The sequence below is a fragment of the Streptococcus sp. SC1 genome (assembly GCF_030272855.1).
Lineage (GTDB): Bacteria > Bacillota > Bacilli > Lactobacillales > Streptococcaceae > Streptococcus.
This window is the reverse complement of sequence record NZ_JAQCMU010000002.1, coordinates 346,029-403,699: the sequence shown is the minus strand read 5'-3', so window position 1 is coordinate 403,699 and position 57,671 is coordinate 346,029. Positions and strand designations below refer to the sequence as shown.

General features: G+C 42.1%; 54 protein-coding genes, 1 tRNA gene and 1 pseudogene (2 of these 56 cut by a window edge). 49 read left to right on the top strand and 7 right to left on the bottom strand.

Annotation, left to right across the window (positions count from 1 at the left end; all coding sequences use genetic code 11):
• Positions 1–272, bottom strand: partial view of a cation-translocating P-type ATPase gene (locus PAN94_RS04855; RefSeq protein WP_285874906.1) — the 5' end (the start) only. 2,068 nt of this gene lie to the left of the window's left edge; the window shows 272 of its 2,340 coding nt (coding positions 1–272); the start codon lies at positions 270–272; the stop codon falls past the left edge of the window.
• Between the two features lie 157 nt (positions 273–429).
• Here PAN94_RS04855 and PAN94_RS04850 point away from each other — a divergent pair, with 157 nt between their 5' ends.
• The 16 genes and pseudogenes from PAN94_RS04850 to lepB all read left to right on the top strand — a co-directional run bounded on the left by PAN94_RS04850 (position 430) and on the right by lepB (position 21,693).
• Positions 430–1,170, top strand: a complete 741-nt coding sequence (locus tag PAN94_RS04850; protein ID WP_005590662.1) for a lysophospholipid acyltransferase family protein — start codon at positions 430–432, stop codon at positions 1,168–1,170.
• A 126-nt stretch (positions 1,171–1,296) separates the two neighbouring features.
• A complete protein-coding gene (locus PAN94_RS04845; protein WP_268730968.1) occupies positions 1,297–1,992 on the top strand; it encodes a helix-hairpin-helix domain-containing protein in 696 nt (231 codons plus the stop codon).
• Positions 1,973–4,213 (top strand): DNA internalization-related competence protein ComEC/Rec2, encoded by a 2,241-nt coding sequence (locus tag PAN94_RS04840; protein WP_285874903.1) that lies wholly within the window; start codon positions 1,973–1,975, stop codon positions 4,211–4,213. Before PAN94_RS04845 ends, PAN94_RS04840 begins: the two co-directional genes overlap by 20 nt.
• Positions 4,214–4,319: 106 nt before the next feature.
• Positions 4,320–5,255: a DUF805 domain-containing protein gene (locus tag PAN94_RS04835; protein ID WP_285874902.1), complete on the top strand. Its 936-nt coding sequence runs from the start codon at positions 4,320–4,322 to the stop codon at positions 5,253–5,255.
• A gap of 271 nt (positions 5,256–5,526) precedes the next feature.
• A complete protein-coding gene (locus PAN94_RS04830; protein ID WP_285875006.1) occupies positions 5,527–5,997 on the top strand; it encodes an RNA polymerase sigma factor in 471 nt (156 codons plus the stop codon).
• The gene (locus PAN94_RS04825; protein ID WP_285874900.1) at positions 5,984–6,982 is read left to right on the top strand and encodes an anti sigma factor C-terminal domain-containing protein; all 999 of its coding nucleotides are present in this window, start codon (positions 5,984–5,986) and stop codon (positions 6,980–6,982) included. Before PAN94_RS04830 ends, PAN94_RS04825 begins: the two co-directional genes overlap by 14 nt.
• A 122-nt stretch (positions 6,983–7,104) precedes the next feature.
• Complete coding sequence (gene tuf / locus PAN94_RS04820; RefSeq protein WP_005590656.1) at positions 7,105–8,301, top strand: elongation factor Tu; 1,197 nt, start codon at positions 7,105–7,107, stop codon at positions 8,299–8,301.
• Positions 8,302–8,440: 139 nt separating this feature from the next.
• Entirely contained in the window at positions 8,441–11,728 is a 3,288-nt protein-coding gene (rexB, locus tag PAN94_RS04815; protein ID WP_285874899.1) for an ATP-dependent nuclease subunit B, read from the top strand.
• Complete coding sequence (gene addA / locus PAN94_RS04810; RefSeq protein ID WP_285874898.1) at positions 11,725–15,396, top strand: helicase-exonuclease AddAB subunit AddA; 3,672 nt, start codon at positions 11,725–11,727, stop codon at positions 15,394–15,396. Before rexB ends, addA begins: the two co-directional genes overlap by 4 nt.
• 141 nt (positions 15,397–15,537) lie before the next feature.
• Positions 15,538–16,536 carry an LTA glycolipid anchor biosynthesis glycosyltransferase, IagA/BgsA family gene (locus PAN94_RS04805; protein ID WP_285874897.1) on the top strand — a complete coding sequence of 333 codons (999 nt, stop codon included), beginning with the start codon at positions 15,538–15,540 and terminating at the stop codon, positions 16,534–16,536.
• Between the two features lies 1 nt (position 16,537).
• Entirely contained in the window at positions 16,538–17,851 is a 1,314-nt protein-coding gene (locus PAN94_RS04800; RefSeq protein ID WP_285874896.1) for a glycosyltransferase family 4 protein, read from the top strand.
• Between the two features lie 36 nt (positions 17,852–17,887).
• Positions 17,888–18,253: a hypothetical protein gene (locus tag PAN94_RS04795; protein ID WP_285874895.1), complete on the top strand. Its 366-nt coding sequence runs from the start codon at positions 17,888–17,890 to the stop codon at positions 18,251–18,253.
• Between the two features lie 136 nt (positions 18,254–18,389).
• A pseudogene (locus PAN94_RS09835) lies at positions 18,390–18,513 on the top strand (AAA family ATPase); the annotation flags it as partial.
• Positions 18,514–18,585: 72 nt separating this feature from the next.
• Entirely contained in the window at positions 18,586–18,942 is a 357-nt protein-coding gene (locus PAN94_RS04790) for a hypothetical protein (protein WP_045499790.1), read from the top strand.
• Between the two features lie 91 nt (positions 18,943–19,033).
• A complete protein-coding gene (gene thrS, locus PAN94_RS04785) occupies positions 19,034–20,983 on the top strand; it encodes a threonine--tRNA ligase (protein ID WP_285874894.1) in 1,950 nt (649 codons plus the stop codon).
• Positions 20,984–21,135: 152 nt separating this feature from the next.
• Positions 21,136–21,693: a signal peptidase I gene (lepB, locus tag PAN94_RS04780; protein ID WP_285874893.1), complete on the top strand. Its 558-nt coding sequence runs from the start codon at positions 21,136–21,138 to the stop codon at positions 21,691–21,693.
• A gap of 26 nt (positions 21,694–21,719) precedes the next feature.
• On the opposite strand, the gene PAN94_RS04775 is transcribed toward lepB, so the two are convergent.
• Genes PAN94_RS04775 through murT form a run of 3 tightly spaced genes read right to left on the bottom strand, consistent with a single transcriptional unit; the run spans position 21,720 to position 24,119 of the window.
• A complete protein-coding gene (locus tag PAN94_RS04775) occupies positions 21,720–21,977 on the bottom strand; it encodes a LapA family protein (protein ID WP_285874891.1) in 258 nt (85 codons plus the stop codon).
• Between the two features lie 13 nt (positions 21,978–21,990).
• Entirely contained in the window at positions 21,991–22,776 is a 786-nt protein-coding gene (gene gatD / locus PAN94_RS04770; protein ID WP_285874890.1) for a lipid II isoglutaminyl synthase subunit GatD, read from the bottom strand.
• Entirely contained in the window at positions 22,776–24,119 is a 1,344-nt protein-coding gene (murT, locus tag PAN94_RS04765) for a lipid II isoglutaminyl synthase subunit MurT (RefSeq protein WP_285874887.1), read from the bottom strand. The genes gatD and murT overlap by 1 nt, the downstream gene beginning before the upstream one ends.
• 107 nt (positions 24,120–24,226) lie before the next feature.
• On the opposite strand from murT, the gene cdaA reads away from it, so the two are divergent.
• From cdaA to PAN94_RS04735, 6 genes are all read left to right on the top strand, one after another.
• The gene (cdaA, locus tag PAN94_RS04760; RefSeq protein ID WP_125370609.1) at positions 24,227–25,084 is read left to right on the top strand and encodes a diadenylate cyclase CdaA; all 858 of its coding nucleotides are present in this window, start codon (positions 24,227–24,229) and stop codon (positions 25,082–25,084) included.
• On the top strand, positions 25,071–25,820 hold the full coding sequence (locus PAN94_RS04755) for a CdaR family protein (RefSeq protein WP_285874886.1): 750 nt from the start codon (positions 25,071–25,073) through the stop codon (positions 25,818–25,820). The genes cdaA and PAN94_RS04755 overlap by 14 nt, the downstream gene beginning before the upstream one ends.
• A gap of 29 nt (positions 25,821–25,849) precedes the next feature.
• Positions 25,850–27,202 (top strand): phosphoglucosamine mutase, encoded by a 1,353-nt coding sequence (glmM, locus tag PAN94_RS04750; protein WP_285874885.1) that lies wholly within the window; start codon positions 25,850–25,852, stop codon positions 27,200–27,202.
• 195 nt (positions 27,203–27,397) lie between these two features.
• On the top strand, positions 27,398–27,526 hold the full coding sequence (locus PAN94_RS04745) for a DUF4044 domain-containing protein (RefSeq protein ID WP_065426516.1): 129 nt from the start codon (positions 27,398–27,400) through the stop codon (positions 27,524–27,526).
• Between the two features lie 52 nt (positions 27,527–27,578).
• Positions 27,579–28,889 (top strand): GTPase ObgE, encoded by a 1,311-nt coding sequence (obgE, locus tag PAN94_RS04740; protein WP_285874884.1) that lies wholly within the window; start codon positions 27,579–27,581, stop codon positions 28,887–28,889.
• An 11-nt stretch (positions 28,890–28,900) separates the two neighbouring features.
• A complete protein-coding gene (locus PAN94_RS04735) occupies positions 28,901–29,056 on the top strand; it encodes a hypothetical protein (protein WP_045499399.1) in 156 nt (51 codons plus the stop codon).
• A 157-nt stretch (positions 29,057–29,213) separates the two neighbouring features.
• Here the strand turns inward: PAN94_RS04735 and PAN94_RS04730 are convergent, their stop codons facing one another.
• Both PAN94_RS04730 and PAN94_RS04725 read right to left on the bottom strand, forming a co-directional pair.
• The gene (locus PAN94_RS04730; RefSeq protein WP_048763695.1) at positions 29,214–29,456 is read right to left on the bottom strand and encodes a type B 50S ribosomal protein L31; all 243 of its coding nucleotides are present in this window, start codon (positions 29,454–29,456) and stop codon (positions 29,214–29,216) included.
• Between the two features lie 104 nt (positions 29,457–29,560).
• Complete coding sequence (locus PAN94_RS04725) at positions 29,561–30,496, bottom strand: DHH family phosphoesterase (RefSeq protein WP_285874883.1); 936 nt, start codon at positions 30,494–30,496, stop codon at positions 29,561–29,563.
• 105 nt (positions 30,497–30,601) lie between these two features.
• On the opposite strand from PAN94_RS04725, the gene PAN94_RS04720 reads away from it, so the two are divergent.
• The 10 genes from PAN94_RS04720 (at position 30,602) to PAN94_RS04675 (ending at position 36,634) form a co-directional block, all read left to right on the top strand.
• Complete coding sequence (locus PAN94_RS04720) at positions 30,602–31,042, top strand: flavodoxin (protein WP_285874882.1); 441 nt, start codon at positions 30,602–30,604, stop codon at positions 31,040–31,042.
• A 123-nt stretch (positions 31,043–31,165) separates the two neighbouring features.
• A complete protein-coding gene (sufB, locus tag PAN94_RS04715) occupies positions 31,166–32,548 on the top strand; it encodes a Fe-S cluster assembly protein SufB (RefSeq protein WP_285874881.1) in 1,383 nt (460 codons plus the stop codon).
• 221 nt (positions 32,549–32,769) lie between these two features.
• The gene (locus PAN94_RS04710) at positions 32,770–33,036 is read left to right on the top strand and encodes a chorismate mutase (protein ID WP_285874880.1); all 267 of its coding nucleotides are present in this window, start codon (positions 32,770–32,772) and stop codon (positions 33,034–33,036) included.
• Positions 33,033–33,407, top strand: coding sequence for a fluoride efflux transporter CrcB (crcB, locus tag PAN94_RS04705; RefSeq protein ID WP_285874879.1), 375 nt, complete (start codon positions 33,033–33,035; stop codon positions 33,405–33,407). Before PAN94_RS04710 ends, crcB (PAN94_RS04705) begins: the two co-directional genes overlap by 4 nt.
• Positions 33,404–33,730 (top strand): fluoride efflux transporter CrcB, encoded by a 327-nt coding sequence (gene crcB / locus PAN94_RS04700; RefSeq protein WP_185760993.1) that lies wholly within the window; start codon positions 33,404–33,406, stop codon positions 33,728–33,730. The genes crcB (PAN94_RS04705) and crcB (PAN94_RS04700) overlap by 4 nt, the downstream gene beginning before the upstream one ends.
• Positions 33,731–33,848: 118 nt before the next feature.
• Positions 33,849–34,196 carry a 50S ribosomal protein L19 gene (rplS, locus tag PAN94_RS04695; protein WP_005590628.1) on the top strand — a complete coding sequence of 116 codons (348 nt, stop codon included), beginning with the start codon at positions 33,849–33,851 and terminating at the stop codon, positions 34,194–34,196.
• Positions 34,197–34,236: 40 nt separating this feature from the next.
• Positions 34,237–34,308, top strand: a tRNA-Arg gene (locus tag PAN94_RS04690).
• 186 nt (positions 34,309–34,494) lie between these two features.
• Positions 34,495–35,136: an amino acid ABC transporter permease gene (locus tag PAN94_RS04685; protein ID WP_061909465.1), complete on the top strand. Its 642-nt coding sequence runs from the start codon at positions 34,495–34,497 to the stop codon at positions 35,134–35,136.
• Between the two features lie 8 nt (positions 35,137–35,144).
• On the top strand, positions 35,145–35,774 hold the full coding sequence (locus PAN94_RS04680) for an amino acid ABC transporter ATP-binding protein (RefSeq protein ID WP_285874877.1): 630 nt from the start codon (positions 35,145–35,147) through the stop codon (positions 35,772–35,774).
• An 11-nt stretch (positions 35,775–35,785) separates the two neighbouring features.
• Entirely contained in the window at positions 35,786–36,634 is an 849-nt protein-coding gene (locus tag PAN94_RS04675) for an amino acid ABC transporter substrate-binding protein (RefSeq protein WP_285874876.1), read from the top strand.
• A 7-nt stretch (positions 36,635–36,641) separates the two neighbouring features.
• Here PAN94_RS04675 and PAN94_RS04670 read toward each other — a convergent pair whose 3' ends face one another.
• Positions 36,642–37,832, bottom strand: a complete 1,191-nt coding sequence (locus PAN94_RS04670; protein WP_285874875.1) for a cation diffusion facilitator family transporter — start codon at positions 37,830–37,832, stop codon at positions 36,642–36,644.
• Positions 37,833–37,978: 146 nt separating this feature from the next.
• Here PAN94_RS04670 and pcrA point away from each other — a divergent pair, with 146 nt between their 5' ends.
• The 17 genes from pcrA to PAN94_RS04585 all read left to right on the top strand — a co-directional run.
• Entirely contained in the window at positions 37,979–40,267 is a 2,289-nt protein-coding gene (gene pcrA, locus PAN94_RS04665; protein WP_285874873.1) for a DNA helicase PcrA, read from the top strand.
• Positions 40,264–40,662 (top strand): NUDIX hydrolase, encoded by a 399-nt coding sequence (locus PAN94_RS04660; protein ID WP_285874872.1) that lies wholly within the window; start codon positions 40,264–40,266, stop codon positions 40,660–40,662. The genes pcrA and PAN94_RS04660 overlap by 4 nt, the downstream gene beginning before the upstream one ends.
• A gap of 98 nt (positions 40,663–40,760) precedes the next feature.
• Positions 40,761–42,041, top strand: coding sequence for an O-acetylhomoserine aminocarboxypropyltransferase/cysteine synthase family protein (locus PAN94_RS04655; RefSeq protein ID WP_285874870.1), 1,281 nt, complete (start codon positions 40,761–40,763; stop codon positions 42,039–42,041).
• Between the two features lie 98 nt (positions 42,042–42,139).
• Positions 42,140–43,066 (top strand): glycosyltransferase family 2 protein, encoded by a 927-nt coding sequence (locus PAN94_RS04650; RefSeq protein WP_285874869.1) that lies wholly within the window; start codon positions 42,140–42,142, stop codon positions 43,064–43,066.
• Between the two features lie 54 nt (positions 43,067–43,120).
• Positions 43,121–44,344, top strand: coding sequence for a beta-carotene 15,15'-monooxygenase (locus tag PAN94_RS04645; RefSeq protein WP_285874868.1), 1,224 nt, complete (start codon positions 43,121–43,123; stop codon positions 44,342–44,344).
• A 109-nt stretch (positions 44,345–44,453) separates the two neighbouring features.
• Positions 44,454–45,308, top strand: a complete 855-nt coding sequence (gene rfbD / locus PAN94_RS04640) for a dTDP-4-dehydrorhamnose reductase (RefSeq protein ID WP_285874864.1) — start codon at positions 44,454–44,456, stop codon at positions 45,306–45,308.
• 113 nt (positions 45,309–45,421) lie between these two features.
• Positions 45,422–46,699 (top strand): lipopolysaccharide biosynthesis protein, encoded by a 1,278-nt coding sequence (locus tag PAN94_RS04635; RefSeq protein ID WP_285874862.1) that lies wholly within the window; start codon positions 45,422–45,424, stop codon positions 46,697–46,699.
• A gap of 6 nt (positions 46,700–46,705) precedes the next feature.
• Positions 46,706–47,698: a glycosyltransferase family 8 protein gene (locus PAN94_RS04630; RefSeq protein WP_285874860.1), complete on the top strand. Its 993-nt coding sequence runs from the start codon at positions 46,706–46,708 to the stop codon at positions 47,696–47,698.
• Positions 47,699–47,734: 36 nt separating this feature from the next.
• A complete protein-coding gene (locus tag PAN94_RS04625; protein ID WP_285874859.1) occupies positions 47,735–48,451 on the top strand; it encodes a glycosyltransferase family 2 protein in 717 nt (238 codons plus the stop codon).
• On the top strand, positions 48,451–48,810 hold the full coding sequence (locus PAN94_RS04620) for a DUF2304 domain-containing protein (RefSeq protein ID WP_285874857.1): 360 nt from the start codon (positions 48,451–48,453) through the stop codon (positions 48,808–48,810). Before PAN94_RS04625 ends, PAN94_RS04620 begins: the two co-directional genes overlap by 1 nt.
• A complete protein-coding gene (locus PAN94_RS04615) occupies positions 48,800–49,579 on the top strand; it encodes a glycosyltransferase family 2 protein (RefSeq protein ID WP_285874856.1) in 780 nt (259 codons plus the stop codon). The genes PAN94_RS04620 and PAN94_RS04615 overlap by 11 nt, the downstream gene beginning before the upstream one ends.
• 24 nt (positions 49,580–49,603) lie before the next feature.
• Positions 49,604–52,537, top strand: coding sequence for a rhamnan synthesis F family protein (locus tag PAN94_RS04610; RefSeq protein ID WP_285874855.1), 2,934 nt, complete (start codon positions 49,604–49,606; stop codon positions 52,535–52,537).
• Complete coding sequence (locus PAN94_RS04605; RefSeq protein ID WP_285874853.1) at positions 52,524–53,825, top strand: DUF2142 domain-containing protein; 1,302 nt, start codon at positions 52,524–52,526, stop codon at positions 53,823–53,825. Before PAN94_RS04610 ends, PAN94_RS04605 begins: the two co-directional genes overlap by 14 nt.
• A gap of 9 nt (positions 53,826–53,834) precedes the next feature.
• Positions 53,835–55,079, top strand: a complete 1,245-nt coding sequence (locus PAN94_RS04600) for a glycosyltransferase family 4 protein (RefSeq protein ID WP_285874852.1) — start codon at positions 53,835–53,837, stop codon at positions 55,077–55,079.
• 171 nt (positions 55,080–55,250) lie between these two features.
• Entirely contained in the window at positions 55,251–56,399 is a 1,149-nt protein-coding gene (cps2T, locus tag PAN94_RS04595) for a beta 1-4 rhamnosyltransferase Cps2T (RefSeq protein ID WP_285874851.1), read from the top strand.
• Positions 56,396–57,331 (top strand): glycosyltransferase family 2 protein, encoded by a 936-nt coding sequence (locus tag PAN94_RS04590; RefSeq protein WP_285874850.1) that lies wholly within the window; start codon positions 56,396–56,398, stop codon positions 57,329–57,331. Before cps2T ends, PAN94_RS04590 begins: the two co-directional genes overlap by 4 nt.
• A gap of 5 nt (positions 57,332–57,336) precedes the next feature.
• Positions 57,337–57,671 carry the 5' portion of an ABC transporter permease gene (locus tag PAN94_RS04585; RefSeq protein ID WP_285874849.1) on the top strand. Its footprint extends 475 nt past the window's final position, so only the first 335 of its 810 coding nucleotides appear in the window; it begins with the start codon at positions 57,337–57,339; its stop codon lies beyond the right edge, outside the window.

The following is a 57,671-nucleotide window of genomic DNA, read 5'->3' as shown; positions in this document are numbered from 1 at the left end:
TCAATCATGTGCTTGGCCCGCAGTTCCGTGATAATACCGGTGACAGCATTAAAGCTGATAACTGCGAAGAAGACCAGATTGCTCCAGGCTTGGACAGAGACCAAGGCCAGAGCAATCACAAAGTTAAGGGCATTAAAAAGGGTGAAAACATTCCGCTTAACGATTTGCCAGTTACTAGTACTGGTGTCACTTGTAAAATCGTTGGTCAAGCCCTGCGAAATCTTTTCATCTACTTGGGTTTGGTTTAAACCGATTAATTCTTTCTTATTCATGAAAATAATGATACCATTTTTTTATAGAAATAGCTATCAGAATCAGCTGTTACAGCCAAAGTTTGGAAAAATATTGCAGACTATAATGGGATAGGGTATAATGAGAAAGGATGTAACAAATTTCAAGTACAATCACAGTTTGAAATAAGGAGAGTTTATGTTTTATACTTATTTGCGAGGTCTAGTGATTTTTATTCTCTGGGCTTTGAATGGCAATGCCCATTACCATAATAAAGAGAAGATTCCTTCACAAGATGAAAACTACATCTTAGTGGCTCCTCACAGAACATGGTGGGATCCAGTTTACATGGCTTTTGCGACCAAGCCCAAGCAGTTTATTTTCATGGCTAAGAAACAGCTCTTTGAAAATCGCGTGTTCGGCTGGTGGATTCGCATGTGTGGTGCCTTTCCTATTGACCGGGAAAATCCTGGTCCGTCAGCGATCAAATACCCTGTCAATATGCTGAAAAAGAGCAATCGTTCTCTGATTATGTTCCCGAGCGGCAGCCGTCATTCTACGGATGTCAAGGGAGGAGTGGCAGTGATTGCTAAGATGGCTAAGGTTCGGATCATGCCGGTTGTCTATGCTGGTCCCATGAGCCTCAAAGGCTTGGCAGCTGGGGAGCGCGTGGACATGAACTTCGGCAATCCAATTGATATTTCTGATATCAAAAAGATGAATGATGAGGGAGTTGAGGAAGTGGCTCGTCGGATTCAGGCAGAGTTTGACCGCTTGGATGCAGAAGTAGCGCCCTACCAGACAGGTAAAAAACCAAATATCTTCTGGCGGATTTTACGAGCAATTGCCTTTATTCCAGCAGCTTTGATTGGTATTTTGACCTTCATTTTTAGTTTCCTTGCAAGCTTTGTCTGGGATCCAGATAAGCATAGAAAATAATGCTAACAGCTTTTAGATTTTTATCTAAAGGCTGTTTTAGTTTTTCTTATTTATATTTGGAACTTTGTTTCAGATTTTTATATTTTCCCTTTTCTTTTACGAATATAAAGATAAAGGAGAAAAATTATGTTTGAAGAAATAGTTGAAAAATTAAAGGAATACAAGATTTTTGTTGGACTTTCTTTGATAGGAGTCGTCTTGGCTGGCTTTTTCTTGCTGAAGGGCAACGCTCAGCCACAGAATCAGGTCAGTGCACTGGCTCAGGAAGTGGTTACATCAGCTTCATCTGAAACTAATGCAGAAAAAAGAAGTGCGAATCAAGAAAAAATCGATTCAGAAAAAGATATGGATTCAGAGGAATCTGAGAAAGAAGTCACCGTTGATGTCAAAGGAGCTGTCAAAAATCCAGGAGTTTATCAGTTGCAGGCAGGAGCGCGTGTGCATGATGCCCTACAAAAAGCAGGTGGCCTATTGCCAGATGCCGAGTCAAAATCCATTAACCAGGCTCAAAAATTAACAGATGAGGCAGTTGTCTATGTAGCTAAAGTCGGTGAGGAAGGAGCAGATGTGACGCAAGCTAGTCAGACGCCCGCTGGAAATGGAGAAACGGCAAAAGGGAAGTCTGGCTTGGTCAATCTCAATACGGCGACCGAAGCTGAACTTCAGACAGTTTCAGGCATCGGTCAAAAGAAAGCGCAAGATATCATCGCTTATCGGGAAGCCAATGGCAAGTTTAAGTCAGTAGATGAGCTGAAAAATGTTTCAGGAATCGGTGCAAAAACCTTAGAAAAATTAAAAGACTATGTCACAGTGGATAAATAAATTTCCTATCAAACCAATCTATTTCTGTCTTTTGCTGGTGCTGGCCTACTTTGCGATTTACACTAGTAGTCTGCCAGCTTATCTAGGTTTGGCAGTCCTCCTTGTTCGACTCTTTTGGCTTTATCCGACCAGAAATAGTCTACTTGTTTTGGTGTTCTTGAGTCTCTTTGCAGGATTTTTCCTATTTCGGAGAGAAGTGGCTAATCAAGCCTTTCAAGATGAACCGAAAATCATTTCTACCATTGTGATCAAGCCAGATACAATTAAAGTCAATGGCGACTCGCTTTCTTTTCGTGGTTATTCCAATGGTCGAACCTATCAGGCCTTTTATAAAATCCAGTCAGAAAAGGAAAAAATCACTTTTCAAAAGCTGAGCGATCAACTCCTTGTGAAGATTGATGGAGAACTTAGTTTAGCAGAAGACCAACGCAATTTTTCAGGTTTTGACTATCGGGTTTATCTAAAAACGCAGGGGATTTACAGGATTTTGAAAATCAATCAAATCAAGTCCAGCCAGCATTTTAGCAGTTTTAATCCTTGGGACTGGCTGTCGGTTTGGCGGAGAAAGGCCCTGGTTTATATCAAGGAAAATTTTCCTAGTCCCATGAGCCACTATATGACTGGACTCTTGTTTGGTGATTTGGATACAGATTTTGCCGAGATGAATGAACTTTATTCCAGTCTGGGAATTATCCACCTCTTTGCCCTATCTGGGATGCAGGTCGGCTATTTCATGGACGGTTTTCGCAGGATTCTCCTCAAATCTGGTTTGAAAAGAGAAACCGTCGATTGGATACAACTACCCTTTTCCTTTATCTATGCGGGTTTGACGGGCTTTTCAGTGTCGGTCGTGAGGAGTTTAGTACAAAAGCTGCTCTCGCAGTTTGGTGTGACTAAGCTGGATAACTTTGCTTTAACGATCATGCTCCTAGCCATTTTCATGCCAAATTTTCTCTTGACGACGGGTGGCGTTCTTTCCTGTTCATATGCTTTTGTCATCTCTATCATGGATTTTGAAGCATTACCTCCTATGAGAAAGGTGCTGGCAGAAAGTCTGACCATTTCACTGGGCATTCTACCGATTCTGATTTTCTATTTTTCAGAGTTTCAGCCTTGGTCTATTCTGCTGACCTTTCTATTCTCAGTTGTTTTTGATCTTTTTATGCTTCCAGCCCTGACCTTTATTTTTGCCCTATCACCTCTTTTGAAAATCACTCAGGTCAATGTCTTATTTGAACTGTTGGAAGGGCTAATCCGTTGGACGGCCTCTATTTCTTCTCGACCAGTGGTTTTTGGTCAGCCATCTATCTGGATGATGCTAGGCCTGCTTATTACTCTTGGCTTGCTCTATGATTTTCATAGGCAGAAGAAAGTTGTGACCTTACTTAGTTTGACTCTTGCTCTGCTATTTTTTCTTACTAAACATCCTCTACAAAATGAAATTACAGTCATTGATATTGGGCAGGGAGATAGTATATTTTTGCGCGATTGGCGGGGGAAATCTGTTCTGATTGATGTGGGTGGTCGAGTGGAGATTGGCAAAAAAGAAGCATGGCAGAAGAGGACTGCTTCGACAAATGCAGAAAAGACCTTGATTCCCTATCTGAAAAGTCGGGGAGTGAGTCGCTTGGATGTACTGGTTTTGACCCACACAGATGCCGATCACATGGGTGATATGTTGGAGGTGGCCAAGCATTTCTCTATAAAGGAAATTTATGTATCTAAGGGAAGTTTGACCCAGTCGGATTTTGTGGAGAAATTGGAGCGGATGCAGACGGGAGTTCATGCGGTAGAAGTAGGAGATAGCCTTCCAATTTTTGATGGAGCTTTGCAAGTTCTCTATCCTGAGGAGACGGGTGACGGCAGTAATGACGACTCTGTCGTCTTGTATGGGCAATTTTTTGGAACCAGCTTTTTGTTTACGGGAGACTTAGAGGAGAAAGGCGAAGCTACCTTGATGCGGCGTTTTCCGCAACTCAAGGTGGATGTCTTAAAAGCAGGACACCACGGTTCTAAGGGCTCCTCCAGCCCAGAATTTTTACATCAGCTTCAGCCCAAAATTGCCCTCATTTCTGCCGGTAAGAATAACCGCTACAAGCATCCTCATCAGGAAACTCTGGACAGATTTGAGAACATTCAGACACAGATTTTTCGTACAGATGAACAAGGAGCCATTCGCTTCAGCGGCTGGGGTTCATGGGAAATTGAAACGGTAAAGTAACCCCTGTTTCCTTTCTCTGAGAGTGAGCCAGGATTAACTTACCTTGATTTCGAGCTAAAATTATGATACAATGAATCCTGTTAATAAAAATTTAGAGGAGATTTCTATGTTTTCTGCTTATAAAAAATTTTGGACTCGTTATGCAGACTTTAGTGGTCGTTCAAGCCGTTCAGATTTCTGGTGGGTTGTCCTATGTAATTTTTTGATTTCTCTACCATTTTCGTTGATTGCCTTTTTCGGCTTCCTCATTCCACTTTTTAGTGAAATTTATTATGCGGGATTGTACGATTATGAACCTGATTTATCTGGAGCTATGGCTGGCGCTGGTTTAGCTGTGTTCATCATGTTCTTGCTTACCATCTATTGGCTTGCAACGATCGTTCCCTATCTTGCTATCACAGTTCGTCGTCTTCGCGACGCTGGCTTCCACTGGTCATTTATTTTTCTGGGAGTAGGACCAACAATAGCTTCTCTCATTCCAGTTTTGAATATTTTAGCTGCTTTGGTTTCTCTGCCATGTGCTATTGCTCTGATTGTCTTGCTTTGCCAAGCTAGCAAACCAGCTCAGCCAGTTAATGGGGCTCCTTATGGTCAACAAGGCTTCCAAGGTCAGCAATTTGGTCAAGCTCAACAACCAGTTCAAAACCAACAGTTTGCTCAGCCTGGATTCCAAGGACAACAACAGCCGACACAAAACCAACAATTTGGTCAAGTTCAACAGCCAGCTCAAAACCAACAGTTTAGTCAGCCTGTTCACCAAGACCAACCATTTGCTCAGCAACAAGCACCCGTTCAGAATCCAGAATTTGGTCAGCCTCAGCAACCTTTTGGTCAGAATCAAGTGAACCAGCCAACTCAACCGTTTGCTGCTAGCCAAGCCCAAACTCAAGAGTCAACTCAATCAGCATTCTCAGCCTCAGTTTCAGAACCAGCTGAATCAGTCCATTCAGTGGAAGCTCATCAGTCTCAAGCTGAAACTGCAGAACAGGCTCTGGGAACTGCTTTTGAACAAATCACTAACTCAGAGTCAATCTCTCAATAAAATCTATAAGATATTAACCCTAGATAGTTTCAATCTATCTGGGGTTTCTTTGTCGTCTTTTAAACTTTTGTAACCAAAATGACTTTCTATTCGTTATACTAGTAGAAAGGGGGAAGAATAGAAAAGCAGTTTCAAATGAGAAGTAGCAGCTGTGAGCTTTGGATTAGAAAGGCTTTTTTGTTATTCTTTTTAAAGAAGTGCAAATAATGAGAGATTTTAGGGGAAGTTGTGGGGAGGTGAGATTATCAAACTGGATGAATACGAAAACATCTTGATTGGCTTTGCCCGAGAGATTGTCTTCTACTTGCAAAAGTCAGGAGCTTCTAAGGCCGAAGCAGAAGATGTGGTGCAGGATGTTTTTGTCAAAATGTTAGAGACTGATCTGGTCATCCCAGCAGAGAAGATGCGAGCTTGGATGTATCGGGTTTCCATCCGCTGCTATATCGATCGCTATAGGCGCGATCAGCATTATCTAGAAATTTTGCAAAAGGAATTTTTTAAACAAGATGTGATTCAACCATTTGAAAACGACCATTATGAGCTGTTAAGGACGATGATAGAAGAGCTCCCTACCAAGGAAGCAATGCTATTAGATCTTTATTATTTCCAAAATTTTACAGTAAAGGAAATCGCTCAAATTATGTCGTATTCTGTAAGTAAAGTGAAAGTGCAACTCATGCGTAGCCGAATTAAGCTCCGCCATAAATTGGAAAAGAAAGGATATAAAAATGGAAACATTTGAAATTTTAGCGAAGAAAAGTAAAAGAAAACGACTTTGGAAGACAGTTGCCATCAGTAGTCTTGTCTCCTTAGCTTTATTGCTTTTACTAGGAAAGGGATTGATAGAATTAGCCTCTAGTAATGGTCGAAATTTGCAGAAAGAGTACGAAGTTATGTCGGAAATCGCCTACCCTAATGTTGACTATGACAGTCTTTACTACACTCAAAATTCTTTGTTTTCAGGAACCTTACATTCTGATCGTTTCAAAGATTTAGATGGAGTGAAGGTGGCTTATCCTTCCTATGAGGGGAACTATTCACTCATAGGTGCTTTTAGAGATCCGACTGCGGAAGGGACTTATTTGTCTCTCTCAGGAACCTATACGCGAACCCTGCGTCAAAAATATCCGGTCTTCTACAATATTAATGCTAAAGGAACAATAGATACAAAGCGAATCCCTCAAGAACTTGCTTCTGTCAAAGAAATGCCGAATCAATTGGTGGAAGTAGCTTTGACTTTTGATAAAGCTTATACCTATAAGGAAATCCAGCAGATGATACCGAACAATCTCAAAATCAACTGGTACTGGATTGGCAGTAAGTCAGAAGATGTTGACAATACTGGGGCATTGCGCACTGATCCTAAGACGACTTACGGAGCTAACGCTGGTCTTCTCTTTACTTATGATTCAGATGTTAGAAAGAAGGCAAAAGAGGCTAAGAAAGAGCAGCAGACTTTCTTGGATTATCTGAAAAAGGCAGATAAAAATCTTTTCCCAAGTGTTAGTGGGTACAACACGTACAATGATGTGGAGTCCTATCTCAAGAAATTTGGTCAGCTAGATATTCGTGAAGCAGAAAATCGGGATCAATTGACTTTCTCCGGTGTCATCCTGACAGGAAAAGCTGAAAATTTCACTCAATTAGAAGGAAAAGAGTGGATTTATGCTTCGAGTATCGGTGCTTCCGTTCCCAATCAGCCTTACTATAAGCTAGATAAGGAATAATTGACAAAAAATGTGTAAAAGGCTTGCATTTTCAGTAAAATTTGATAAAATAGTAAGGAAAGTTAGACTGTATTGCCTACTGTCTATCTATAAAATATATTTTATTGGAGGCTTTTACTCAAATGGCAAAAGAAAAATACGATCGTAGTAAACCACACGTTAACATTGGTACTATCGGACACGTTGACCACGGTAAAACTACTTTGACAGCAGCTATCACAACTGTATTGGCACGTCGCTTGCCTTCATCAGTTAACCAACCAAAAGACTATGCGTCTATCGATGCTGCTCCAGAAGAACGCGAACGCGGTATCACTATCAACACTGCGCACGTTGAGTACGAAACTGAAAAACGTCACTACGCTCACATCGACGCTCCAGGACACGCGGACTACGTTAAAAACATGATCACTGGTGCCGCTCAAATGGACGGAGCTATCCTTGTAGTAGCTTCAACTGACGGACCAATGCCACAAACTCGTGAGCACATCCTTCTTTCACGTCAGGTTGGTGTTAAACACCTTATCGTCTTCATGAACAAGATCGACTTGGTTGATGATGAAGAATTGCTTGAATTGGTTGAAATGGAAATCCGTGACCTCTTGTCAGAATACGACTTCCCAGGTGACGATCTTCCAGTTATCCAAGGTTCAGCTCTTAAAGCTCTTGAAGGTGATACTAAGTACGAAGACATCATCATGGAATTGATGAACACTGTTGATGAGTACATCCCAGAACCAGAACGTGATACTGACAAACCTCTTCTTCTTCCAGTCGAAGACGTATTCTCAATCACTGGTCGTGGTACAGTTGCTTCAGGACGTATCGACCGTGGTACTGTTCGTGTCAACGATGAAATCGAAATCGTTGGTATCAAAGAAGAAATCCAAAAAGCAGTTGTTACTGGTGTTGAAATGTTCCGTAAACAGCTTGACGAAGGTCTTGCAGGGGACAACGTAGGTGTACTTCTTCGTGGTATCCAACGTGATGAAATCGAACGTGGTCAAGTTATCGCTAAACCAGGTTCAATCAACCCACACACTAAATTCAAGGGTGAAGTTTACATCCTTACTAAAGAAGAAGGTGGACGTCACACTCCATTCTTCAACAACTACCGTCCACAGTTCTACTTCCGTACAACTGACGTTACAGGTTCAATCGAACTTCCAGCAGGTACTGAAATGGTAATGCCTGGTGATAACGTAACTATCGACGTTGAGTTGATCCACCCAATCGCCGTTGAACAAGGTACTACTTTCTCTATCCGTGAAGGTGGACGTACTGTTGGTTCAGGTATGGTTACTGAAATCGAAGCTTAATTCGATTTCGTTCCCAGATAACAATTATAAAATCAGACACGAAAAGTCTCGCTTCGGCGGGGCTTTTTCTTTTAGACAAAGCCTTTTTCTCGCAAACATGATATAATGTTTTTATATTTTGTTGTTGAAAAGAGACGGTATGAAATTACTTTATACGGATATCCGCAGTCCTTTGACGGCGCATTTGGCTAAGCAAGCTCAGGACTTAGCAGCGGCCGGCAAGCGGGTCTTTTATATAGCGCCCAACTCCCTTTCTTTTGAAAAGGAGCGAGCAGTTTTGGAGGCATTGGAAAATCAGGCTTCCTTTGCTATTACGGTGACCCGTTTTGCTCAGATGGCTCGCTATTTTGTCCTTAATGATGTTCAAGATGGACAGCCCTTGGACGACATTGGTCTAGGTATGCTATTTTATCGGATTTTATCGGAAATGGATGATCGAGAACTCAAAGTTTATGGGCGGATTAAGAAGGATGCACAATTTATCCAGCAACTACTAGAACTTTATCATGAGCTTCAGACGGCTCAGATGACTTTTGCGGATTTGAATCATCTAGAAGAGCCAGAGAAGCGCGAGGATTTGCTCAAGATTTTCTCGGCCTTTTCGCTTGCTCTTCAGGCGGGAAATTATGATGCGACTTCTAAACTCACAATCTTCGCTCAGCATATTCTAGCCGGCGATCTGGATGGTGAATTGGCTAATCTTGCGCTGGTTATCGATGGCTTTACTCGCTTCTCAGCAGAAGAAGAGTATCTAGTAGATTTGCTGCATCGCAAGGGAGTGGAGATTATTATTGGCGTTTATGCTAGTCAAAAAGCCTACCGGACAGCCTTTCGTGAGGGCAATCTTTATCAGGCCAGCGTGGACTTTTTGCTCAAGCTGGCTCAAACTTATCAGGTCAAGCCAGTGTATCTAGCGGGAGATCCGACTCAGTCGGATGATGCCTTTGGCAAGATTTCCAAGATTTTAGAGAGTCGCTATGATTTTTCTGAAACCCATGTGGAATTGACTGGGCAGGATCGCTCTCATGTAGAGATTTGGTCGGTTCGTAATCAAAAAGAAGAACTAGAGTATGTGGCCAAGTCCATTCGTCAGCGGCTCCATGATGGCGCCCGCTACAAGGATATCCGGCTGCTTTTGGGTGATGTGGAGGCCTATCAACTCCAGCTGAAGACCATTTTTGACCAGTATCAAATTCCCTTTTATTTAGGGCGGTCTGAGCCCATGTCCCAGCATCCTTTAGTCCAATTTTTAGAGTCACTGGAGCGCTTGAAACGTTATAATTTTCAGACAGAATACTTGCTCAATCTTCTAAAAACCGGCCTGTATGGCGGCTTGAGTCAGGAGGAGCTGGATAACTTTGAACAGTACCTTCGCTTTGCGGAAATTAAAGGGGCAGCCAAGCTGGGGAGGGATTTTACCATTAACCGTCAGGAGAAATTTGACCTGAAGCGGCTCAATGTCATGCGTCGCAGCCTTATCACGCCTTTGTTAGACTTTTTCAAATCACGCAGTCAGACAGCGGCTGGTCTCTTGACTAAATTTACCAATTTTATAAAAGAAGTTCGCCTAGATGCCAATCTGACTGGTCTGCTGGAAGGTGCAAGCCAGCAGGAAGTAGAGCGTCAGGAGGAGGTCTGGAAGACCTTTTGCCATGTCTTAGAGCAGCTTGCTCAGGTGTTTGATGGTAGCAAGCTGAGGATGGATGATTTTCTGGCTCTGATTCTGTCTGGTATGCTTCTGGCCAAGTACCGAGTTGTACCAGCGACAGTGGATGTGGTGACGGTTCAGTCTTACGATTTGATTGAACCCATGGCAGCGCCTTATGTCTATGCCATCGGGCTGACGCAGGAGCGCTTGCCCAAGTTAGCTCAAAATAAAAGTCTGCTCAGTGACGAAGAACGACAGAAATTAAACCAAGCAACTGGGGATGAGGCTGAGTTGCAGATATCCAGCAGTGAAAATCTCAAGAAAAATCGCTTTGCAGCGCTATCCTTGCTTAATTCAGCGACAGAAGATTTGGTTTTGTCTGCCCCTGTCTTAATCAATGAAGTAGAAGATGCCATGTCTTCCTATCTGACAGAGCTGGAAATAGTGCCTATTTCCCTACCTATCATCAGCAAGAAACCACAGGCTAGCAGCGACGATATTGGGACTTATTGGGCTCTATTGGCGCGCGTGATTGACCTCTATCAGGAGGATATTGACCGCGAATGGACACCGGAGGAGCAGACTTTTTGGGCGGTGGCAATTCGAGTCTTGCGTAAGAAGTTGGCAGCTGAAGGGATTTCCATTCCCCAGATCAGCAAGGAGTTGAAGACGGAGACTCTCAAGTCGGAAACCCTTCAGGCTCTGTATCCTTCAGAGCAGCCTTTGAAACTATCAGCTTCTGCCCTCAATGAATATTTTAAAAACCAGTATGCCTATTTCCTTAAGTATGTCTTGCGGTTGCAGGAGGAGTGGACCATTCAGCCGGATGCGCGCAGTCACGGGATTTTCCTCCACAGAATCTTTGAAAAGGTTATGCAGGAGCAGCTGGAGCAGGATTTCGACACTCGCTTGCAGCGGGCCATGGAGGAGACTAGCTGGGAGGATGAGTTTGAGTCTATCTATGGAGAAAATGGCGAGACCCAGTTTGCCCGCCGTTTGCTATTGGACACGGCTCGGGCTACTGGCCGTATCTTGGCTCAGTCGGATGGGCTGGAGGTCATCGATAAGGAGACTGACTTTGGTCGGGATGAACGGCCTTTCTTGCTTTTGGACAATGGCAGAGCTCTTCAGGTGAGCGGCAAGGTGGACCGTATTGATCGTTTGACGGAGACGGGGAGTCTGGGAGTCGTGGATTACAAGTCTGGCGATACCAAATTCAGCTTTGAGAAGTTCTTTAATGGGCTTAATTCTCAGCTGCCGACCTACCTAGCAGCTATCCGAGAAATGCCAGAATACCAAGAAGACAAGGGAATTTTCGGCGCCATGTACCTACAGATGACAGAGCCTCTAGCTAGCATCAAGGACACCAAGGCACTGGACGAAGCTGTGAAACAGGTCATGAAAAGTCAGGTCTACAAAGGACTCTTTCTGGCTGACAAGGCCAAGGACTTGGGCCCTAACTATGAGAAAAGCAAGGTTAATTTGCTGACTAAGGAAGAATTGGAAGTGATTCTGGCTTATAATGCTTTCCTCTATCAGCAAGCAGCAGAAGGCATTTTAGCTGGCTGTTTTGCCATCAATCCGTATACAGAAAATGGGCGCAGTATTGCCCCTTACGTGGACCAGTTTAAGGCCATTACAGGCTTTGAGGCTAATCTCCATCTGGGGCAGGCTAGACAGCTGACCAAGTTAAACCTGGATCAATACGATAAACGACCAACAGGCGAAAAGCTGCGTCAAGCCTGGTTAGAAAAAATCAAGGAGGAGTTAGATAAATGAGATGGATTCCCTTTTTAAACGAGCAGGATATCCTAGTCAAGCAGGCTGAGGAAGCTGCCTCTGACAAGCCACAAAAGTGTACACCAGAGCAGATCCAAGCAATCTACTCCTCTGGACAGAATATTCTCGTTTCGGCTTCTGCTGGCTCTGGTAAGACCTATGTTATGGTTCAACGGATCATTGACCAGATTCTCAGGGGTGTAGAGGTCAGCCAACTCTTCATCTCCACCTTTACTGTCAAGGCGGCAGGTGAGCTCAAGGAGCGGCTGGAGAAGGAGCTGAGTCTGGTACTCAAGGAGACTTCCGATCAGGAACTCCGCCAGCATCTGGCTCAGCAGTTGGCTGAGATTGCCAATGCGGATATTGGTACCATGGACGCTTTTACCCAGAAAGTAGTCAATAAGTACGGCTACTTGCTGGAGCTGGCACCGCATTTTCGGATTTTACAGTCGACCAGTGAGCAGCTCATTATGCAAAATGAAGTCTTTGACCAGCTTTTCGATACCTACTATGAGAGTGATCAACAGGAATTGTTCAGTCGCTTGGTCAAAAATTTTATTGGTAAGCGCAAGGACATTTCTGGTTTTCGCCAGCAGATTTATAGTATTTATAGTTTTCTCCAGTCTACCAGCAATCCGCGGAAATGGTTGGAGGAAACCTTTCTTCTAGGTTATGAAACCAGTGATTTTGGAGCAGAGCGGGAGCGAATACTATCTGGAGCTAGGCAGTCTTTGCTGGATTTGGAAGATTTTTTCCAGAGCCATCTAGCTCATGAAGGCCAAGCCTTTGCTGGGGCTAAGTATCAGGAAAATGTTCAGGCAGCCTTAGATATCTTGGCTGAGCTGACAGAGCAGACTGGATCGGAGCAGTTGCTAGACCTGATTCAGCGCTTTTTAGAATTAGCCAAGACCTCTAACCATCAGGCTTTTACTGCCCGAGTTGGTAAAAATGCAGACGAGCTCAAAAAAGAGATAGCCCAAGCCTATAATGAAGCCCGTAAGCCCTTGATAGAGCGAATTAAAGAGCTGGATGTCCGCCTCTACCATCTGAACTTTATGGAGCAGCATCAATCGGAAGCTCTTCCTCTACTGGATTTGTTACGCGATTTTGTCCGAGATTTCTCGCAAGCTTATTTGGAACGCAAGGTAGCGGAAAATGCTTTTGAATTTGGCGACATCAGTCATTTTGCAATTGAGATTTTAGAAAATTATCCAGAAGTGCGGCGTTATTATCAGGATAAGTACCATGAGGTCATGGTCGATGAGTACCAAGACACCAACCATACTCAGGAGCGGATGTTGGAATTGCTGGCTCGAGGAAATAATCGCTTTATGGTTGGCGATATTAAGCAATCCATCTATCGATTCCGTCAGGCCGATCCGCAAATTTTTAACGATAAATTTAAACTCTATCAGGCCGATCCTAGTCAGGGCAAGCTGATTATCCTCAAGGAAAATTTCCGCAGTCACATCGAGGTGCTGGAAGCGACCAATGATGTCTTTAAACGACTCATGGACGAGGAAATCGGCGAGATTGACTACAATGAGACCCACTACTTGGTGGCAGGAAATCCAGCCAAACGGGAGCCGAATCCAGCCAATCAGGCGGAGTTCCTGATTTATGATGGTAGCGCTGATAGCGAAGAAGAGGATTCTGATCAAGGTCTACCTAGTATCTCAGCTGGTGAAGTAGCCTTGGTAATCAAGGAAATTATCCGCCTCCATAATCAAGAAGGAGTGGATTTCAAGGACATGACCTTACTGACAGCTTCGCGGACCCGCAATGATCTGATTTTGGCAGAGTTTGATCGGCATCATATCCCGATTGTGCCTGATGATGGCGAGACCAACTACCTCCAGTCGGTAGAGGTTATGGTGATGCTGGATACCTTGCGGACCATTAACAATCCTCTCAATGACTATGCCCTGACTGCTCTCCTAAAGTCGCCGATGTTTGACTTTAATGAGGACGAATTGGCTCGGCTAGCCTTGCAAGCCTCCAGTACCAAGTCTATGGAAAATCTCTACGAAAAGCTGAGGAATGCTCTGGCTGATCAAGGTCTGGAACCTCAGCTCATCCATGATGAATTGCGCAAGAAACTGCAACATTTCCAGGAAACGCTGGATGACTGGCGCAGCTATTCCAAGACCCATTCTCTCTATAATTTAATCTGGAAGATTTATCAGGATCGTTTTTACTATGATATGGTGGGGGCTCTGCCCAACGGCGAACAGCGTCAGGCCAATCTCTACGCCCTGTCCTTGCGGGCCAACGACTATGAAAAGTCGAGTTTCAAGGGGCTATCTCGCTTTATCAGCATGATTGACCGGATTTTGAAAAATGAGCATGATTTGGCTAGTGTCCCTCTGGCTGCTCCGAAAAATGCTGTCCAGCTAATGACCATCCATAAGAGTAAGGGGCTGGAGTTCAAATATGTCTTTCTACTCAATATGGACAAGGCCTTCAATCGTCAGGATAGCAGCTCTGCAATTATCCTCAGCCGACAAAAAGGCATCGGAATCAAATATGTGGCTGATGTGTATGTTGAGGCTCAGGATCCTCATGCGCCCAAGCAGATCCGCATTTCCATGGAAACCCTACCCTATCAGCAGAATGCCGAAGAACTCAAGCTGGCTAGCTTGTCTGAGCAGATGCGTCTGCTCTATGTGGCCATGACGCGGGCTGAAACCAAGCTCTATCTGGTCGGCAAGGGCAATCAAGCTAAGCTCCAAGAGCGCAAGTGGGGAAGCAGCCAAAATGGTCGCTTATCCAGCAGCCTTCGTAGCCAGTTGACCAATTTTCAGGATTGGCTCTATGCTATTCAGTCAGTGTTTGAAAAGGAAAATCTAGCTTATCAAACCCGTTTTGTAACTGATCAGGAGCTGACAGACGAGCAGATTGGCGTAGTGGAGCAGGCTGATCCTATTCCAGTAGATGATTTGACGGGCAACCGTCAGTCAGAAGATATCCGCCGAGCTCTGGATATCTTGGAGAATGTAGATCGGCTCAACAGTCTTTATCAAGCGGCTATTGAATTGCCTAGTGTCCGTACACCCAGTCAAATCAAGAAGTTCTATGGGCCGGTTATGGACTCAGAAGGGCTGGACATTATGGATGCGCCTCGAAGCCATCAGACTCAGCTGACTTTTGAACTGCCTGATTTTGGCAAGAAGAAGCAAGTCACGGGAGCTCAAATCGGCTCTGCTGTTCATGAACTCATGCAAAGGATTCCGCTGGATCGACCTATTACTAAGACTAGCATTCGTCAAGCCTTGACTCAGGTTCAGTCAGATGCGGCAGTTAAGAAAGAGATTGACTTGGCTAAGATTGAAGCCTTTTTCGCTACAGAACTAGGTCAGCTAATTCAGCAGGAGGTCAATCATCTCCATCGTGAAGCCCCTTTTGCCATGCTCAAGCAGGATCCGGCCAGTGGTCAAAACTTTGTTGTTAGGGGAATCTTAGACGGCTACCTGCTCTTTGATGATCGCATTGTCCTCTTTGACTATAAGACTGATCGCTATCATGAGTCGACAGAGTTGGTAGAGCGCTACCGAGCTCAGCTGGATCTCTATGCTGAAGCACTCAGCCGTTCCTATGGTCTTAGCCAAGTAGATAAGTATTTGATTCTACTAGGAGGAGCTGAGCTGCAGGTGGTCAAGGTGGACTAGCCTGCTTGGGGAATAATTAGAGTTCTAGCAAGAAAGGATATTACTACGGGAAATGTTTGTGGGAAGGTTGACTGCATTATTTAACTGCCAATCTTCCCTTGGCGTTTCCTTTTTTTACTTCTTTTGGGTATAATAGAAGATATGAAAGTATTACTATATCTAGAAGGAAAGTCTGTTTTAGAAAAATCAGGCATTGGCCGTGCTTTGCAGCATCAAATGCATGCACTGGATCTGGCAGGAATTCCTTATACAACAGATGTTTTAGGAGATTATGATGTCGTGCACATCAATACTTACGGACCTCGTAGTTTGCTTCTTCTTCACGCGGCTAAGCGGGGAGGCAAAAAAGTGATCATGCACGGACATTCGACCAAAGAAGACTTTGAAAATTCTTTTATTGGTTCTAATCTTTTTGCGCCCTTGTTTGGCAAATATTTAGCGCACATGTATAAGATGGCGGACTTTATCATTACTCCGTCTGAGTATTCGAAAAAATTGATTGAATCCTACGGCGTGACGACGCCCATTATGGCTGTCTCAAACGGCATTGACCTGTCGAAATACAAGAAAGATGAACGTAAGGAAGAAGTCTTCAAAAAACATTTTCAGATTGCAGAGGGACAGAAAGTCGTAATCTGTGCAGGCCTTTATTTCAGAAGAAAAGGAATTGAGGACTTTGTCGAAGTGGCTCGCAGAATGCCAGATGTCCGCTTTATCTGGCTCGGTTCTATCAATCTCTGGCTTATTCCGCGCAAAATTCGAGATCTTGTCCTCTATAATCATCCTGAAAACGTAGAATTTCCGGGTTATTTCAAAGGTGCAGTCTTCCAAGGAGCCATGTCAGGCAGCGATGCCTTCTTTTTCCCGTCTTATGAAGAGACTGAAGGGATTGTGGTCTTAGAAGCACTAGCCAGCGGGCAACACGTGGTCCTGCGTGATATTCCTGTTTATAATGGCTGGATTGATGAAGATTCGGCGGAGCTTTGTCATAATGTAGATGAGTTTGTCGAATCGCTTCGTAAGGTTCTTGACGGAAAAGTTGATAAACGTGAAGCAGGCTATCGTGTTGCGGAGAGTCGCTCTATCGATGATGTAGCACTGCAGTTGGTCAAGGCTTACCAAACAGTTTTGGAGATGTGATATGCGGATTGGTCTTTTTACAGATACCTATTTTCCTCAGGTTTCCGGGGTGGCGACGAGCATTCGCACCCTCAAGACTGAGCTAGAGAAACTAGGTCACACAGTCTTTATTTTTACTACGACGGATAAGGATGTCAACCGCTATGAAGATTGGCAGATTATCCGTATTCCCAGCGTGCCTTTCTTCGCTTTTAAGGATCGGCGTGTAGCTTATCGTGGTTTTTCCAATGCCTTAGAAATTGCCCGCCAGTACCAGCTGGATATCATCCATACTCAGACAGAGTTTTCGCTGGGCCTTTTGGGCATCTGGATTGCCAAGGAACTGCGGATTCCAGTGGTTCACACCTACCATACCCAGTATGAGGACTATGTGCACTATCTTGCCAAGGGCATGGTAATTCGTCCGAGTATGGTTAAGTATATCGTGCGTGGTTTCATGAGCGATTTGGATGGTGTCATTTGTCCTTCTGAGATTGTCTACGACCTTTTAGTCGGCTACAAAATCAAGGCGGAAAAACGGGTTATCCCAACAGGAATCGACTTGGCCAAATTTGACCGCCCAGAACTCTCACGGGAAGACATCAAGAAACTACGTTTTAAGCTGGGAATAGCAGAAGATGAAGTCATGCTGCTCAGTTTATCAAGAATTTCCTATGAGAAAAATATCCAAGCGATTGTTGAAGCACTGCCAATGGTTTTGGAAGAAAATGCCAAGGTGAAGTTGGTCATTGTCGGAGATGGGCCTTATGCTGAGGACTTAAAAGCCTTGGTAGCCCAGCTTCATATTGAGGATTCAGTCATTTTTACAGGGATGATTGCGCCGAGTGATACGGCCCTCTACTATAAGGCGGCAGATTTCTTTATCTCAGCCTCAACCAGCGAGACGCAGGGGCTGACTTATCTGGAAAGTCTAGCCAGCGGTACGCCCATCATCGCCCATGGCAATCCCTATCTGGATAATGTAATCAGCGATAAAACCTTTGGTACGCTTTATTATGAAAGTCGAGATTTAGCAGGAGCTATTTTGGAGGCCATTTTGGCAACACCAGATATGGACGAGAAAAAGCTAGCCGATAAATTATACGAGATTTCAGCTGAGAATTTTGGTCGCCGAATCTATGAATTCTATTTGGATTTGACTATTAGTAAGGATTTTCATAATGATCTCAATCCAGAAGAAACGGTTGCTAAACGCTTAGCCAAGACCATTGTCTATTTGCCAGGAAAAATCATGTCATTGCCGGTCAACAGCTCAACTAGGATGATAAAAGCCTCTAAGAAGCAGATAAAGAATATTCGGAAATATTGGGAATAAACTTTCTCATAAGGCCTAATGAACGGAGGTGCTCTTATGAAAGTCCATAAAAAAGAAATTTTCTTTTTGCTCCCCCTTTTCTTTTTCTATTTTGTCTTTTATATACTGTTACGGTATGTGCCTATGGATGCCATCTTAAGTAAGGAGCTAGTGGTTGGAAATGTTCTCATCTACTCTCCTCTGGCAACCTTGTTGGTATCCTTGCTCTATGCAGCTTTTTATGGATTTTCTTTGCGCTTTTCTTTCTTAGTTGCCCTCTTATTTTTCTTGACTATTTTCACCTTTGGGGAGTGGATTCCTCTTTATCATGCCGCCTATTTCCTTTTCTCACTAGCTGGAAATGGCTTGGGGCATGTGATTTATAGATTTACTAGGAAAAATAGCAGAGCTGAAAACCAATAAAAGTTCTTGCAAATTTTTTCAATCGTGCTATAATAATTTTTAGAGACATATCACCTGCAGGAAATCTTTTAGAGAGCGCGTGGAGCTGGAAATCGCGTAGAGGATGCATTTGGGACTACTCTACTGGCTTTTATGAAAACATAAAACGGTGGCTACGTTAGAGCCAATCAGAGGTGTAGGTCTTTTTGACTTGCATAAATGAAGGTGGAACCACGTTGCGACGTCCTTTCGAGGATGTCGTTTTTTTATATGGAGAATAGTTACGACAAAGTTAAAATGAATTTAGCCAAGAGCTGAATGAGGTGATAGATTTGAAGAAATATTTATCTTGGATGATGGCTTGTACCTTCCTATTAGTCTATGTTTGGCTAATGAAAACTCTTAGCCTATGGGGAACGGAAAATATTGTCGTCTTTTCATTTTTTCTACTCATTCCTCTCTTGCCATTTCTTGCCCCCTTTCTTGGTATCTTAATGTTTTTCAACAACAAGAAACTCATTATAACAGGATATCTTTTAAGTTTGACAGCTGGTATCTATTTGGTCAATGCAATCAAAAGTTATCCGATAAGAATATACATGAGAGGTGAGATGACTCAGGAGGAATATTTGTCTCTCATTCTTTCTTTGGTAGGCTATCTATTTATTTCTACGCTTTTCTTTATTTTTAGAATGAAAAAGCTAAAATGAAATTGATTGTTATCATTCTTTGTTGATAGCTGGTTTCCCAGTTCTTCAAAACTCAGTTATAAAAATATGATAAAATTTTAAGGAGAAAACCATGATTAAGATTACTTTCCCAGATGGCGCTGTTCGTGAATTCGAAGCTGGCGTTACAACTTTTGACATTGCCCAATCTATCAGTAATTCCCTAGCTAAAAAAGCTCTTGCTGGTAAATTCAACGGCAAACTCATCGACACGACTCGTGCTATCACTGAAGATGGAAGCATCGAAATCGTGACACCTGATCACGAAGATGCTCTTCCAATCTTGCGTCACTCAGCGGCTCACTTGTTTGCTCAAGCAGCTCGTCGCCTCTTCCCAGACATTCATTTGGGTGTCGGTCCAGCTATCGAAGATGGTTTCTACTACGATACTGACAATGAAGCTGGTCAAATCTCTAACGAAGACCTTCCTCGTATCGAAGAAGAAATGAAGAAAATCGTTAAAGAAAACTTCCCATCTATTCGCGAGGAAGTTACCAAGGACGAAGCACGTGAAATCTTCAAGAACGACCCTTACAAGTTGGAATTGATTGAAGAACACTCTGAGGACGAAGGCGGTTTGACTATCTATCGTCAGGGTGAATACGTAGACCTTTGCCGTGGACCTCACGTTCCTTCAACTGGTCGCATCCAAATCTTCCACCTGCTCCATGTAGCTGGTGCTTACTGGCGTGGAAATAGCGATAACGCTATGATGCAACGGATCTACGGTACAGCTTGGTTTGACAAGAAAGACTTGAAGACCTACCTTCAAATGCGTGAAGAAGCCAAAGAACGTGACCACCGTAAACTTGGTAAAGAGCTTGACCTCTTCATGATTTCACAAGAAGTGGGTCAAGGACTTCCATTCTGGTTGCCAAATGGTGCGACTATTCGTCGTGAATTGGAACGCTACATTGTCGACAAAGAGTTGGCTTCTGGCTATCAACACGTTTACACTCCACCACTTGCTTCTGTAGAGCTTTACAAGACTTCTGGTCACTGGGATCATTACCAAGAAGACATGTTCCCAACCATGGACATGGGGGACGGGGAAGAATTTGTCCTTCGTCCAATGAACTGCCCACACCACATCCAAGTCTACAAACACCATGTTCACTCATACCGCGAATTACCAATCCGTATCGCTGAAATTGGGATGATGCACCGTTACGAAAAATCTGGTGCCCTCACTGGCCTTCAACGTGTGCGTGAAATGTCTCTTAATGACGGTCACCTCTTTGTTACTCCTGAACAAATCCAAGAAGAATTCCAACGTGCCCTTCAGTTGATTATCGATGTTTATGAAGATTTCAACTTGACTGAATACCGCTTCCGTCTCTCTCTTCGTGACCCCCAAGATACTCACAAGTACTTTGACAACGATGAGATGTGGGAAAATGCCCAAACAATGCTTCGTGCAGCGCTTGATGAAATGGGCGTAGACTATTTTGAAGCTGAAGGTGAAGCAGCCTTCTACGGACCAAAATTGGATATCCAGGTTAAGACTGCTCTCGGAAAAGAAGAAACCCTTTCGACTATCCAGCTTGACTTCTTGCTTCCAGAACGCTTCGACCTTAAATACATTGGGGCTGACGGGGAAGAACACCGTCCAGTCATGATCCACCGTGGGGTTATTTCAACCATGGAGCGCTTCACAGCTATCTTGATTGAGAACTACAAGGGTGCCTTCCCAACATGGCTTGCACCACATCAAGTGACCCTCATCCCAGTATCTAACGAAAAACACGTGGACTATGCATGGGAAGTGGCTAAGAAACTCCGTGACCGTGGTGTCCGTGCAGATGTCGATGAACGCAACGAAAAAATGCAGTTCAAGATTCGTGCTTCACAAACCAGCAAGATTCCTTACCAATTGATCGTTGGAGACAAGGAAATGGAAGACGGAACAGTCAACGTTCGTCGCTATGGACAAAAAGAAACACAAACTGTTTCAGTTGATGAATTTGTTCAAGCTATCCTTGCTGATATTGCTAACAAATCACGCGTGGCTAAAGAAGATTAAAATAAAAAAGGCAAATTCGATTGAGGGAGCTCCTCAATAGGCTTTGCCTTTTCATTTTTTACAATTTTGTTAAACGTAATCCTCTCTCATCTCAGTGTTTTGTCTAATCCCATGAAAAATGATATAATAGAATAAAAGGACAGGGGAGAGAGATGTTAAAGAGAGATTTACTGAGAAATATTATTATTGTGACGGTATTTATTGCCATTCTGGTGGGATTACGCTTGTTTGTCTATACACCTTATCGTATCACCAAGCAAGATGCCAATTCTTTCTTAGCGGAAAATGATTTGGTCTTGGCGGATAAGACAGCCAAGCTTGCTCGTGGGGAATTTGCTCTCTATGAGGTTGATGGAAAAGAGTATGTCGGCCGTGTCATTGCTATGGAAAATGACAAGGTGACCTATATGGATAACTTGCTGTATCTGAACGATCAGGTGCAATCAGAGCAATATATCGAAAAGATGCGAGAGAAATATCTGGCTTCGGCTGCCAGCACGGGCTATTATACCCACGATTTTTCTATTGTTGACTTAAAAGGAGCGACTTCTGATACCATCCCTAAAAATTCTTTTTTAATCTTAAATGATCGACGAGAAAACACGAAAGATAGCCGTGAGTTTGGTCTGATCAAAAAAGATCAAATTAAGGGCAGTGTAGAATTTCGCGTCTCTCCCTTAAACAAATTTGGTTTTATTGAAACGAAGTAGCAAAAAACTAGGCTGGAAATTCCAACCTAGTTTTCTTTTTGAGATGTTTTAAGACTTTCTTTGGTTTTCTTAAGCTCTTTTTTCAGCGAGAAGTTTTTAGACATGCTGATGAGAAAGGTCGTGACAGAGCCTAGGAGGACAGAGACCAAAATCAAAATGATTAAGGGAAGTTTAAAGCTGAAAAGGATAAAGCTAACATTGACGCTCTGCATATTTGCTAAGGAAATGCTGGCAACCAATAGGATGGTAATCAATAGCAGGATATAGTGTAATTTTTCTTTCATAACGATCTCCTAATTATTCAAATTCAGCCTTGCTCTTGATATCGCCATATTCTTCTTGAGTTTCTTGGGCTAGGATATCTTCATAAGCTGCTAATTCAATGTTAGAGCCATACTTGTTTTTCAGAGCAGTGGTCACGAGACGATAAGCTAAGTTTGCGTTGCGGGACAAGATAGGGCCATGGAAGTAGGAGCCGAAGACATTCTTATAATGAACGCCTTCGTTGCCGTCCTCTTGGTTGTTGCCATTTCCATAGACGACCTTGCCCAGAGGTTTCTCATCGTCAGAGAGGAAGGTTCGTCCTTGGTGGTTTTCAAAACCATAGTAGGTCTCGTTAAATTCTTCGTTATGAATCTTGATGTCACCAATATAGCGATTCTTGACTTGATTGAGGGTATAATGTCCCATGATACCCAGACCTTCGATTCGACGTCCAGACGCTTCGATATAGTATTGGCCTAAAAGTTGGAAACCGCCACAGATAGCGAGTACAACGCCGTTGTCATTGATGAAATTTTCCAAAGCATCCTTTTTAGCTGGCAAGTCACGAGCCACGATCGTTTGCTCATAGTCTTGACCTCCGCCAAAGAAGACGATGTCATAGCTATCTTTATCAAAGTCATCCTCTAGGGAGACGATATCAACCTCAACCCTAGCGCCTAGCTTTTCAGCTACATACTTGAGCATGAGGACATTGCCATTGTCGCCATAGGTGTTCATAAGGTCGCCGTAGAGATGAGCAATTTTTAAGTCATAGTGATAATCCTGGTTTTCAGGAGAAACGAGGGATCTATAAACCATTAGTTCATCTCCTTTCTGATTACTTGTCGCTCTGCTAGCAACTCGCGGAATTCCAGCATGGCGGTATAAGTAGCTAGGATATAGGCGTGTTTGGTTTCTTGCTCTTCAATCAACTTAAAGACTGCTTCCAAATCTTTGACTTCGGTAATCTGATCTGCTGGATAGCCTGTCACGCGCAGTCGACGAGCAATCTCTGAGTGGCGCACACCACCTGCAATGACCTGAGGAATATTCATTTCTAGAATTTTCTCAAAATCAGCATCCCAGATCCAGCTAGTATCAATACCGTCCGCATAGTTGGCATTGAGCAGGACAGATAGGCTAAAATCAAAAGGTGCCAGCTCAATCATTTCCAAGGCTTGGGTGGCTCCGACCGGATTTTTGATCAAGACCAAGGTACATTCCTTATCGCCGATTTTGAAAGTTTCCTGACGGCCAAAGACAGCCCGGCTCTTGTCAAAGCCAGCCTTGATGGTAGCCGGCTCAACTCCGAAGAACTGAGCAACTGACACAGCTGCCAAGGCATTGTAGATATTGTAGAGACCACCGATATTAATCTGATAGTCTTGACCATCAATGGTAAAGGCAGAGCGATTATGCTCAAGTGCTTTGAGAGCGGTCAGGGTGTAGTCTAGCTTAGGACGCTTGAAGCCGCAGTCCTCACAGATGTAAGCTCCGAGATTGGCATAAGTATTGAGCTCGTACTTGAGGATATGCTCGCACTTAGGACAGAGGATACCCTCGGTATTGTAGTGTGCTAGCTTAGGTTGGCTTTTCTCCGTGTCAAATCCATAATAGCGGACAGGATTTTTCAGGCTGACCGAGTTAAAGAGAGGGCTGTCACCATTCATCAGCACAGTTGCTTCAGGTACTTTAGCTGCAGCATCTAAAATCATCTGGTAGGTCGTGTAGATCTCCCCATAGCGGTCCATTTGGTCACGGAAAATATTGGTAAAGACGAAGAGGCTAGGCTTGATATAATCACAAATCCGAGACAGGCTGGCTTCATCGATTTCCAGAACAGCGATATTTTTGCCAGATTTGCCTTTTTTAGCTGTCAGGAAGGTTGTCGTAATCCCCGTAATCATATTGGCGCCGCTGGGATTGGTTACCACTTCGCCAAAAGCTTCCTTGAGAATGCCTACTGTCAAAGCTGTAGTCAGAGTTTTTCCGTTGGTTCCAGTAATAACCACAACTTCGTAGTTTTTGGCCAAGTTTTGCAAAATATTTTTATCAAATGTGAGGGCAACTTTCCCTGGCAGAGTCGAGCCGCGTCCCATTTTGCTGAGAACAAAGTGGGAGGACTTGCCTGCTAGGAGGCCCAATGCTGTATTTATCTTCATAAGAAATATTTTATCATAAAAAAGTAAAGAAGGTTACAGAAAAATATCCTTAAAAGTGATATAATGGTTGAGAACTGTTTGTTTTTGACTGGGAGGGCCACTATGCAATGAACTTTCAACAATTAACCAATCTCCAATACTGGGCTAATGTATTCAGTAATCCTTGGAATATTTTAATCAACATTATTGATATTGCTTTAGTCACCTGGATTTTATATCATTTTACTAAAGCAATTGCCGGAACCAAAATTATGATTCTGGTTCGGGGAGTGCTCTTCTTTATCTTGGCACAGTTTTTAGCGAATATCATTGGTTTGACGACCATTTCATGGTTGATCAATCAGGTTATTACCTACGGGGTCATTGCGGCAGTGGTGATTTTCTCGCCTGAGATTCGGACTGGTCTTGAAAAGTTGGGTAGAGCAACCGAGATTTTTTCAGCCACGCCAGTCAGCAGTGAGGAAAAATTGATTCAAGCCTTTGTTAAGGCAGTAGCTTACATGAGTCCGCGTAAGATCGGTGCCTTGGTGGCTATTCAGGGCGCTCGAACGTTGCAGGAATACATTGCAACGGGAATCCCACTGGATGCGGATATCTCTGGGGAACTGTTGATCAATATTTTCATTCCTAATACGCCTCTGCATGATGGGGCAGTTATTATCAAAGATAATAAGATCGCTGCCTCTTGTGCCTATTTGCCGCTTACAGAAAGCACAGGTATTTCCAAGGAATTTGGGACTCGGCACCGGGCTGCGATTGGCCTTTCAGAAGTTTCAGATGCTTTTACTTTTGTCGTGTCTGAGGAGACAGGCGGTATTTCTACGACACATAATGGAGTCTTCAAGCATGACTTGAGTTTGAGCGAGTTCGAATCACAACTGCGGGAAGTTCTCTTATCAGACAAGCATGAGAAAATGAGCCTAAAGAATCGTATCCTAGGAGGATGGAAGAATGAAACAAAGTAAAAAAATTCTCTATATTATCTCCTCCTTATTTTTTGCTTTGGTTTTGTTTATTTATGCGACGTCTAGTAGTTTTCAAAATAGTATCAGCATTCGCCAAGTGACCTCGGAAACTTATAGTAATACGATTCCTAATGTCCCGATTGATATCAAGTATGATAGTGAGCGGTACTTCATTAGCGGCTTTACCTCCGAAGCTAGTGTTGTTTTGACGGGTTCTAATAGAGTGGCTTTAAGTAGCGAAATGCAAGAGAGTACACGGAAGTTCCATGTGGTAGCGGATTTATCCAATGCATCAGAAGGAACAGTCGAGGTGCAGCTGAAAGTCGAAAATCTACCTAGCGGCCTGTCTGCTACGGTCAATCCGCAAAAAATTTCAGTCAAGATAGGTAAGAAAGCAAGCAAGAAAGTGCCAGTGAAGTATCTCATCACAGGCAGTCAAGTTGCAGAAGATATCTCTATCACAAATGTGAGCTTGGAGCACGAAGAAGTGACAGTGACAAGCGATGAAGAAACTTTGGAAAAAGTTAATCATGTCGCAGCAGTCTTACCAAGCAACGTCACTATTTCAGGAAATTATAGTGGGGCAGCTTCCTTGCAGGCCATGGATGCCAATGGGAATGTTTTGCCAAGTGTTGTGACACCGTTTGAAACAACGATGAAAGTTACGACCAAAACCACACATTCGAATTCGTCAAGCTCCAAATCGAGCTCAAGTTCGAGTTCATCTAGTAAATAAATGCAAGATTTGAAAGGAAAATTTTAAAAATGGGTAAATATTTTGGAACCGATGGTGTTCGTGGAGAAGCTAATGTGGAATTAACGCCGGAATTGGCCTTTAAACTGGGCCGTTTTGGTGGATATGTTCTGAGCCAACACGAAAGTGAAGTTCCTCGGGTATTTGTTGGCCGTGATACGCGCATTTCGGGAGAAATGCTGGAGAGTGCCTTGATTGCAGGTCTGCTTTCTGTAGGGATTCACGTCTACAAACTTGGTGTGATTGCTACTCCAGGTGTTGCTTACTTGGTTAAATCCGAAAAAGCTAGCGCGGGTGTCATGATTTCGGCTAGCCACAATCCTGCTCTTGATAACGGTATCAAATTCTTTGGTGGCGATGGTTATAAACTGGATGATGAGCGCGAACTTGAAATCGAAGCTTTGCTAGACGCAGCAGAAGATACCCTTCCTCGCCCAAGTGCTGAAGGCTTAGGAAAAGTCATGGATTATCCAGAAGGCCTGCGTAAGTACCAACAATATCTTGTTTCAACAGGTTTAGATCTTGAAGGAATGCACGTTGCCCTTGATACAGCAAATGGCGCTGCTTCAACCAGCGCCCGTCAAATTTTTGCTGATTTGGGTGCCCAGCTGACTGTTATCGGAGAGAATCCAGATGGCCTCAACATTAACTTAAATGTAGGCTCTACTCATCCAGAAGGCTTACAAGAAACAGTCCGTGAATCAGGAGCAGCGATTGGACTTGCCTTTGATGGTGATAGTGACCGTTTGATTGCCGTTGATGAAAATGGCGATATTGTAGATGGTGATAAGATTATGTACATCATCGGCAAGTATCTTTCTGAAAAAGGCCAATTGGCTCAAAATACAATTGTGACTACCGTTATGTCCAACCTTGGTTTCCATAAAGCCTTGGAGCGCGAAGGCATCAATAAAGTAGTGACTGCCGTTGGTGACCGCTATGTGGTAGAAGAAATGCGCAAGAACGGTTATAATCTAGGCGGTGAGCAATCTGGTCATGTCATTATCATGGATTATAATACTACTGGTGATGGTCAATTGTCAGCGGTACAATTAACCAAAGTGATGAAAGAAACTGGTAAGAGTTTGTCTGAACTTGCATCAGAAGTGACCATTTACCCACAAAAATTGGTTAATATTCGTGTCGAAAATGCTATGAAAGATAAGGCAATGGAAGTACCGGCTATCAGAGACATTATTAAAAAAATGGAAACTGAAATGGCAGGAAACGGCCGTATCCTTGTCCGTCCAAGCGGAACAGAACCGCTTCTGCGTGTCATGGCTGAAGCGCCAACTCACGGAGAAGTGGACTACTATGTGGACACAATTGCGAATGTTGTCCGTGCTGAAATTGGTATCGAATAAAAGTCAAAAGATTGGAGAAGTCTCCTATTTGGAGTGAGTTCTTCAATCTTTTTAAATTATTTTCATAAATATCCTTTAGGATTCTTTGGCTAATGGAGTAAAACCTCTCTTTTTCTTTTTCATCTCGTAAATATTTGAAAAAGTATGCTAATCGTGTTAAAATATAGGGAGTAATCTAGGAATTGAGGTAATAAAGTGGCTTTTGGAGATAACGGACAACGTAAAAAAACAGGATTTGAAAAATTGACAATGCTGGTCGTGGTAATCATGTTACTTGTAACGATTGGTGCAATTTTTGCACAAGCTATCGGCGTAATCTTCTAATCCTAAACGCTGCAAGGCGTTTTTTTAGAGTAAAAAAGAAGCGAGAATTTATATGAGTATGTTTTTAGATACAGCCAAGGTTCAGGTCAAGGCTGGCAAAGGCGGCGATGGCATGGTGGCTTTTCGCCGAGAAAAATATGTACCCAATGGCGGACCTTGGGGCGGCGATGGCGGTCGTGGTGGTGATGTGATTTTTGTCGTGGACGAAGGACTGCGTACCTTGATGGATTTCCGTTATAATCGTCATTTCAAGGCTCAATCAGGCGAAAAAGGAATGACCAAGGGAATGCATGGTCGAGGAGCAGAGGATTTGATTGTCCGTGTACCACAGGGGACGACTGTGCGTGATGCTGAAACTGGCAAGGTCATTACGGATTTGATCGAGCACGGTCAACGTTTCGTCGTAGCGCATGGTGGTCGTGGTGGTCGTGGCAATATTCGCTTTGCTACACCTAAAAATCCTGCTCCGGAAATTTCTGAAAATGGGGAGCCCGGTCAGGAAAGAGAATTACTGCTGGAGCTAAAAGTACTGGCCGATGTTGGTCTGGTCGGTTTTCCTTCAGTTGGGAAATCAACCCTTCTGAGTGTGATTACATCAGCTAAGCCGAAAATTGGAGCTTATCACTTTACCACGATTGTCCCTAATCTGGGCATGGTTCGGACTCAGTCTGGAGAATCCTTTGCTGTAGCCGATCTGCCAGGTTTGATCGAAGGAGCCAGTCAGGGAGTGGGCCTAGGTACCCAGTTTCTTCGTCATATCGAGCGGACACGGGTCATTTTACACGTTATTGATATGTCTGCCAGTGAGGGACGCGATCCATATGAGGATTACCTTGCGATCAATAAGGAGTTGGAATCCTATAATTTGCGCTTGATGGAACGGCCGCAGATTATTGTAGCCAACAAGATGGATATGCCTGATAGCGCAGAAAATTTGAAAGAATTCAAGAAAAAACTGGCTGCTAACTATGATGAATTTGAAGAGTTGCCGCAGATTTTCCCTATTTCTAGTCTGACCAAGCAGGGGCTTGCCACGCTCTTGGATGCGACGGCTGAGCTGCTGGATAAGACACCTGAGTTTCTGCTTTATGAAGAATCCGATATGGAAGACGAGGCTTATTATGGCTTTGATGAAGAAGCACCAGCCTTCGAAATCTCTCGTGATGATGATGCTACATGGGTGCTTTCAGGTGATAAACTAGAAAAACTCTTTACAATGACCAACTTTGACCGCGATGAGTCCATCATGAAATTCTCTCGTCAGTTGCGCGGTATGGGCGTTGACGAAGCACTTCGTGCGCGTGGTGCCAAGGACGGAGATTTGGTGCGCATTGGTAAGTTTGAGTTTGAATTTGTTGACTAAGGAGATATGTAATGGGTGATAAACCAATATCTTTTCGAGACGAAAATGGCAACTTTGTCTCAGCAGCAGATGTTTGGAATGCAAAAAAGCTGGAAGAACTCTTTAATCGGCTAAATCCAAATCGCAAACTTCGCCTTGAGCGAGAAAAACTGAAAGAAAATCAATAATTGAAACCAATCCTTTGAGATGAAGGAATGAGTGACAGTAGTCATGCTGCCTCATTCCAGATTTCAAAGGATTTTCTATTTGAAAAATAAAAAAAGCCAAATCCGATTTCTCGGATTTGGCTTCGTATTAACATTTGTTTTAATGTCAATACGTTTCTTATTTGAGACCGTATTTTTTGTTGAAACGATCCACACGTCCATCTGCTTGAGTGAACTTTTGACGTCCAGTGTAGAATGGGTGTGAGTCTGATGAAATTTCGACACGGATCAATGGGTAAGTTTCACCTTCGAATTCAACAGTTTCGTTTGAACGTTTAGTTGAACCGCTAAGGAACTTGTAGCCAGTAGTAGTGTCCATAAATACAACTTGACGGTATTCTGGATGAATATCTTTTCTCATTTTAAAAAATCCTTTCTGCCATGGACTCTTTGCGAGCCATAGATTAGTTACTTTGATAGTTTATCAAATTCTAAATGATTTGACAAGTCTTTTGGATGATTTTCTTACTTTTTTGCACTTTCTTTTAATTTTTGATAAATTAAGTCCACTTCATCTTTGGAATAAGCATTGGCACCGCTGGCAAGTGGGTGGCCACCTCCATTATGTTGTTTGGCAATTTCATTGATTGGAGTAAACTTACTGCGCATTCGCACACGATAATGGCCGTCAGGCTGTTCGACAAAGATGGCCCACATCTGGACATCTTCGATTCGTCCGGGTGCAGCTACAATGGCTGAAGTATCAGCATCTGTCAGCTGATTTTCTTTCAATAACTGCTGAGATAGGATAACGCGCGCAGCACCATTCTCATCAATTTCTAGATTATCGTAAACATAACCTTGCAGTTTGGCAACTTGATGGGTGATGGAGTCCATTTTTCGAGAAAGCTCTGAAAAATTAAAAGCGTATTGGCGAAGTTTGCCAGCTACCTCAAATGTGTGTGCAGTAGTCGCTGGATAGAGGAAGCGCCCTGTATCCCCAACAATGCCAGCATAAAGAAGTTTAGCGATATAGTCATTTACTTCTAAGTGATTTTCGAAGGCAAAAAGAGCGATAATTTCGCTTGTGCTACTAGCATCTGTATCAACCAGCAGCAAATCTCCGTAGGCATCATCGTTGGGATGATGGTCGATTTTAATCAAAAAGTCGCCTGTACTGTAGCGCTGATCATCAATGCGGGGAGTGTTGGCTGTATCGCACACGATTACCAAGGCCTGCTCATAGTCCACATCTGTTACCTCATCCATCTTTGCTAGCCAAGTAAGACTAGGCTCGTTGTAACCCGTTACTTTGATGGATTTTTCAGGAAAGTTGAGCTGGAGAAGTTTTTGTAAGCCGACTTGACTGCCAATTGCATCTGGGTCAGGGCGCATGTGGCGGTGGATGATAATTTTATCGTATTCCTTAATTTTTTTCAGAATTTTACTATAGATACTCATTGTAAACCTCTTAAACTTTCTCTAGTTATTGTAGCACAAGAATTTTTATTTTTAAAATAAAAAAGATGTGTTATAATGAATGAAGATTATAATTTGGAGGGAACTATGACCTTAGCGAAAATTGTATTTGCCAGTATGACTGGAAACACCGAGGAAATTGCCGATATTGTGGCGGATAAGCTAAGAGAACTAGATGTAGAAGTTGAAGTGGACGAGTGTACCACTGTCGATGCAGAAGATTTCTTGGAAGCGGATATTACGATTGTAGCGACCTATACCTACGGTGACGGTGAGCTGCCTGATGAAATGATGGACTTCTACGAAGACTTATCTGGATTGGACTTGTCTGGCAAGGTCTACGGAGTGGTCGGTTCAGGAGATACTTTTTATGATGAATTCTGCAAGGCTGTTGATGACTTTGATGCTGTTTTTGCGGCTACAGGAGCAGTGAAAGGTTCAGAATGTGTCAAAGTAGATCTTTCTGCAGAAGAAGATGATATTGAGCGCTTGGAAGCATTTGCGGAAGAGTTAGTAGGTAAAGTTTAAAATGACAATATGGGAAGCGGCTGTGGCCGTTTTTCTTTTCTTAAAGTATTATTTTCTGACAATTCTCATGATTAGGAGTATAATATAAGTAAGCGTTATCCCTTAGATAAAGGAGGAGTTCCTATGAAAGAACGCGACTATGCCTTTGGCTTTCATGATGATGTCAAGCCGCTCTTTTCGACTGGTAAAGGTTTGACCGAAGAAGTGGTTCGAGAAATCTCAGAAATCAAGAATGAGCCCCGGTGGATGTTGGATTATCGCCTCCGCTCTTTGGAACTTTTTCATAAGCTACCCATGCCCGACTTTGGACCAGATTTATCAGGTATTCGCTTTGATGATATTATCTACTACCAAAAACTAAGCGGAGATCGGGCTCGCAGTTGGGATGAAGTTCCAGAGGAGATTAAGAAAACCTTTGACCGCTTGGGAATTCCAGAAGCTGAGAAGCAGTTTCTGTCTGGAGCTGTGGCCCAGTACGAATCGGAAGTGGTTTATCATAATATGAAGGAAGAGTTTGCCAAGCTGGGGATTATCTTTACTGATACGGATACGGCTGTTCAGGAATATCCGGACTTGGTCAAGCAGTATTTTGGTACTGTGATTTCAAATGCTGAGCATAAATTTTCTGCTCTTAATAGTGCAGTTTGGTCCGGCGGAACCTTTATCTATGTGCCTAAGAACGTCCAGTGCCAAGTTCCTGTTCAGACCTATTTTCGTATCAATGGTGAAAATGCTGGCCAGTTTGAGCGCTCTTTGATGATTATCGAGGAGGGTGGTTCTATCCAGTACATCGAGGGCTGTACAGCACCGACTTACACAAGCAATAGTCTTCATGCGGCAAATGTCGAAATCATTGTCAAAAAGGATGCCTTTTTCCGCTATACAACCATTCAAAACTGGTCGGACAATGTCTATAACCTGGTAACGGAGCGGGGGATTGTTGATGAAGGCGGCACCTTAGAGTGGATTGATGGGAACTTAGGTAGCAAGGTCAATATGAAATATCCCTGCAGCATTCTTAATGGCCGCAACGCAAGAACTTCTATCCTCTCCATGTCCTTTGCCAACTATGGCCAGCACTTGGATGCAGGTTGTAAGGTTTTTCATAATGCGCCCAAGACTTCCAGTACTTTGATTTCTAAATCAGTGGCTAAGGATGGCGGCAAGACAGACTATCGTGGTCAGGTTCGCTTTGGCAAGAATAGTGCAGGTTCCAAATCTCATATCGAGTGCGATACCATTCTCATGGATGGCGAGTCTAGTTCCGACACCATTCCTTTTAATGAAATCCATAATTCCAATGTTGCCCTAGAGCATGAAGCCAAGGTTTCCAAAGTATCTGAGGACCAGCTCTACTACCTGATGAGCCGAGGAATCAGCGAAGAAGAAGCCACAGCAATGATTATCAACGGATTTATGGAACCCATTACTAAGGAACTTCCAATGGAATACGCCATCGAACTCAACCAACTCATCAACATGAGCATGGAAGGGTCCGTTGGCTAAAACAGTCCAGAATCTAAGGTTCGGGAAACCTTTTTAATCTGTAGATATAGACTCGCTTTTGCGATATCCCCTTAATCTAAGGTTGCTTTAGGTTGCAGATAAAAACTCGCTTAAGCGAGTTTTCTTTTAATTTAAGGTCCAATGACCCTTTTTTATTTAGGATAAAACTAGAACATTTTACTATTTTTTGATATGATAGATAGAATATGAGGAGGAATGAGATGACGTTAGAAGAAATCAGACAGGAAATTGACCAAGTAGATGACGCACTTGTTGCCTTACTAGAGCAGCGTATGAATCTGGTTGGCCAAGTTGTGGCTTTTAAAAAATCGAATGGGAAGGCCGTCGCAGATCCTAAGCGAGAAGAAAGGATCTTTGCTAGAGTTGCGAGCAAGATTGAAAATAAGGACTATCAAGAAACGATTCTTGCGACCTTTGCGGACATCCTAAAGCATTCACGTGCTTTTCAGGAGAAGCAAATAAGATGAGTGAAGTAAAAAATTCTTTAGCAATCTTCCTAGCAGCGATGCTAGGCGGTTTACTCCGTTATCAATGCTCTTCCTTTTTCACATTCACGGGACATTTTCCGTTACCGACACTTTTGGTCAACTATTTGGGAACTTTCTTGTTAGTCTATTTAGTTAAAGGCTATCTCAGTCGCAAGCAAGTTTCTAAGCATTTGTTATTGGCTTTGTCGACGGGATTTTGTGGCGGCTTGACGACTTTTTCTAGTCTTCTATTAGATTCGCTCAAATTGCTGGATTTAGGCCGTTATCCAGAATTGCTCCTATATCTTGTTTTGAGTATCGGCGGCAGCCTTTGCATTGCTTTATGGGCTGGAAGGAAGGTGACCGCATGATTTGGTTTTTGCTCATTGCTTGCGGTCTAGGAGCTCTTGTCCGTTACTTTTTTTCTAAGGTTAATAGCAGAGCTGCTTTGCCAATAGGCACCTTGATGGCTAATGTACTGGGAGCCTTTTTGATTGGATATTTTTATAACCATATCCAAGATAAACAGCTGTATAGCATATTGGCAACAGGCTTCTGTGGCGGTTTAACAACTCTCTCCACCTTTAATGCGGAATTAGCAGAGCTGTTTTCAGATAAGAAGAAATTTAGCCTCTATCTGATGCTGACCTACTTTTTAGGATTTTTAGCCATTCTTTTAGGAATTTTTATCTAAAAATCTTTACTTTTGCTAGAATTTTGATATAATATACTTTGTGCATAAATGGATGCACTAAAAAAACGGCTAATCCGCTGTCGCCTAGAACTACAAGATTAGCAAGATAGGAGAAAAAATGAATCCATTAATCCAAAGCTTGACTGAAGGTCAACTTCGCTCAGATATCCCTGCATTCCGTCCTGGTGACACTGTCCGCGTTCACGCGAAAGTTGTCGAAGGAACTCGCGAACGTATCCAGATCTTTGAAGGTGTCGTTATCGCTCGTAAAGGTGCTGGAATCTCAGAAAACTACACAGTTCGTAAAATCTCTAACGGTGTAGGTGTTGAACGTACTTTCCCAATCCACACTCCACGTGTTGATAAGATTGAAGTCGTTCGTTACGGTAAAGTTCGTCGTGCTAAATTGTACTACCTTCGTGCATTGCAAGGTAAGGCAGCGCGTATCAAAGAAATCCGTCGTTAATATCAGAAATGACTCTGTCACTTGGCAGAGTTTTTCTCTAGTCCCCTTAGTTCAATGGATATAACAACTCCCTCCTAAGGAGTAGTTGCTGGTTCGATTCCGGCAGGGGACATTAAACAACACTTAAAACCCTTGATTAACAAGGGTTTTTGTTATATTTGACCCAAATCTGCCCCAAAAGTTTCAAAAATCTTTCTTATTCGACTTCGATTTTTGTGCTATAAATTTTTTGCAATATTTGCTTGTATTTTCCTGAGATTCTGCTATAATGGTAAAATATTTATTTAGGAGGAAGAGAATGAGCTATATTTTGGAAATTTTACCTAGTCTTCTAAGTGGAGCGGCAACTACCTTGCAAGTGTTTGCTTTGGTCTTGGTTTTTTCGATTCCTTTAGGAATTATGCTGGCATTTTCAATGCAAATTCGCTTGAAGCCTCTGCAATGGCTGCTTAATATTTACATTTGGATCATGCGCGGGACGCCGCTTTTATTGCAGTTAATCTTTATTTACTATGTGTTGCCAAGTATCGGCATTCGGCTGGATCGGATTCCTGCAGCGATTATTGCCTTTACATTAAACTACGCGGCTTATTTTGCGGAGATCTTTCGCGGAGGCATTTCTTCCATTCCGACTGGACAGTATGAAGCTGCGAAGGTTTTGAAATTTACTCCTGTTCAGACGATTCGCCTGATTATTTTGCCGCAGGTCGTAAAAATTGTGCTACCTAGTGTCTTTAATGAAGTCATGACTTTGGTGAAAGACACCTCTTTGGTTTATGCTTTAGGCATTTCAGATTTGATTTTGGCTAGTCGTACAGCGGCCAACCGAGATGCCAGTCTGGCACCGATGTTTGTTGCAGGCTTGATTTATTTACTCTTAATCGGTTTGGCTACGCTGGTTGCAAAACAGGTCGAAAAGAAATTTAGTTATTATAAGTAGGTGCTATTATGTTAGAATTACGAAATATTAGTAAAAAATTTGGTGATAAGCAGATTCTAAAGGATTTTAATTTGATTGTGCCTGAAAAGCAAGTATTGGCCATTGTTGGACCATCGGGCGGAGGGAAGACGACCCTTCTGCGAATGCTGGCAGGCTTGGAGACAATTGATTCGGGACAAGTAATTTATAATGGAGAGACTTTGGATGTTGCTGAACTTGAAAAGCGCAATCTTCTAGGTTTTGTTTTTCAAGATTTTCAGCTCTTTCCCCATTTGTCTGTCTTGGAAAACTTGACCTTATCACCAATATATACAATGAACGTTTCCAAAGAAGAAGCTGAAGAGAAGGCGCAGGACTTATTGGCCCGCTTAGGCTTGTCCGAGCATGCCGAGGCCTATCCTTATTCGCTGTCAGGCGGGCAAAAACAGCGGGTCGCTTTGGCTCGTGCTATGATGATCAATCCAGAGATTATCGGATATGATGAGCCGACTTCTGCCTTGGATCCTGCCTTACGCTTGGAAGTAGAAAAACTCATCCTCCAAAATCGGGAAATGGGGATGACACAGATTGTGGTCACACATGATTTGCAGTTTGCGGAAAACATTGCGGATTCTATTCTAAAAGTCACACCAAAATAAGGGAGGCCCAGATGAAACTAAAGAATATTCTTTTGGCCTGTTTGACCTTGATCCTAACTTTTCTGCTCGGTGGTTGTAGTTCCAATGTCAGTGATCCCAGCTTGGATAACTGGAGTAAGTATGAGGAGAAAAAACAGATTACAATCGGCTTTGATAATACCTTTGTCCCCATGGGATTTGAGCAAAAAGATGGCACTTATGAAGGATTTGACATTGATTTGGCCAACGCTGTTTTTGAGGAATATGGAATTAAGGTGAAATGGCAGCCGATTGATTGGGATATGAAAGAAACAGAGTTGACCAACGGTACGATTGACCTTATCTGGAATGGCTATTCCGCGACGGATGAGAGAAGGGAAAAGGTAGAATTTACCATTCCTTATATGAGAAATGAGCAGGTTTTGGTCAGCAAAAAGTCCTCTCATATCTCACAGGCCAGTGATATGGCAGGAAAAGTATTGGGTGCACAAGCAGGATCTTCTGGCTACATAGCTTTTGAAAGTAATCCTAAAATTTTGAAAACCATTGTCAAAAATCATACAGCGACTCAGTACCAGAGCTTTAACGAGGCGTTGATTGACTTGCAAAACGACCGGATTGATGGTCTCTTGATTGACCGTGTTTATGCTAATTATTATCTGACAGAAGAAGGAATTTTAGATCAGTATTCAGTCTTTTCAGTTGGATTTGAGAGCGAGGACTTTGCGGTCGGGGCTAGAAAGGCGGACCGTACTTTAGTTGAAAAAGTAAATACTGCTTTTGGAAAATTATACCAAGAGGGAAAATTCCAGAAAATCGCTGAGAAGTGGTTTGGAGAGGATATTTCGACAGACCAAGTGAAAGCATATAAAAACAACTAGCAGAAAACTAGTTGTTTTTTCGTGTTTCTTGGTGAAAGATATTTTGCCAGACTTCGTGGCGGCGCCAGAGGCTAGTATGGATGACATCCCCGATTTGATAGCGAATCAGCTTGGTCTTTTGGCTGACGGATGTAATTTCTAAATTTTTGATAGGAGAAGTTTGGGCTCTCTCTAGTTGAAATTCCTCTTTGTTTAGCTGGCGACCATCTTGGGAAATGTAGACAAAATCAGAGGAAAGAAGCGCCTCCAATTGCCTGCCTTGGTCGACCAATTGCTCACGCATCAGGAGCTTTTGATAGACATTATCCAGAATCTCATCTTCAGGAATCGGAGCTGGCTCAATATGAATATCAATGTCGAAGACGCCAAAGTCTTCCTTGAGCATATCCTCCACCTGATCAGCGATTTCGTGACTTTCAAAGACGGAGAGGTCGGGATTCATTTCCAGTATAATATCCAAATAGATATTGCTACCATAGGTCCGACCACGCTGGGACTTGACGCGTGTGATTTTAGGGATTTCCAGAATAGCGCGCTTGTAATCGTCTAAAAGGTCCTGATCAAAGCCATCTGACAGACTGAAGGAGGACTCTATAAAGATGTCATAGGCTGTTTTTAGAATGAAAAACGTAATAACGATGGCTGCTAGCTTATCAACGATAGGGAATTTCAGGGAGCTGGCAATAATGGCAACAGATGTGCCTAGAGAAGTGATAGCATCCGAGAGATTGTCCTTGGCGGCCGCATCTAGAGCTTTGGATTTCACTCTTTTAGCTAGATTTTTATTGTAAAGATAAACACCGAACATGATGATAGCCGACACAATTCCGACAACAGCTCCCACAGGATCAATCAAGGTTTCTTCCTTGTTAATGATTTTTTGAGCCGTATCAATGAGGACATTGAAGCCGACAAAAAACATGATGAAAGAGGTAATCAGACTGGCCAAATCTTCAATCTTCCAATGGCCGAAGCGGTGGTCCTTATCCGCTGGTTTTCGCGCCATGCGCAGGCCAATTAGGACTGCTAGATTGGCAACGATATCGGAGACGTTGTTGAAACCATCCGCCGTCAAACTAGAGGATGTCAGTGCTGCACCTGCAATGATTTTTGTAACGGATAGGCCAATGTAGGTGGCAATTGCTAGGAGGGCGCCTCGTTCGGCAAGTTTGAGATTGTCACTTGGATGATTGTTCATGGTTGCCCCTTTCTAAACTATTATTATAACTTTTTCACACTTGGATTTCAAATGAGGTAGTTGCCTTTTCGATAACAAATTCGCTCGAATTTTGATATAATGGAAGCATTGATTTTCAGTTTGATGTTATATTGAAAGGATAGAAGATGAATCCCTTATTAAACGGTATGAATGACCGTCAGGCCGAAGCGGTCCAGACGACAGAAGGCCCCTTGTTGATTATGGCGGGGGCTGGTTCAGGAAAGACTCGTGTCTTGACTCACCGCATCGCCTATTTGATTGATGAGAAGATGGTCAATCCTTGGAATATCCTAGCCATTACCTTTACCAATAAGGCAGCGCGGGAGATGAAGGAACGAGCAGCAGCACTCAATCCAGCCACCCAAGATTGCTTAATCGCCACCTTCCACTCCATGTGTGTACGTATTTTGCGACGAGAAGCTGATCATATTGGCTACAACCGCAACTTCACCATTGTTGATCCGGGTGAGCAGCGAACTTTGATGAAACGGATTCTCAAAAATCTCAATCTGGATCCTAAAAAGTGGAATGAGCGCGCCATTCTAGGGACCATTTCCAATGCCAAGAACGACCTGATTGATGAGGTGGCCTATGCAAATATGGCTGGTGATATGTACACAGAGATTGTAGCCAAGTGCTACACGGCCTATCAAAAGGAATTGCGTCAGTCAGAGGCCATGGATTTTGACGATTTGATTATGCTGACTTTGAGCCTTTTTGACCAAAATCCTGACGTCCTAACCTACTACCAGCAACGTTACCAGTACATCCATGTGGACGAGTATCAAGATACCAACCACGCCCAGTACCAGCTGGTCAAGCTCTTGGCTTCCCGCTTTAAGAATATCTGTGTGGTCGGAGATGCGGACCAGTCTATCTATGGCTGGCGGGGAGCCGATATGCAGAATATCCTGGACTTTGAAAAGGATTATCCAGAAGCTAAGGTAGTCCTGCTTGAGGAAAATTATCGCTCGACTAAAACCATCCTTCAGGCAGCTAATGAAGTCATCCGAAACAATCGCAATCGCCGTCCGAAAAATCTCTGGACTCAAAACGAAGACGGTGAGGAAATTGTCTACTATCGGGCTAATGACGAGCAGGACGAGGCTCTCTTTGTCGCCCGAACTATTGATCAGCTGAGCCGAGAAGGCTACAGTCATAAGGATTTTGCAGTCCTTTATAGGACCAATGCCCAGTCACGGACGGTGGAAGAAGCCCTACTCAAGGCCAATATTCCTTATACTATGGTGGGCGGCACTAAGTTCTACAGCCGTAAAGAAATCCGTGATGTTATTTCTTATCTCAATCTCATCGCCAATCCTAGCGACAATATTAGCTATGAGCGCGTGGTAAATGAGCCCAAACGTGGTGTCGGGCCGGGAACGGTGGAGAAAATTCGGGATTTTGCGGCTAGTCAAGAAATCTCTTTGCTAGAGGCGTCAGCTAATATCATGCTATCACCAGTCAAGGGCAAGGCGGCTCAAGCAGTCTATGAGTTTGCCAATCTGATACTCGACTTGCGGGATCGTTTGGATGACTATAGCGTGACTGAACTAGTCGAGCTTGTTTTGAAAAAAACAGGTTACTCAGCAGCTTTGGCAGCTCAGGCAACCTTGGAGAGCCAAGCTCGGATTGAAAATATCGAAGAATTCCTGTCTGTAACCAAGAACTTTGATGAAAATCCAGATAATCCTGCTGATGAGACTGGTCTGGATAAGCTCAGCCGTTTTCTTAATGACTTGGCCTTGATTGCAGACACAGATGATGAAGATATGGAGAGTTCCGAAGTGACTCTGATGACCCTCCATGCAGCCAAGGGATTGGAATTTCCAGTCGTTTTTCTGGTTGGTATGGAGGAAAATGTCTTCCCTCTGAGCCGAGCATCTGAAGATGAGGATGAGCTGGAAGAGGAGCGCCGTCTGGCCTATGTCGGCATCACCCGAGCTGAGAGGATTCTCTATCTGACCAATGCTAATTCTCGCCTGCTTTATGGTCGGACTAACTACAATCAGCCGACCCGTTTCTTGAGAGAAATCAGTTCAGACTTGCTAAACTATCAGGGACTGGCTCGACCAGCCAACAGCTCCTTTAAGGTTAGTTATACCAACAGCGATACTAGCAAATTCGGTCAGGGCATGAGTCTGGCTCAAGCCTTGCAGGAGAGGAAGCGTCAGGCGGCACCTAGTTCGATTTCTACAAACAGCCTGCCTTTTGGAAAGAGCAGTCAGAGCCAGCCATCTAAGCCAGAAGTTGCTTGGGCTATCGGAGATATTGCTCACCATAAGAAATGGGGCGATGGAACAGTTTTGGCAGTATCTGGCAGCGGCAACAGTCAAGAGCTCAAGATTAGTTTCCCAGAAGTCGGTCTGAAGAAAGTGCTGGCTAGCATAGCACCGATTGAGAAAAAATCATGATTAGGCAGTCGATTGAAGCCTGGATCTATCGTCCAGAGGATCGGGAAATCTTGCTCTTGAAAGTGGAGAATGAAACAGTTTCCTTTTGGCAGCCCATTACTGGTGGGATTGAGAGTGGTGAGAGTCCAGAAGAAGCCTGTCTTCGTGAAATAAAGGAAGAGACCGGCTTGCTCTTAGATTGTTCAAATCTGATTAGTCTTGGAGATTTTACGGTAAAGATTGATGAAAATCTGTCCATCCACAAAAATCTCTTTCTAGTTCTAACTGAACAGAAGGCAATCCAGATTTCTGATGAGCATGTAGATGCTCAGTGGGTGGCTTTAGACAAAGTTTCATCGCAGTTGTATTGGCCCAGCAATCAAGCGACTTTTGAGATTATATCTGAGAAGCTATAAGATATAGCTTCTCTTTATTTCTTTTGATAAGGAAATTCTATTAGTCAAGCGGGGCGTTTAGTGGTAGACTTATCACATAACTATAGTGAGGTGACCTTATGACACGTGAATTCAAATTTGAAACTTTGCAGCTTCATGCCGGACAGACAGTTGACCCGACAACCAAGTCACGGGCTCTGCCTATTTACCAGACAACTTCCTATGTGTTTGACGATACTCAGGAGGGAGAAGATCTTTTTGCCCTACGCAAACCGGGCAATATCTACACTCGGATTGCCAATCCGACCCTGTCTGCTTTTGAGGAGCGGATTGCGGCTTTGGAAGGTGGGGTTGGAGCTCTAGCAACAGCTTCTGGTATGGCAGCTGTTACCTACACTATTCTAGCCTTGGCGCATGCTGGCGACCATGTAGTAGCAGCCTCTACCATCTACGGTGGCACCTTTAATCTGCTTAAGGAAACCCTCCCTCGCTATGGCATTACCACGACTTTTGTTGATATTGAAAATCTGGCTGAAGTAGAAGCGGCCATTCAGGACAATACCAAGTTGGTTTTGATTGAAAGTTTGGGCAATCCGCTGATTAATATCCCTGACTTTGATGCTTTGGCAGAGCTGGTTCATGCTCATAAAATTCCGCTGATTTCCGACAATACCTTTGCCACGCCTTATCTGATCAATGTCTTTTCTCATGGTGTGGACATCGCGGTGCATTCTGCGACCAAGTTTATCGGCGGTCATGGAACCAGCATTGGAGGTGTGATTGTGGACAGCGGTCGTTTTGACTGGGAAGCTTCTGGCAAGTTTCCGCAGTTTGTGGACCCGGACCCGAGCTATCATGATATCAGTTATACACGTGATGTCGGAGCAGCAGCCTTTGTTACTGCTGTCCGGACCCAGCTCTTGCGCGATACAGGCGCATCCATGTCTCCCTTCAATGCTTTTCTCTTCCTGCAGGGGTTGGAAACTCTCTCTTTGCGTGTAGAACGCCATGTGTCCAATGCCGAGAAGATTGTGGAATTCTTAGCAGGGCATTCTAAGGTCGAGCAGGTCAATTATCCCAAGCTTGCTGACAGTCCTTATCATGCTCTGGCAGAAAAATATTTCCCTAAAGGCGTGGGCTCTATCTTCACCTTTAATGTCAAAGGTGGGGAGAAAGAAGCTCGAAAGGTTATTGACAGCCTAGAGATTTTCTCCGACTTGGCAAATGTAGCAGATGCTAAGTCCCTGGTCGTCCATCCAGCTACGACGACTCATGGTCAGATGTCGCCAGAGGCTCAACTGGCAGCAGGCATCACACCAAATCAAATCCGACTCTCTATCGGCTTGGAAAATGTGGATGACTTGATAGAGGATTTGAGAATAGCTTTGGAAACTATTTAAATTTTAAGGTCTCTAGACTAAGCAAATAAGATTAAAACTAGGTTTTCGCCTAGTTTTTTGTTATAATGAAAGATATTAAAAAATAGCAGGTAATCAAAGTGACAATTTCAGTGATTGTTCCGTGCTTCAATGAAGAAGAGTCTATTCCTTTGTTTCATGAAGCTATGGAAGCGGTGAAATATCAAATCCGTGACCAGTTTGAATATATTTTTGTCAATGACGGATCGACTGATCGGACCTTGACTGTTTTACGTGAGCTCAGCAGTCGCTGTCCAGTTGTGCACTATCTGTCCTTTTCTCGTAATTTTGGAAAAGAAGCAGCGCTTTACGCTGGTTTACAAGAGGCGAGTGGAGATTTAGTGACGGTCATGGATGTAGATTTGCAGGATCCGCCCGAGCTTCTGATTGAGATGAAGGCAATGCTGGACATGAATCCCGAGCTAGACTGCGTAGGAACCCGTCGGACTACTCGCGAGGGAGAGCCGCCAATTCGAAGCTTTTTTGCCAATTTGTTTTACAAGCTGATTAACAAGATTAGCCAAGTCGAGATGGTAGATGGTGCGCGTGACTTCCGACTGATGCGCCGTCAGATGGTAGACGCTATTCTGGAAGTTTCAGAGTACAATCGCTTCTCTAAGGGAATTTTTGCCTGGGTCGGTTTCAATACCGAATACTTGGAATATAAAAATGTCGAACGAGTGGCTGGCAAGACCTCTTGGAATTTCTGGTCTCTTTTCAACTATTCTTTGGAAGGTATCGTCAATTTCTCTGATGCACCGCTCAACATCGCCTTTTTAGGAGGTATCCTGTCTTGGATTTTAGCCTTTATCCTAATGGCGGTAATTATTATCCGTACCTTGGTTTTTGGTGATCCGACATCTGGCTGGCCATCCCTTATGACCGTCATTTTACTCATCGGTGGCTTCCAGCTACTGACCATCGGTATCCTAGGCAAATACATTGGCAAAATCTTCATGGAAACAAAGAAACGCCCTGTTTATGTGATTAAGGAGAAGAGTAAGTGAGTCTTTGAGAGAGTTTTTGAGCTTAAGTGACTCTTATTTAGCTGAGGAGAGATTGTGAAAAATAAAAAAATTAATATTGTCTTATGCTTGTCTTCGTTTATTTATACGATACAGTTTTACATCAATAATAAAATCACCCCAGTAGGAGACCAAACAGCATTTTTAGAATATGCTAAGGAATTTCATTACAATTATTTATTCTTTGGGATTGATCGTTATTTCACTTGGAGCAGTAGATTACTCATTGAATCAGCCACCTTATTATTTTCCGTTCACGAAAAGCTGTTTATAGCAGCAGCCTTTCTGGCAACTCTGCTTTTGGTCTATGCTTTAAGGAAGCTGACTCCCTCCTTGCCTTGGCTGCCAGCTTTACTTATTTTTATATTCCTTCCAGCGACGGAATTTTTAAGTGCGGGTTCTATTCCGACCTATGTTAATTACATTTTCCCTGCTTCCTTGTTGCTTTTCGCACTTTTTTGCAGAGAATCTAAAAATATTTGGATTAATATGGCTAGCCTTTTGTGCTTTTTAGTTGCTATCATGCAGGAACAATTAGCAGTCTATGCTTTTTTATGGCTTCTGTTTGAAACTGTCCTTGCGAAGAAAGATAAAACCCCTTTACTGGGTAATCTATGCTATTTGGCACTAAGCGCTTTAGGAATCTTATCAGCCAAGCTGTCTCCGGGGAATGCTCTGCGTTTGGAAAAGAACATTGTCAGTTGGTTCCCAAACTTTCCTAACTTGAATATCTTCCAAAAGATTGGGCTTGGCTTTCTGGAGACAGGAGATAATCTGCTTTCCACGTCCTTTGCCTTTGTGATGGTCTTCTTGCTTGTGCTCTTTGTTTATGCTCTTCATAAGAAAAATGTAACGGCCATAGCTCTGAGCGGTTTTGTTATGTTCAATATTTTTTCACAAAAAATGGGCTGGAATACTATTTTTGGTACCTTAACAGGTATCAGTAAAGCAGCCAGAGAATCAGGGACATTTTCTTTTAATATCACGTATATGAGCGCGGTAGCTTTTTATGGCTTGCTGCTATTAATGATTCTTTACGCTTTATGGCTTGTAGTTTCTGACTGTAAAGAAAAGATATGGCTGACCTATTTGTTTGTAATTGGCTTTATTGGCCGCATGGTCATTTCATTATCTCCCACTCTCTATGCATCAAGCACTCGAACTTTTTTGCCTCTGATGATAAGTCTATTCATTATTACTTGCAGATTGTTGTATCACTTATATACAGAATATCAAAAGCGGCAAGAGGATGTTCTCTAGATTATACTATTAAGTATATTTTCCGATAGGGATTCGATCAAGCAGATTTTTTCTGCTTTTTTTGGTATAATAAATTCATCGAATTTTTATGATCTGAAAGGAAAGACAAATGATTTTAATTACAGGTGCGAATGGACAGCTGGGTACAGAGCTTCGCTATCTTTTGGATGAGCGCAATGAGGAGTATGTGGCTGTTGATGTGGCGGAAATGGATATTACCAATGCCCAAATGGTGGACAAGGTCTTTGCGGAAGTCAAGCCAAGCTTGGTTTATCACTGCGCAGCCTATACTGCAGTTGATGCGGCTGAGGACGAAGGAAAAGAGCTGGACTATGCCATCAATGTGACAGGGACCGAAAATGTTGCAAAAGCAGCAGAAGCACACGGAGCAACCTTGGTCTACATCTCAACAGACTATGTCTTTGACGGACAAAAGCCTGTCGGAGAGGAATGGGAAGTAGATGACCGGCCGGATCCGCAGACAGAGTATGGCCGTACCAAGCGCATGGGTGAGGAGCTGGTTGAGAAATATTCCAGCCGTTTCTATATTATCCGTACTGCCTGGGTCTTTGGCAACTACGGTAAAAACTTTGTCTTTACCATGCAAAATCTTGCCAAGACGCACAAAACTCTGACTGTAGTCAATGACCAGCATGGCCGTCCGACATGGACTCGTACGCTGGCTGAATTTATGACCTATCTAGCTGAAAATCAAAAGGAATTTGGTTATTACCATCTATCTAATGATGCAGCAGAGGACACAACTTGGTATGACTTTGCCGTGGAAATTCTCAAAGATACGGATGTGGAAGTCCAGCCGGTTGATTCTAGCAAGTTCCCAGCCAAGGCTAAACGGCCTTTCAACTCAACTATGAGTTTGGCTAAGGCTAAGGCTACAGGCTTTGTCATTCCAACTTGGCAGGATGCTTTGAAAGAGTTTTACAAGCAGGATAAAAAACACTGATATCTATCAAAAGGACCGTTGAGTCCTTTTTTGATGGCTATTTAACAGTGGCTTTTCACATTTCATGGAAAGTATAGTATAATAAGAACTAGAACATAATTGGAGAAGACAGAATGTCCCAGAAATCAGAAATTTCACTACCGTCAGTTAAGAGCAATTATATATGGAACATGCTGGGGACAGTCTCATCATCGTTGATATCAGTCGTCTTGCTTCTACTTGCTTCTAGATTTCTAGATTCAAGAGATTCTGATATATTTAGTATTGCTTATGCTCTTGGGCAGCAATTCTTTGTTTTAGGTTATTTTCAAGTTAGAAATCTGCAATCTACGGATGTAAAAGAAAGATACCAATTTGCTTCTTATCATAACACGAGACTTTTTACGGTCTTTTTGATGATTTTTACATCGTTTATCTATACTCTATGGCAAGGGTATGATGTTTATAAATCTAGTATTATTTTATTGCTTGTTCTTTATCGGGCTATAGATGCGTATTCAGATGTTTTTCAAGGATTATTTCAGCAAAAAAATAGATCAGACTTGGCTGGAAAGGTGCAATTCTATAGGAGCTGGATTTGCATGTTACTATTTGCAATAGTCCTGTTGTTTACAAAATCATTGATGGTAGCTAGTATTGTTATTTGCTGTGCGAATTTCATTCTGACCTTCCCCTTAGATTTCAGAAACTGTAGATTACATTTTTCTCAGGAAAAGTTTTCGCCTAAACTCCATGATGACAGAAAAAATGTGTATTCTATTTTAAAAAATAGTTTTCCCTTGTTTTTAAATGGATTTTTGATAACGTATATCTATAACGAGCCAAAAATTGATATTGATTACCTTTTGACAAATGGCTATTTTTCATCTGGGGTTCAAAGAGACTTTAATGTTCTATTCATGCCTGTCTTTGTCCTATCCCTTTTATTCTTCGTCCTGAGACCGTTGACCACACAGCTTTCTATTTATTGGAACGAGAAGAAATTTACACTATTTTTCAAACAGGTCAATACGCTATATCTAGTAATGACTGTTTTAGGAGTTGTTATTGTTGTTTTGGGTTATCTGATTGGTACAGAAGTGCTTGGAGCTGTTTATGGTATCCGATTACAGGAGTATAAGCTTCCTTTCACTATACTACTTATAGGTGGCATTTTGAATGTTTTTGCTCTAGTAGTTGATATCATTATGACCATCTTTAGAAAACAGCATTATCTGATGATAGCCTATTTATTGACATTTGCTGTTTCAAAATCTATTACCTTACCATTTATCCGTGACCAAAAATTGCTCGGAGCTGCTAATTCCTTTTTAATCTCCATGTGCGTCTTTTATGCAACAAGTCTGATTATTTATGGCGTTGTTAAAAATCAGGAAAAAAGAAAGAAGTAGGATTCTATGAATATCTTATTTACATTAAATGATGCGTTTGTACCTCAAGTTGCAACCTGTATGTGTTCTCTATTTGAGAATAATAAATCTGCTGAGAATATTACAGTATATTTAATTGGCGAGAGGATAAGCCAAGAGAATCAAAATAAATTAAAAGAATTCGCTAAAAGTTACGATAGAAAAGTTTGTATTATTTCTATAAATAATATCGCAGACTATATTGACTTTGATTTTGATACAAACGGTTGGTCTTCAATTATTTTAGCACGTCTTTTTTTAGATAAGCTTCTTCCACAAGAAGTTGATAGGATCTTATATCTCGATGGAGATACACTAGTTCTAGAAGATTTAGGTTCATTGTTTTATAGCGACTTAGGAGATAAGGTAATAGGTATGTGTCCTGAACCAACTGTCGATAAGTCAAGAAAGGAATTTCTAGCTTTGAAAGAGCATCCCTATCATAATTCGGGTGTCCTATTGATCGATCTAAAAAAATGGCGTAGGGAAGAGATTGGTAAAAAGGTCATAGAATTTTATCAATTTCATGAAGGGAAGCTATTCGCACCAGACCAAGATGCCTTAAATGGAGCCTTGAAAGAGCAAATTTTTACCTTGCCAATTTCCTTTAATTATTTTAATATTTATGATGTCTATCCTTATAAAACGTTGAGTGAATTAAGTAAGCCAACTAAGTTTATGTCTCAGGAAGATTTTAATCATTTTCGGAAAGCACCTACAATTATTCACTATCTAGGTGAAGAGAGACCTTGGCGGAAGGGGAATACACATAGATTTAAAAAGGAGTACCTCTATTATCTACACAAAACTCCATGGAAGGATACACCAATGGAAGAAGGTTGGCAGCTGTATTTTGTTTGTTTTAGAATCTTTAATATTGTTATGAAGCCTTTTCCAATGCTAAGATATAAGATTATCAATTCCCTAATTCCGAGCTTTATGAAATATAGAAAAAAACAGTTGCAGAAAAACAAAAAATAATGTGATGACATGTTATAGAAAGAATAGATTAAATTAATGAAAGTTTTAATGATAATTCCTGCTTATAATGAGGAAGAAAGTATTTTAAATACGGTTATGAGCATTGTAGAATATCGGAAGAAAGTTGATTTTGACTTAGACTACGTAGTTATCAATGATGGGTCAGTTGATAGAACCAAGGATATTTTGGATAGCCATCATCTGAATGCCATTCATTTGGTTATGAATTTAGGGATTGGCGGAGCTGTTCAGACCGGCTATAAGTATGCATTTGAGGAGAATTATGATGTGGCCGTACAGTTTGATGGAGATGGTCAGCATGATATTGAGTCACTGGATGCTTTGCTGGAGCCTATTCGTCGTCAGCAGGCGGATTTGGTTGTTGGTTCTCGTTTTATTGGTGACAAGTCTTCAGAATTTCAGACGACTTTTATGCGGCGATTTGGCATTACTATTATCTCAGCCTTTATTAAATTAACAACTGGTAAAAGGATTCTGGATACTACATCAGGCTATCGTTTGGCCAATCGAGACATTATTCGACAATTCGCTGCGCGCTATCCTATCAAGTACCCTGAACCAGAATCAATCGTCCATATCTTGAAGCGGAAATATAAAGTGGTGGAAGAACCAGCCAATATGTTTGAACGTGCAGGAGGAGTCTCTTCGATTACTCCGATTAAGTCCATTCGCTATATGATTGAAGTTTGCTCTTCGATCTTGATTGCTGCTTTTATGAAAGAGAGTGAATAATGTCCATTTTGTCTATTGTTATGCTAGTGGCTTCAATTTTATTCCTGTATTTCGTCTTTCGGAATATCAATCAAAACAATATTTTATTTGAGCAAGCCTTTATGTGGATTGTTATTGGCTTCGTGCTGATTATTATCTCTGTTTTTGATCGGATTCCAGTTTCTATTGCCAAATTGTTGGGCTTTGAGCTGACATCAAACTTTGTGATGTCTTTGGCTATCTTTTTCCTATTGATTATTGTTTTTTTACATACTATTTCCATTTCCAAGCAAAAGGAGCAAATCAAGCAGTTGGTGCAAGAACTGTCCATCATGAAGCAAAGAATGTCCAAGTTAGAGAGTGAAAAAGATGAAAAATAACCATACCTGGGTGATTTGCGCCTATGGCGAAAGTGAATTTTTAGAAGCTTGTATCCTGTCTTTGCAAGCTCAAACCTTGCCATCAAAGATTATCTGCTATAGCTCAACACCGTTGGATTCAATCAAGCAGCTGTGCCAGAAGCACGGTATTCCTTTTTATACGAAAGAAGGAGGCGGTATCGGTAAGGACTGGAATAATGCCCTTTCCTTTGTTGAGACTTCTTATGCTACCATTGCCCACCAGGATGACTACTATGAGCCTACTTATCTAGAAGCAGTGATGCAGAAGATAGAGCAGTCTAAGGATATTCTCATTGCCTATACAGACTACTTTGAAGAGAAAAATGGAGTCAAAATTCCAGCTAATACCAATCTGAAAATCAAAACTCTCATGCTTAAAACCTTGAATATGATGCCATCCAGTCGTTTTTGGAGAAATCGGGTGCTGGCTTTTGGCAATCCCATTTCCTGTCCAGCTGTGACTTACAATTTAGAGGCATTAAGGGATTTTCGATTTGATGAGGAAATGCGCGTGAGTCTGGATTGGTACGCTTGGTACAAGATTAGTGCCTATAAGGGTCGATTTGCTTATATTTCTGAGAAACTCATGTGCCACCGGATTCATGGAGAATCTGAAACAACCAAGACCATTTCAGATAATACTCGGACTAAAGAAGATTTGTTCATGTATCAGCTTTTCTGGCCTAAGTGGGTGGCTAATCTAATAAACAAAGCATATAAGAAGAGTCAAGATGCCAACTCAAATTAATATAGTTATTTACAAGGAAGTTATATGAAAGATTTAATATCTGTTGTTGTAACTTGTTACAACCATCAAGATTACATTGAACAGTGTTTGCGCAGTATTTTTGCCCAGACCTATCGAAATATTGAGTTGTTGGTATTGGATGATGGCTCCTCTGATCATTCTGCTGAAATCATAGAGGCTGTCTCGGCGGATTCCCCTTTTCCGACGCGGTTTGAAAGCCATGAAAATATGGGGGTTGTTAAGACAAGAAACAAGGCTTTGCAGCAAATTCAAGGCACTTATTTTATTTTTGTGGATAGTGACGATTTTCTGGATTCAGACTATATTGAAAGCTTCTACACAAGCATGGTGCAAGAGGAGGCAGATATTGTCTATGGTGATTTGTATGATCCTGATAAAAAGGAAGTTTACCTTAAATCACGGCCATTTGACAAGCTAGCTTTCTTAACGGAGAATTTTATTTCTAACTGTTCTCTCATTCGACGCTCAATTGCTGATGGTATTTATTATGATGAAGCGCTGAATCGTGAAAAACTGGAAGACTATGATTTTCTTTTAAACTTAATTATCAATCAAGGCGCGAAACCTGTTTATGATGCAAATACAAAGCTGAATTATCGGGTCTTTGACAAAGAGTCAATCTCTAAACGAGATTCTACTCGTTATCACTATGAAATTTATCTAAAAATCCTGCGTAAGTATATGAAACAGATACCAGATGAAGTTTATCAAGCTTTGTCTGCAAATATCTACACTCTAGATAGCAGACTGAATGATTTAATTCAGCATATGAATCAGGTATCCGATTATATTCATGAGCTAAAGGAAAACTGGGAACGTGATAGTGAATTGATTTATCAATATCAGGATGACATTGATGAATTACGTAACTCACTCTCATATCGCGTTGGGAATGCTATCGTCACTCCAATTAAGCAGGTAGGGCAGATTGTCAAAAATCCACGGAATATCCGAACTGTCCTATCTCAAATGAAGCGTCAGTGCATTACCATAAAAAGAAATATCAAATCGCCAAAAACCTATTATTATCGAGTTTTACGGAATTCTCAGCGAAAGCAATTTCAACAAGTGACTGGCAAGAAGTGCCTGATCTACGTCATTTTTGAGGCAGAAGAGAATCTTCAGCGCTACAAGGTTCTATTTTTAGAGAAATTAGCAGCTTTAGTAGATGAAACATTGATTGTAGTAAATGGAGGATTGAAATCAGAGGATTTATCTACTTTGGAACAGTATGGCCAAGTTCTGGTAAGAGATAATACAGGTTATGATGCTGCGGCATTTAGGGAAGGTATTTTAACCATTGGTAAGGAAAAGCTGCAAACTTCTTCTCAACTCTTGCTAGTCAATGATACAAATATTGGTCCAATGCGAGATTTGAATGAGGTCTTCCAAACAATGGCGGAGAGAAACCTTGATTTCTGGGGAATTTCCTTTGGTGAAGTACAAGAAGATGCCACGAATTTCAATCAATATGGCTATATTCCAGAACATCTGCAATCCTATTTTCTTGTCATTGAGCCTTTATTGCTTCGATCAGAGGAGTTTTTCGACTATTGGAATAACCTAACCGATACGGATTCGCGTGATAAGGCTATTGGGAAACACGAAACAACTTTTACTAAGTATTTTGCGGATTTGGGTTATCGATATGATGCTTTGGTGTCTGAAAACAAAGACAGTGCTATGTATATTCATCCTTTGAGAATGCTCAGGGCTGGTAGTCCTTTGGTTAAGTACACCTCATTACAAAATTATAATGCGCAACAATTCCGTTGGCAGGGGCTGGAAAGACGAACGGAAATACCTGATTTGCTTAATTATGTACAAATGGAAACAGATTATCCAGTTGAAATATTGGAAAACATTGTACAAAAATTCAAATCAGTCTCCAGAGAACAGTATATCTTGATTATAGATGGGGTTGAAAACATCATTCCGCAATGTACACGTTACCGAGTGCTGAACAAAGCAGAACAGTTGCGAAAAAACGGCTTCATGGTCAAAGTGGTAAATGTATCAGAATTTGAGATTTCTCAGGCTCGATATGCAAGTCATATTATCATCTATCGTGCTCCATGGTCTTATCAACTCCAATTCTTGTGCGATACAGCTAAAAGAGATAAAAAACCAGTTTATTTTGATATTGATGATTTGGTTTTTGATACAGTTTATACAGATCAGCTGAGCTATACTCAAGGCTTGTCAGAAAAGGACAAGGGCAACTATGATGCGGGTGTCAAAAATTATGGCAAGATGCTAGCTGCCTGTGATGGAGCGATTACTTCGACTTTCCAACTGAAGGAAGAGCTGCTCAAATATAAAGATAAGGTATTGTTGAACAGAAATCGAGCTTCCAGTGACTTGATTGAAATCAGTTCTCACTTTATCAAAGATTATAGTCAGCAAGATTCAAAAGTCAAGATTGGCTATTTTTCAGGTTCAATCAGTCACAATGAAAATTTTGAATTGATAAAGTCAGCCATCCAATATTTGCTTGAAGTTTACAAAAATGTGGAGCTTCATATCGTTGGACATTTGGATATTCCAGAGGATATGAAGCCGTATCAACAGCGGATTGTTGTACATGACTATGTTGACTGGAAGGATTTACCTCAGCTAATCAGTCAGGTCGATATCAATCTAGCTCCACTGGTTGACTCGGTCTTTAACCGGGCTAAATCTGAAATCAAATGGATGGAGGCTGCCTTAGTAAAAGTTCCTACAGTTGCTAGTCACATTGGGGCCTTCTCTGATATGGTGAAAGATGGGGAGACTGGACTTTTGGCTAAAGACGGGGAGTGGAAAGAAAAGTTAGAGAGTTTGATTCTTTCGTCTGACCTACGTCAGGAATTAGCAGAAAATGCCTATAATTTTGTTCTTGAAAACTGCAGTTTAGATAGTAAAGATGACATGGTGAATGATTTTGAAAAGAAGTAAAACGATAAAAATAGAAAATATCTTTTTGATCTTGGCGACGGTCTTTGTCTTGACATTTATGGTGGTTCAACCGATCAATCGTGTTCCAGATGAAATGAATCACGCCCGCATGACTTGGGGGATTTTCCATAAACCGACAGAGAAAACCTACAATTGGATGGAAAATATTTCTTCGGAACCGCATGTTTCTCCAAGAGAGTACAATAAGCTTTTTACGGAAAAATTGGATTTATCTCAGGAAGAGTCTACTTTTGGGATCAATCTCAAGACACTTTCCTTTTTACCGCAGCTAATTGGCATGACCTTGGGATCGTTTATCTATCCATCAGTGGGAGTTATTATCATGATGGGGCGATTTTTTAACGGCCTAGCCTATATTCTGGGTGTTTACTTCCTGATTAAGTATTTTAAGTATGGCAAGAAGGCTCTCTTTTTCATTTCACTTCTGCCAATTATGGTTCAGCAGGCAGCTTCTCTCTCCTATGATGTCATGAACTATTTGGAGATTATGCTGGTTATTGGTTTTTTCACTAATATTGCTTCTAGTAAGAAATTTACCAATAAAAATGTCATCCAGCTTTTGGCCATATCCGTTGGACTCTTTGCAACCAAACTGAACAATGTCTTATTGCTAGGCTTACTTCCATTTATTGATTTTGAAATGGAAGGATTCTTATCTGTTTTGAACAAGCCTTTTCTTGCGACCAAGGCATTTATCGGTCGTCATCGTTATGTTTTTTACAGTTTGGCTCTTGTCGCAGTTTTATTAGCCTTGCATCTGGTTGTCCGCCATCAAGGAGGGATTTTCCACTACAGTAGGGTTCTGCTCAACACTTTGTTTAAACAGCGCATGAACGGTGACCTCAATACCATATTGACTATTGGTCTCTTTGGATTTCTGGGTAATTTCACCATTCAGTTGCCCCTGTGGCTAATCTTTCTTGATGTAGCGGTACTGACTATCATTTTCTTGCAGTCCAAGAAGGATTTTATGACGAAGTCCTATGCAACTGTCTCTGCGTATCTTTTCCTTTTGCAGGTCATTGCTGTTGTCACTATCATGTACCTAGAGTGGACTCCAATTGTTTTAGGAAAAGGTGCTCAGATATCCGTTGGAACTCAGGGCCGCTATTTCACGCCTTTCCTAATTCTATTCTTACCTGTACTTGCGAATATGGGCAAGCTGGAGATTCAGGAGCGGACCGTTAAAAACTTGCTTATAGGCACTTTGTCAGCTAACTTTTTAATTTCAATCTATTTAATGATTCCATTCTATTGGAATTGGTAAGGATAAGCTATGAAGAAAAATATTTTATTCATTTCGCCGACTGGAACCTTGGATAATGGGGCAGAGATTTCTATTTTCCATCTGATGAAGTATTTGGTTCAAGATGGCTATCACGTTATCAATGCGATACCAGATTATCATGTCCAAGTCCAGCAAGACTATATTTCTACTCTTGCAAAAGAAGGAATTAGAACCATTGCTCTGCCATCGGTTAAATGGTGGTGGGAGGATGCACCAGGTGGTCTTCCTGGAACTCATGAAGAGAGGGTAAATTCTTACCAAGAAAATATTGCTGCGCTGAGAAAGTTAATGGTAGATAGCCATATTGACTTGGTCATTACAAATACAGTTAATATGTTTCAAGGAGCGGTGGCAGCAGCTTGTGAGGATATTCCGCATTTCTGGCTGATTCATGAATTTCCCGAGGGAGAATTTGGTTATTATAGAGAGAAAATTGATTTTGTAAATGAATATTCTCAGGAGATTTTTGCGGTGACAGGTTCTCTGCAAAAAAGACTAGCCCAGCTTCTCCCTCATAGAAAAATTCGTTCCTTTGCCCCTTTTACTGAGATTAAAGTGGAAAAGGATCAAAAACTTGCTGGGACTGAGTGTCGTATCCTGTCAGTTGGTCGTCTGACAGAGAGAAAAAATCAACTAGAACTCCTTCAAGCTTATGCACAACTCCCTCAGCCAAGACCAGAACTAGTCTTTATTGGGGCTTGGGACGATGAATATAAGAATAAGTGTGACTCCTATATAGCTGAACATCAGCTAGAAGGTGTCCAGTTTTTAGGATATCGCGATAATCCTTGGGCTGAGGCAACAACGACCGATGTGGCAGTTTTTCCATCCGCTATGGAGACCTTTGGCCTAGTCTATATAGAATCCATTATGAATGGCCTGCCAACTATCCTATCAGATAATCCTGGCCATCTATCAGCTTATGAAATGTTCGAGGAGGGTCAACTCTATCCTACGGGAAATGTAGATGAATTAACAAATCAAATCCAGCAATGTTTAGAGGATTTCGAATACTTGAAGAAGCGCTCTTTAGATAACATGGAAAGAGTAAAGAATCTTTACAAGGTTTCCAGTGTTTATCATGACATATTAGAGGCAATCGCTTATTCGGATACAAATAGTGGACATTCTTTGCGACATATAAAATTTTTATTTGAACCGCGTCCTTCCGCTTCACCAATAAGTACTCTCTTGAACAAAGTAAAGAGAAAAATAAGTTTTTTAAAAAATTAAAGAATACTTTTAAGTGATAGTAGTCTACTACAGATGCTATAAAAGTCGAATCAAACGATAATTTTGCTTAGGCAATATTATGATTTGTTCGACTTTTTTCTCTGTATCCCACAAATCACCAAGAAAATGATATAATAGACTAGATTGTAAATCTTTGAATTGAGGAAAAGCATGAGACATGTCTTCATCATCGGGAGTCGCGGACTTCCTGCTAAATATGGCGGATTTGAAACCTTTGTTGAAAAATTAGTAGAAAATAAGGTTTCTTCCCAAATCCAGTATCATGTAGCTTGTTTGTCGGATGATGAAGTTTTTCATCATTTTGATTACAAGGGAGTGGATTGCTTCACCATTAAGGTTCCTAAATTTGGGCCGGCTCGGGTGATCGCCTATGATATGATGTCCATCAATTATTCTTTAAAGTTAGTGCAAGAGCAGCAGATTGAGCGTCCAATTTTTTATATTTTAGGCAATACGATTGGGGCATTTATGGCACCTTTTGCTCATAAAATTCATAAAGCAGGCGGGACTTTCTTTATCAATCCGGATGGTCTGGAATGGAAGCGGGCCAAGTGGCCTAAGCCAGTTCAAGCCTATCTTAAATATTCTGAGAAGGTTATGACCAAGCATGCTGATCTGGTCATTGCGGACAACCAAGGCATTGAAAGTTATATAAAAGAATCCTATCCTTGGTCTAAGACAGTTTTCATTGCTTATGGAACAGACCTCCAGCTATCTTCTCTTGACTCTCAGGATGCTCGCGCGCGTGATTTTTTTGAGAAATGGCAGAGCAGAGAAAAGGAATATTATTTGATTGTTGGGCGTTTTGTGCCAGAAAACAACTACGAGACCATCATTCGGGAATTTATAAAATCCAAAACCCAACGTGACTTGCTGATTATTTGCAATCATGAGGGAAATCCTTATTATGAAGAGCTTAAGCAAAAAACGGGTTTTGATAAGGATTCTCGGATTAAGTTTGTCGGGACTGTTTATGATCAGGAACTGCTCAAATATATCCGCAATCAAGCTTTTGCCTACTTGCATGGACACGAAGTCGGTGGAACTAATCCTGGGCTTCTGGAAGCACTGGCTCAGACAGATGCCAATCTGGTGCTGGATGTGGACTTCAACCATCAAGTAGCCAAAGAAGCCGCTCTTTATTGGCAAAAAGAAGAGGGGCAGTTGGCTCAGCTGATTAACCGATTGGATGGCCAGATAGACTTTTCTGAGCTAGGTCAGGCGGCTAGAGAAAATATGAAAGAAAACTACACCTGGGAAAAAATTGTAGGTGAATACGAGGAGCTATTTTTATCATGAAAGTGACTATTCTTCTGTCTACCTATAATGGGGAGCAGTTTCTGGCAGAACAGATTGAAAGTATTCAAGCCCAAACCTATAGGGACTGGCAGCTCTTGATTCGAGATGACGGCTCTAGTGATGGGACGCGAGCGATTATTGAGGATTTTTGCCAACAGGACGACCGGATCTTCTTTATAAATCCAGAAGAAACTCAAAATTTGGGTGTCATTAAGAGTTTTCATAGCTTGCTTAAGTATCAGGATTCGGATGTTTACTTTTTTAGCGATCAGGATGATGTCTGGTTGCCAGATAAGTTAGCGATTCAGTTGGCGGCAGCAGAAAACTATGATGCTTCCGTACCTTTGTTGGTTTATATGGATTTAAAAGTGGTGGATCAGGAGCTAAATGTTGTTCACGAAAGTATGATTTGGACGCAGTCTGACCATGCCAATACAGAATTGATTCAAGAATTGACGGAAAATACGGTGACAGGTGGCGTTTCGATGATCAACCGCGCTCTGGCTGATTTGTGGACAGGGCAGGAGGAGCATGAACTGCTTATGCACGATTGGTATCTTGGCTTGTTGGCTTCGGCCTTTGGGCAACTAGTTTATCTAGATCAGCCAGGTGAACTCTACCGCCAACATTCCAATAATGTGTTAGGAGCCCGGACTTTACGCAAGCGGATGAAGAACTGGCTTCATCCTAGCCGTCTATTTGATAAATATTGGAAATTGATAAAAGACAGTCAGACTCAAGCTCACAACCTTCTCAGTCAACCTCTGACAACTGAAAATAGAGAAATTATTGAAAATTTTGTAACAATCATGGAAGCCCCTTTTGCAGAGCGACTGCGACGGATTCGAAAGTATGGTTACAGAAAAAATCGTGCCTTTCATACTTTGGTTTTCACGACGCTCATTCTCACAAAATTTGCTTATAAGGAGTAATATGCATGCTAGATTATTTTAGCCAAAAAAACTGGATTCTCTTGAGAGAATTGGTTAAAACAGATTTCAAATTGCGTTATCAAGGCAGTTTTATTGGGCATTTGTGGTCGATTTTAAAACCCTTAATGCTTTTTACCATTATGTATCTTGTTTTCGTTCGTTTCCTGCGTTTTGATGATGGAACGCCTCATTATGCAGTATCGCTTCTCTTAGGGATGGTGACGTGGAATTTTTTCTCAGAAGCGACCAATATGGGCATGATGTCCATTGTTGCGCGAGGGGACTTACTACGAAAACTGAATTTTTCTAAATCAATTATCGTTTTTTCAGCTATTACTGG

What these genes read in the sequence shown, in the direction of transcription:
- PAN94_RS04850 (WP_005590662.1), top strand. Translation starts at nt 430, where the DNA reads ATGTTTTATACTTATTTGCGAGGTCTAGTGATTTTTATTCTCTGGGCT.
- PAN94_RS04845 (WP_268730968.1), top strand. Translation starts at nt 1,297, where the DNA reads ATGTTTGAAGAAATAGTTGAAAAATTAAAGGAATACAAGATTTTTGTT.
- PAN94_RS04840 (WP_285874903.1), top strand. Translation starts at nt 1,973, where the DNA reads ATGTCACAGTGGATAAATAAATTTCCTATCAAACCAATCTATTTCTGT.
- PAN94_RS04835 (WP_285874902.1), top strand. Translation starts at nt 4,320, where the DNA reads ATGTTTTCTGCTTATAAAAAATTTTGGACTCGTTATGCAGACTTTAGT.
- PAN94_RS04825 (WP_285874900.1), top strand. Translation starts at nt 5,984, where the DNA reads ATGGAAACATTTGAAATTTTAGCGAAGAAAAGTAAAAGAAAACGACTT.
- tuf (WP_005590656.1), top strand. Translation starts at nt 7,105, where the DNA reads ATGGCAAAAGAAAAATACGATCGTAGTAAACCACACGTTAACATTGGT.
- rexB (WP_285874899.1), top strand. Translation starts at nt 8,441, where the DNA reads ATGAAATTACTTTATACGGATATCCGCAGTCCTTTGACGGCGCATTTG.
- addA (WP_285874898.1), top strand. Translation starts at nt 11,725, where the DNA reads ATGAGATGGATTCCCTTTTTAAACGAGCAGGATATCCTAGTCAAGCAG.
- PAN94_RS04805 (WP_285874897.1), top strand. Translation starts at nt 15,538, where the DNA reads ATGAAAGTATTACTATATCTAGAAGGAAAGTCTGTTTTAGAAAAATCA.
- PAN94_RS04800 (WP_285874896.1), top strand. Translation starts at nt 16,538, where the DNA reads ATGCGGATTGGTCTTTTTACAGATACCTATTTTCCTCAGGTTTCCGGG.
- PAN94_RS04795 (WP_285874895.1), top strand. Translation starts at nt 17,888, where the DNA reads ATGAAAGTCCATAAAAAAGAAATTTTCTTTTTGCTCCCCCTTTTCTTT.
- PAN94_RS04790 (WP_045499790.1), top strand. Translation starts at nt 18,586, where the DNA reads ATGATGGCTTGTACCTTCCTATTAGTCTATGTTTGGCTAATGAAAACT.
- thrS (WP_285874894.1), top strand. Translation starts at nt 19,034, where the DNA reads ATGATTAAGATTACTTTCCCAGATGGCGCTGTTCGTGAATTCGAAGCT.
- lepB (WP_285874893.1), top strand. Translation starts at nt 21,136, where the DNA reads ATGTTAAAGAGAGATTTACTGAGAAATATTATTATTGTGACGGTATTT.
- PAN94_RS04775 (WP_285874891.1), bottom strand. Translation starts at nt 21,977, where the DNA reads ATGAAAGAAAAATTACACTATATCCTGCTATTGATTACCATCCTATTG.
- gatD (WP_285874890.1), bottom strand. Translation starts at nt 22,776, where the DNA reads ATGGTTTATAGATCCCTCGTTTCTCCTGAAAACCAGGATTATCACTAT.
- murT (WP_285874887.1), bottom strand. Translation starts at nt 24,119, where the DNA reads ATGAAGATAAATACAGCATTGGGCCTCCTAGCAGGCAAGTCCTCCCAC.
- cdaA (WP_125370609.1), top strand. Translation starts at nt 24,227, where the DNA reads ATGAACTTTCAACAATTAACCAATCTCCAATACTGGGCTAATGTATTC.
- PAN94_RS04755 (WP_285874886.1), top strand. Translation starts at nt 25,071, where the DNA reads ATGAAACAAAGTAAAAAAATTCTCTATATTATCTCCTCCTTATTTTTT.
- glmM (WP_285874885.1), top strand. Translation starts at nt 25,850, where the DNA reads ATGGGTAAATATTTTGGAACCGATGGTGTTCGTGGAGAAGCTAATGTG.
- obgE (WP_285874884.1), top strand. Translation starts at nt 27,579, where the DNA reads ATGAGTATGTTTTTAGATACAGCCAAGGTTCAGGTCAAGGCTGGCAAA.
- PAN94_RS04735 (WP_045499399.1), top strand. Translation starts at nt 28,901, where the DNA reads ATGGGTGATAAACCAATATCTTTTCGAGACGAAAATGGCAACTTTGTC.
- PAN94_RS04730 (WP_048763695.1), bottom strand. Translation starts at nt 29,456, where the DNA reads ATGAGAAAAGATATTCATCCAGAATACCGTCAAGTTGTATTTATGGAC.
- PAN94_RS04725 (WP_285874883.1), bottom strand. Translation starts at nt 30,496, where the DNA reads ATGAGTATCTATAGTAAAATTCTGAAAAAAATTAAGGAATACGATAAA.
- PAN94_RS04720 (WP_285874882.1), top strand. Translation starts at nt 30,602, where the DNA reads ATGACCTTAGCGAAAATTGTATTTGCCAGTATGACTGGAAACACCGAG.
- sufB (WP_285874881.1), top strand. Translation starts at nt 31,166, where the DNA reads ATGAAAGAACGCGACTATGCCTTTGGCTTTCATGATGATGTCAAGCCG.
- PAN94_RS04710 (WP_285874880.1), top strand. Translation starts at nt 32,770, where the DNA reads ATGACGTTAGAAGAAATCAGACAGGAAATTGACCAAGTAGATGACGCA.
- crcB (WP_285874879.1), top strand. Translation starts at nt 33,033, where the DNA reads ATGAGTGAAGTAAAAAATTCTTTAGCAATCTTCCTAGCAGCGATGCTA.
- crcB (WP_185760993.1), top strand. Translation starts at nt 33,404, where the DNA reads ATGATTTGGTTTTTGCTCATTGCTTGCGGTCTAGGAGCTCTTGTCCGT.
- rplS (WP_005590628.1), top strand. Translation starts at nt 33,849, where the DNA reads ATGAATCCATTAATCCAAAGCTTGACTGAAGGTCAACTTCGCTCAGAT.
- PAN94_RS04685 (WP_061909465.1), top strand. Translation starts at nt 34,495, where the DNA reads ATGAGCTATATTTTGGAAATTTTACCTAGTCTTCTAAGTGGAGCGGCA.
- PAN94_RS04680 (WP_285874877.1), top strand. Translation starts at nt 35,145, where the DNA reads ATGTTAGAATTACGAAATATTAGTAAAAAATTTGGTGATAAGCAGATT.
- PAN94_RS04675 (WP_285874876.1), top strand. Translation starts at nt 35,786, where the DNA reads ATGAAACTAAAGAATATTCTTTTGGCCTGTTTGACCTTGATCCTAACT.
- PAN94_RS04670 (WP_285874875.1), bottom strand. Translation starts at nt 37,832, where the DNA reads ATGAACAATCATCCAAGTGACAATCTCAAACTTGCCGAACGAGGCGCC.
- pcrA (WP_285874873.1), top strand. Translation starts at nt 37,979, where the DNA reads ATGAATCCCTTATTAAACGGTATGAATGACCGTCAGGCCGAAGCGGTC.
- PAN94_RS04660 (WP_285874872.1), top strand. Translation starts at nt 40,264, where the DNA reads ATGATTAGGCAGTCGATTGAAGCCTGGATCTATCGTCCAGAGGATCGG.
- PAN94_RS04655 (WP_285874870.1), top strand. Translation starts at nt 40,761, where the DNA reads ATGACACGTGAATTCAAATTTGAAACTTTGCAGCTTCATGCCGGACAG.
- rfbD (WP_285874864.1), top strand. Translation starts at nt 44,454, where the DNA reads ATGATTTTAATTACAGGTGCGAATGGACAGCTGGGTACAGAGCTTCGC.
- PAN94_RS04635 (WP_285874862.1), top strand. Translation starts at nt 45,422, where the DNA reads ATGTCCCAGAAATCAGAAATTTCACTACCGTCAGTTAAGAGCAATTAT.
- PAN94_RS04630 (WP_285874860.1), top strand. Translation starts at nt 46,706, where the DNA reads ATGAATATCTTATTTACATTAAATGATGCGTTTGTACCTCAAGTTGCA.
- PAN94_RS04625 (WP_285874859.1), top strand. Translation starts at nt 47,735, where the DNA reads ATGAAAGTTTTAATGATAATTCCTGCTTATAATGAGGAAGAAAGTATT.
- PAN94_RS04620 (WP_285874857.1), top strand. Translation starts at nt 48,451, where the DNA reads ATGTCCATTTTGTCTATTGTTATGCTAGTGGCTTCAATTTTATTCCTG.
- PAN94_RS04615 (WP_285874856.1), top strand. Translation starts at nt 48,800, where the DNA reads ATGAAAAATAACCATACCTGGGTGATTTGCGCCTATGGCGAAAGTGAA.
- PAN94_RS04610 (WP_285874855.1), top strand. Translation starts at nt 49,604, where the DNA reads ATGAAAGATTTAATATCTGTTGTTGTAACTTGTTACAACCATCAAGAT.
- PAN94_RS04600 (WP_285874852.1), top strand. Translation starts at nt 53,835, where the DNA reads ATGAAGAAAAATATTTTATTCATTTCGCCGACTGGAACCTTGGATAAT.
- cps2T (WP_285874851.1), top strand. Translation starts at nt 55,251, where the DNA reads ATGAGACATGTCTTCATCATCGGGAGTCGCGGACTTCCTGCTAAATAT.
- PAN94_RS04590 (WP_285874850.1), top strand. Translation starts at nt 56,396, where the DNA reads ATGAAAGTGACTATTCTTCTGTCTACCTATAATGGGGAGCAGTTTCTG.